Annotated in this window: 49 protein-coding genes and 1 tRNA gene (1 of these 50 only partly in view); 12 read left to right on the top strand and 38 right to left on the bottom strand. The window is 62.9% G+C overall.

Annotation, left to right across the window (positions count from 1 at the left end; all coding sequences use genetic code 11):
- The 3 genes from HMPREF2674_RS05180 to rsmI form a co-directional block, all read right to left on the bottom strand.
- Positions 1-534 (bottom strand): glycosyltransferase family 25 protein (locus HMPREF2674_RS05180; RefSeq protein ID WP_070825016.1); only part of this gene is annotated, 534 nt, incomplete at its 3' end.
- Between the two features lie 229 nt (positions 535-763).
- Complete coding sequence (locus HMPREF2674_RS05185) at positions 764-1,837, bottom strand: TatD family hydrolase (protein ID WP_070825017.1); 1,074 nt, start codon at positions 1,835-1,837, stop codon at positions 764-766.
- Positions 1,838-1,950: 113 nt separating this feature from the next.
- Positions 1,951-2,889, bottom strand: coding sequence for a 16S rRNA (cytidine(1402)-2'-O)-methyltransferase (gene rsmI / locus HMPREF2674_RS05190; RefSeq protein ID WP_070825018.1), 939 nt, complete (start codon positions 2,887-2,889; stop codon positions 1,951-1,953).
- Positions 2,890-3,061: 172 nt separating this feature from the next.
- Here rsmI and HMPREF2674_RS05195 point away from each other — a divergent pair, with 172 nt between their 5' ends.
- On the top strand, positions 3,062-4,693 hold the full coding sequence (locus HMPREF2674_RS05195) for a dolichyl-phosphate-mannose--protein mannosyltransferase (protein ID WP_070825019.1): 1,632 nt from the start codon (positions 3,062-3,064) through the stop codon (positions 4,691-4,693).
- Positions 4,694-4,813: 120 nt separating this feature from the next.
- On the opposite strand, the gene HMPREF2674_RS05200 is transcribed toward HMPREF2674_RS05195, so the two are convergent.
- The 3 genes from HMPREF2674_RS05200 to HMPREF2674_RS09400 all read right to left on the bottom strand — a co-directional run bounded on the left by HMPREF2674_RS05200 (position 4,814) and on the right by HMPREF2674_RS09400 (position 6,978).
- Positions 4,814-6,184, bottom strand: a complete 1,371-nt coding sequence (locus HMPREF2674_RS05200) for a TIGR01906 family membrane protein (protein WP_070825020.1) — start codon at positions 6,182-6,184, stop codon at positions 4,814-4,816.
- 135 nt (positions 6,185-6,319) lie between these two features.
- A complete protein-coding gene (locus tag HMPREF2674_RS05205; RefSeq protein WP_049333002.1) occupies positions 6,320-6,544 on the bottom strand; it encodes a DUF3499 family protein in 225 nt (74 codons plus the stop codon).
- Between the two features lie 20 nt (positions 6,545-6,564).
- Positions 6,565-6,978, bottom strand: a complete 414-nt coding sequence (locus tag HMPREF2674_RS09400) for a WhiB family transcriptional regulator (protein ID WP_083313072.1) — start codon at positions 6,976-6,978, stop codon at positions 6,565-6,567.
- 684 nt (positions 6,979-7,662) lie between these two features.
- On the opposite strand from HMPREF2674_RS09400, the gene HMPREF2674_RS05215 reads away from it, so the two are divergent.
- Positions 7,663-8,457: a TIGR03089 family protein gene (locus HMPREF2674_RS05215; RefSeq protein WP_070825021.1), complete on the top strand. Its 795-nt coding sequence runs from the start codon at positions 7,663-7,665 to the stop codon at positions 8,455-8,457.
- 111 nt (positions 8,458-8,568) lie between these two features.
- On the opposite strand, the gene HMPREF2674_RS05220 is transcribed toward HMPREF2674_RS05215, so the two are convergent.
- Positions 8,569-9,174: a GtrA family protein gene (locus tag HMPREF2674_RS05220; protein WP_070825022.1), complete on the bottom strand. Its 606-nt coding sequence runs from the start codon at positions 9,172-9,174 to the stop codon at positions 8,569-8,571.
- 327 nt (positions 9,175-9,501) lie between these two features.
- On the opposite strand from HMPREF2674_RS05220, the gene HMPREF2674_RS05225 reads away from it, so the two are divergent.
- The 3 genes from HMPREF2674_RS05225 (at position 9,502) to HMPREF2674_RS05235 (ending at position 12,404) form a co-directional block, all read left to right on the top strand.
- Complete coding sequence (locus tag HMPREF2674_RS05225) at positions 9,502-10,632, top strand: 5-(carboxyamino)imidazole ribonucleotide synthase (protein ID WP_239663108.1); 1,131 nt, start codon at positions 9,502-9,504, stop codon at positions 10,630-10,632.
- A 112-nt stretch (positions 10,633-10,744) separates the two neighbouring features.
- Positions 10,745-11,383: a 5-(carboxyamino)imidazole ribonucleotide mutase gene (gene purE, locus HMPREF2674_RS05230; RefSeq protein WP_070825023.1), complete on the top strand. Its 639-nt coding sequence runs from the start codon at positions 10,745-10,747 to the stop codon at positions 11,381-11,383.
- A 19-nt stretch (positions 11,384-11,402) separates the two neighbouring features.
- Positions 11,403-12,404: a lipid II:glycine glycyltransferase FemX gene (locus HMPREF2674_RS05235; RefSeq protein ID WP_070825024.1), complete on the top strand. Its 1,002-nt coding sequence runs from the start codon at positions 11,403-11,405 to the stop codon at positions 12,402-12,404.
- Between the two features lie 95 nt (positions 12,405-12,499).
- Here HMPREF2674_RS05235 and glpX read toward each other — a convergent pair whose 3' ends face one another.
- A complete protein-coding gene (gene glpX, locus HMPREF2674_RS05240; RefSeq protein WP_070825025.1) occupies positions 12,500-13,507 on the bottom strand; it encodes a class II fructose-bisphosphatase in 1,008 nt (335 codons plus the stop codon).
- 322 nt (positions 13,508-13,829) lie between these two features.
- Between glpX and HMPREF2674_RS05245 the strand changes: the two genes are divergently transcribed.
- Both HMPREF2674_RS05245 and HMPREF2674_RS05250 read left to right on the top strand, forming a co-directional pair.
- Complete coding sequence (locus HMPREF2674_RS05245; protein WP_070825026.1) at positions 13,830-14,561, top strand: carbonic anhydrase; 732 nt, start codon at positions 13,830-13,832, stop codon at positions 14,559-14,561.
- Between the two features lie 233 nt (positions 14,562-14,794).
- Positions 14,795-16,201: a class II fumarate hydratase gene (locus HMPREF2674_RS05250; RefSeq protein WP_070825027.1), complete on the top strand. Its 1,407-nt coding sequence runs from the start codon at positions 14,795-14,797 to the stop codon at positions 16,199-16,201.
- A gap of 178 nt (positions 16,202-16,379) precedes the next feature.
- On the opposite strand, the gene HMPREF2674_RS05255 is transcribed toward HMPREF2674_RS05250, so the two are convergent.
- The 5 genes from HMPREF2674_RS05255 to mca form a co-directional block, all read right to left on the bottom strand.
- Positions 16,380-18,131, bottom strand: a complete 1,752-nt coding sequence (locus HMPREF2674_RS05255; RefSeq protein ID WP_049333017.1) for a pyruvate dehydrogenase — start codon at positions 18,129-18,131, stop codon at positions 16,380-16,382.
- Between the two features lie 182 nt (positions 18,132-18,313).
- Entirely contained in the window at positions 18,314-18,820 is a 507-nt protein-coding gene (locus HMPREF2674_RS05260; protein WP_049342934.1) for an NUDIX hydrolase, read from the bottom strand.
- A gap of 127 nt (positions 18,821-18,947) precedes the next feature.
- The gene (locus HMPREF2674_RS05265; RefSeq protein WP_070825028.1) at positions 18,948-19,475 is read right to left on the bottom strand and encodes a prepilin peptidase; all 528 of its coding nucleotides are present in this window, start codon (positions 19,473-19,475) and stop codon (positions 18,948-18,950) included.
- Between the two features lie 112 nt (positions 19,476-19,587).
- On the bottom strand, positions 19,588-20,397 hold the full coding sequence (gene uppS / locus HMPREF2674_RS05270) for a polyprenyl diphosphate synthase (RefSeq protein WP_070825029.1): 810 nt from the start codon (positions 20,395-20,397) through the stop codon (positions 19,588-19,590).
- 265 nt (positions 20,398-20,662) lie between these two features.
- On the bottom strand, positions 20,663-21,634 hold the full coding sequence (gene mca, locus HMPREF2674_RS05275) for a mycothiol conjugate amidase Mca (protein ID WP_070681238.1): 972 nt from the start codon (positions 21,632-21,634) through the stop codon (positions 20,663-20,665).
- Between the two features lie 486 nt (positions 21,635-22,120).
- Here mca and greA point away from each other — a divergent pair, with 486 nt between their 5' ends.
- On the top strand, positions 22,121-22,618 hold the full coding sequence (gene greA, locus HMPREF2674_RS05280) for a transcription elongation factor GreA (RefSeq protein ID WP_070825030.1): 498 nt from the start codon (positions 22,121-22,123) through the stop codon (positions 22,616-22,618).
- 168 nt (positions 22,619-22,786) lie between these two features.
- Here the strand turns inward: greA and ilvA are convergent, their stop codons facing one another.
- The 4 genes from ilvA to HMPREF2674_RS05300 form a co-directional block, all read right to left on the bottom strand.
- Positions 22,787-24,040 (bottom strand): threonine ammonia-lyase, encoded by a 1,254-nt coding sequence (gene ilvA, locus HMPREF2674_RS05285; protein WP_070825031.1) that lies wholly within the window; start codon positions 24,038-24,040, stop codon positions 22,787-22,789.
- A 233-nt stretch (positions 24,041-24,273) separates the two neighbouring features.
- A complete protein-coding gene (locus HMPREF2674_RS05290; RefSeq protein ID WP_371441253.1) occupies positions 24,274-25,536 on the bottom strand; it encodes an AI-2E family transporter in 1,263 nt (420 codons plus the stop codon).
- 130 nt (positions 25,537-25,666) lie between these two features.
- Positions 25,667-26,575, bottom strand: a complete 909-nt coding sequence (locus HMPREF2674_RS05295) for a Bax inhibitor-1/YccA family protein (RefSeq protein WP_371441252.1) — start codon at positions 26,573-26,575, stop codon at positions 25,667-25,669.
- Positions 26,576-26,757: 182 nt separating this feature from the next.
- Entirely contained in the window at positions 26,758-27,648 is an 891-nt protein-coding gene (locus HMPREF2674_RS05300; RefSeq protein ID WP_070825034.1) for a Cof-type HAD-IIB family hydrolase, read from the bottom strand.
- A gap of 263 nt (positions 27,649-27,911) precedes the next feature.
- Between HMPREF2674_RS05300 and HMPREF2674_RS05305 the strand changes: the two genes are divergently transcribed.
- The gene (locus HMPREF2674_RS05305; protein WP_049342929.1) at positions 27,912-28,322 is read left to right on the top strand and encodes a DoxX family protein; all 411 of its coding nucleotides are present in this window, start codon (positions 27,912-27,914) and stop codon (positions 28,320-28,322) included.
- 321 nt (positions 28,323-28,643) lie between these two features.
- On the opposite strand, the gene HMPREF2674_RS05310 is transcribed toward HMPREF2674_RS05305, so the two are convergent.
- The 14 genes from HMPREF2674_RS05310 to sdhC all read right to left on the bottom strand — a co-directional run bounded on the left by HMPREF2674_RS05310 (position 28,644) and on the right by sdhC (position 46,140).
- Positions 28,644-28,717 (bottom strand) — tRNA-Leu (locus tag HMPREF2674_RS05310).
- 247 nt (positions 28,718-28,964) lie between these two features.
- Complete coding sequence (locus HMPREF2674_RS05315) at positions 28,965-30,350, bottom strand: NAD(P)/FAD-dependent oxidoreductase (RefSeq protein ID WP_049346549.1); 1,386 nt, start codon at positions 30,348-30,350, stop codon at positions 28,965-28,967.
- Between the two features lie 502 nt (positions 30,351-30,852).
- The gene (locus tag HMPREF2674_RS05320; protein WP_084824430.1) at positions 30,853-32,448 is read right to left on the bottom strand and encodes a S8 family peptidase; all 1,596 of its coding nucleotides are present in this window, start codon (positions 32,446-32,448) and stop codon (positions 30,853-30,855) included.
- A gap of 143 nt (positions 32,449-32,591) precedes the next feature.
- Entirely contained in the window at positions 32,592-33,545 is a 954-nt protein-coding gene (locus tag HMPREF2674_RS05325) for a Ppx/GppA phosphatase family protein (protein WP_070648848.1), read from the bottom strand.
- Positions 33,546-33,699: 154 nt separating this feature from the next.
- Positions 33,700-34,299, bottom strand: a complete 600-nt coding sequence (locus HMPREF2674_RS05330) for a DUF501 domain-containing protein (RefSeq protein ID WP_070648847.1) — start codon at positions 34,297-34,299, stop codon at positions 33,700-33,702.
- 113 nt (positions 34,300-34,412) lie between these two features.
- Positions 34,413-35,066, bottom strand: coding sequence for a septum formation initiator family protein (locus tag HMPREF2674_RS05335; RefSeq protein WP_049333042.1), 654 nt, complete (start codon positions 35,064-35,066; stop codon positions 34,413-34,415).
- Positions 35,067-35,311: 245 nt separating this feature from the next.
- A complete protein-coding gene (gene eno / locus HMPREF2674_RS05340; RefSeq protein ID WP_049333044.1) occupies positions 35,312-36,592 on the bottom strand; it encodes a phosphopyruvate hydratase in 1,281 nt (426 codons plus the stop codon).
- 268 nt (positions 36,593-36,860) lie between these two features.
- Entirely contained in the window at positions 36,861-37,607 is a 747-nt protein-coding gene (locus HMPREF2674_RS05345; protein ID WP_070825035.1) for a nucleoside triphosphate pyrophosphohydrolase, read from the bottom strand.
- An 80-nt stretch (positions 37,608-37,687) separates the two neighbouring features.
- Positions 37,688-40,810: a hypothetical protein gene (locus HMPREF2674_RS05350; RefSeq protein WP_070825036.1), complete on the bottom strand. Its 3,123-nt coding sequence runs from the start codon at positions 40,808-40,810 to the stop codon at positions 37,688-37,690.
- A 239-nt stretch (positions 40,811-41,049) separates the two neighbouring features.
- Positions 41,050-42,300: an amidohydrolase gene (locus HMPREF2674_RS05355; RefSeq protein ID WP_049333049.1), complete on the bottom strand. Its 1,251-nt coding sequence runs from the start codon at positions 42,298-42,300 to the stop codon at positions 41,050-41,052.
- Between the two features lie 285 nt (positions 42,301-42,585).
- Complete coding sequence (locus tag HMPREF2674_RS05360; protein WP_049342924.1) at positions 42,586-43,374, bottom strand: succinate dehydrogenase iron-sulfur subunit; 789 nt, start codon at positions 43,372-43,374, stop codon at positions 42,586-42,588.
- A 1-nt stretch (position 43,375) separates the two neighbouring features.
- The gene (sdhA, locus tag HMPREF2674_RS05365; RefSeq protein WP_070825037.1) at positions 43,376-45,139 is read right to left on the bottom strand and encodes a succinate dehydrogenase flavoprotein subunit; all 1,764 of its coding nucleotides are present in this window, start codon (positions 45,137-45,139) and stop codon (positions 43,376-43,378) included.
- 53 nt (positions 45,140-45,192) lie between these two features.
- On the bottom strand, positions 45,193-45,678 hold the full coding sequence (locus tag HMPREF2674_RS05370) for a succinate dehydrogenase hydrophobic membrane anchor subunit (RefSeq protein WP_049333054.1): 486 nt from the start codon (positions 45,676-45,678) through the stop codon (positions 45,193-45,195).
- Positions 45,679-45,681: 3 nt separating this feature from the next.
- Positions 45,682-46,140, bottom strand: coding sequence for a succinate dehydrogenase, cytochrome b556 subunit (sdhC, locus tag HMPREF2674_RS05375; RefSeq protein ID WP_080974944.1), 459 nt, complete (start codon positions 46,138-46,140; stop codon positions 45,682-45,684).
- 346 nt (positions 46,141-46,486) lie between these two features.
- Here sdhC and HMPREF2674_RS05380 point away from each other — a divergent pair, with 346 nt between their 5' ends.
- Both HMPREF2674_RS05380 and HMPREF2674_RS05385 read left to right on the top strand, forming a co-directional pair.
- Positions 46,487-47,596, top strand: a complete 1,110-nt coding sequence (locus HMPREF2674_RS05380; RefSeq protein ID WP_084824433.1) for a mannose-1-phosphate guanylyltransferase — start codon at positions 46,487-46,489, stop codon at positions 47,594-47,596.
- A 288-nt stretch (positions 47,597-47,884) separates the two neighbouring features.
- Positions 47,885-49,255: a hypothetical protein gene (locus HMPREF2674_RS05385; RefSeq protein WP_239663105.1), complete on the top strand. Its 1,371-nt coding sequence runs from the start codon at positions 47,885-47,887 to the stop codon at positions 49,253-49,255.
- A 136-nt stretch (positions 49,256-49,391) separates the two neighbouring features.
- Here the strand turns inward: HMPREF2674_RS05385 and HMPREF2674_RS05390 are convergent, their stop codons facing one another.
- The 3 genes from HMPREF2674_RS05390 to HMPREF2674_RS05400 all read right to left on the bottom strand — a co-directional run bounded on the left by HMPREF2674_RS05390 (position 49,392) and on the right by HMPREF2674_RS05400 (position 52,059).
- Positions 49,392-49,970, bottom strand: a complete 579-nt coding sequence (locus tag HMPREF2674_RS05390; RefSeq protein ID WP_049342920.1) for a 2'-5' RNA ligase family protein — start codon at positions 49,968-49,970, stop codon at positions 49,392-49,394.
- Between the two features lie 55 nt (positions 49,971-50,025).
- Entirely contained in the window at positions 50,026-51,090 is a 1,065-nt protein-coding gene (gene trpS, locus HMPREF2674_RS05395) for a tryptophan--tRNA ligase (protein ID WP_049342919.1), read from the bottom strand.
- A 93-nt stretch (positions 51,091-51,183) separates the two neighbouring features.
- Positions 51,184-52,059 carry an exodeoxyribonuclease III gene (locus tag HMPREF2674_RS05400; RefSeq protein ID WP_070681288.1) on the bottom strand — a complete coding sequence of 292 codons (876 nt, stop codon included), beginning with the start codon at positions 52,057-52,059 and terminating at the stop codon, positions 51,184-51,186.
- Positions 52,060-52,141: 82 nt separating this feature from the next.
- Between HMPREF2674_RS05400 and HMPREF2674_RS05405 the strand changes: the two genes are divergently transcribed.
- Positions 52,142-52,984 (top strand): GntR family transcriptional regulator, encoded by an 843-nt coding sequence (locus tag HMPREF2674_RS05405; RefSeq protein WP_239662789.1) that lies wholly within the window; start codon positions 52,142-52,144, stop codon positions 52,982-52,984.
- A 131-nt stretch (positions 52,985-53,115) separates the two neighbouring features.
- Here the strand turns inward: HMPREF2674_RS05405 and HMPREF2674_RS05410 are convergent, their stop codons facing one another.
- The 4 genes from HMPREF2674_RS05410 to purH form a co-directional block, all read right to left on the bottom strand.
- Positions 53,116-53,994, bottom strand: coding sequence for a bifunctional methylenetetrahydrofolate dehydrogenase/methenyltetrahydrofolate cyclohydrolase (locus tag HMPREF2674_RS05410; RefSeq protein WP_049333066.1), 879 nt, complete (start codon positions 53,992-53,994; stop codon positions 53,116-53,118).
- A 178-nt stretch (positions 53,995-54,172) separates the two neighbouring features.
- Positions 54,173-55,447, bottom strand: coding sequence for a serine hydroxymethyltransferase (gene glyA, locus HMPREF2674_RS05415; protein ID WP_070825039.1), 1,275 nt, complete (start codon positions 55,445-55,447; stop codon positions 54,173-54,175).
- 255 nt (positions 55,448-55,702) lie between these two features.
- Positions 55,703-56,284, bottom strand: a complete 582-nt coding sequence (locus HMPREF2674_RS05420) for a TetR/AcrR family transcriptional regulator (RefSeq protein ID WP_049333070.1) — start codon at positions 56,282-56,284, stop codon at positions 55,703-55,705.
- A gap of 203 nt (positions 56,285-56,487) precedes the next feature.
- A protein-coding gene (gene purH, locus HMPREF2674_RS05425; protein ID WP_070679463.1) for a bifunctional phosphoribosylaminoimidazolecarboxamide formyltransferase/IMP cyclohydrolase crosses the window boundary here: on the bottom strand, positions 56,488-57,671 show its 3' portion. Its footprint extends 427 nt past the window's final position; the window shows 1,184 of its 1,611 coding nt (coding positions 428-1,611); its start codon lies beyond the right edge, outside the window — the gene reads right to left on this strand; it ends in the stop codon at positions 56,488-56,490.

Here is a 57,671-nt window from a genome sequence, read left to right on the forward strand (position 1 = left end):
GAGCAGCAGCTCAGCACCCGAACGGGAAATTAGGTACAGACCCGTGCAGCCCAGGCGGGTCGAACCGTACAGCTTACCCATACGGTACTTACCGTACACAAAAGGAGAGAGTAGAGACAGGCGGATGTACTCCACGCGGGGGTTCATAGTGCCCGCCTTGAACGAGTACGCATCGCACAGGTTCACCAGCTGAACCTGCAGATACTTGGTGATGATCGCGTTCACCACTGCCTCGGCGTCAGGCGAAATCAGGATGTCATCCTCAGCGATCAGAGCCCAGTCGGTATCGGTAGCCAGAAAATCACGCCACATCTTCACATGGCTGAGCATACAACCACGCTCAGCCGGGGTGGGATCGCGGTGCCAACGCCTCCGGAAAAGCTCGACGTCAAACTCTTTATCCGTGACGTGGTTGTCGCGGTTATCGACTGCAGAGTAGGGCACAAAATCCTTCGCGGGTGCGCCCACCGAATAGAACGATTCAAAACGGTTCGCGCCATCCAGGCCCAGAACATACTTCAGAATCTTTGCCATAGTGCCCCCCTAAAGCACCAACTACCGGGTGCTAAACATAAATCTCGTCGGGACGCTTGTAGCACCAATTTTTGAACACGTTATTGAGGCACTATACGTACCTAAATACTACCGACCAAATCATGGAATAGCTGTTTGAGAGTGAATTGAAGATAGTCACTACGGTCTAGCACGCAGGCACGCGCCGCGAGGCTGCCCAGAGTAGCTATCCGCTACAGGCTGTACACGCCTACCACTGGCCATACACGCGCTCCGAATTTTCGCGGATGAGGCGACATAGTGCTTCCAGCTCCTCACCGCGGTGAGCAGCCATGAAACGCACCGTGTAATTTGTCATGTACGACGCGTTCGGGCGGCCACGGAACGGATGCGGGGTCAAGAACGGTGCATCCGTCTCAGCCAGAATCAGCTCCGGGCGAGCTATCGCCAGCGATTCCTGAATACCCTTCGAGTTCTTGAACGTCACCGTGCCAGCAAAGCTCATGTACCAGCCGCGCTCGTTACAGATTTCGGCCAGCTCGGGCCCACCCGAGTAGCAGTGAAACACGGTCCGCTCCGGCGCGCCCTCCTCGTCCAGGATGCGCACGACATCCTCGTGAGCATCACGGTCGTGAATCTGCAGTGCCAGGTTATGCTTCTTCGCCAGGCGGATATGCTCGCGGAAGCTGTAGTGCTGCGCCTCCTTACCCTCATCTCCGGTGCGGAAGTAGTCCAAGCCGGTCTCACCGATGGCGCGCACGCGGTCGGTAGCGGCAAGCTCGTCAAGGGTGGCGAGCGCCGCCTCCAGCTGACCGGCTGCAGCCAATTCGGGGGCGGTGTTCGGGTGAATCGCGACGGCTGCGAGCACACGCTCATCGGCCTGGGCGGCGGCTACGGCGTAGAGGGAGGAGGGAATATCGCATCCGACCTGCACGATGGCGCCGATGCCGAGCTTCTCACCGGTGTCGAGCGCATCGCGGGCGCTGATTTCTACCTCGCCGTCGAGCAGGTCCATGTGAGTGTGGTTGTCCACGATGGGGTAGGGCAGCGGCTCGGGGGCAGGCGGAAAAAGCAGGTTGCGGCTGCGCCCGTTCTCGCCGGTCGTGGAGCGGCGGCGGGTGCCCTCCCCGCCCTTGGCGTCGCTAATGCCCGCGTAGAGCTCCGCCTCGTAGGGGGCTGGGATTTCGCCGGGCACGACACTCCAGCCCTGCGGCAGCACGGTTCCCTCCAGCTGCGCGGGGGTGGGCAGGGTGTACCCCGCCAGGGAGGCGAGGGCGTTCAGGTCCTCCTGGGTGATGGTGTTACCGGTGTGGTTCTGGCACATGGGGAATCCTTCTGTGTGTTTGCGATACCGCGGGATAGTCCGCGCAGGACAACCCGGGGGGGCACGCCCCGCGGGGTCACGGCGTCACAGTAATAACTATTCCGGGCGGTTCATTATTCCGAGCGGGCGGCCAGGGCTGCCTCGTACAGCTCGCGCTTGGAGGTGCCGGTCTCGGCGGCCACGGCGGCACAGGCGGCCTTGAGTCGCTCGCCGGCGGCCACACGGTCGAGGACCAGCCGCACGACGTCCTGCGCTTCGGGGGTTTCGGGGGCCTGCGCGCCCTCGACGATAATGACGATCTCGCCGCGAATACGTTCTGACTCAGCCCACTCGGCGAGCTCGGCCAGGGTGCCGCGGCGAACCTCCTCGTGGAGCTTGGTCAGCTCACGGCTGACGGTGCCTCGACGGTCCGCGCCGAAGGTCTGCACAAAGTCAGCGAGGGTCGCGGCGGTGCGGTGCGGGGACTCGTAGAAGATCATGGTGCGTTCCTCCCCCGCCAGCGAGGCGAGGCGACGCGAACGCTCGGAGCCCTTTCGGGCCAGGAACCCTTCGAAGGTGAAGCGGCCGGTGGGCAGGCCGGAGAGCGCGAGCGCGGTCAGCGCGGCGGAGGGGCCGGGCACCACGGTGACGGGCAGGTCGGCTTCCGCGACGGCTGCGGCGGCAACGTAGCCGGGGTCGGAGATGGTTGGCATGCCCGCGTCCGAGAGAAGCAACACGCGCTGGCCGTCCTGTACCGCCTGCACGATGGTTGCGCTGCGTTCTTCTTCGTTGTGGTCATGGTTGACGATGACGCGACCGCGGGTGCGCACGCCAAGCCCGGAGGCGAGGGTTCGTAGCTTGCGGGTGTCTTCAACGGCGATGAGGTCTGCGGTGGCGAGGGCCGAGCGCAGGCGGTCGGAGGCGTCGGCCAGGTTACCGATGGGGCTGCCGCCGAGGATGAGCACGCCGCCTTCCTCGGAGGTGACGGGCACGTCGGAGTTGGGCGCATCGGCCGTTGAGGGTTCGGAGAGCTCGGCGGATTCTTCGGGGTATTCGGCGGCGGGTGCGGTCATGGCAGGCCTCGTGTCTGTGTCTGGTCTTCGCTTACCACCTAAGTGTAACGCTCGTTTTTTGGGCGGCGGGTGAGGGTAGCGCTTTCCCCGCGGCGGACCCTCATGGCGTCATATACCCTCGTCACCGGGCGGAAATGGTGCATCGTACTGTCTAACCATTTAGGATGGATGGGTGAAGATACCTAAGCTCTCCTCCCCCGAGGCCTCGACCGAGTCGAGCCAGGCCGCCATCCGCGCAGGACGCTACGGCCTGGATTCCCTGCTCGATGCCCTCGCTGTCGCCTACATCCGGGCCCCGCGCTGGGGCTGGGTGGCTCCCACGCTGATTGTGTTGCTGGCCGGCGTGCTGCGCTTCTACAACTTGGCCCACCCGAACGCCATCGTCTTCGACGAAACCTACTACGCGAAGGATGCCTACTCCTACGTTCACTACGGCTACGAACTGAGCTGGACGAAGGACGCGAACGCCTCCTTCGTGGCGGGGCACCCCTCGGGTATCCTGCCGGACTCGCCGGAGTACGTGGTGCATCCGCCGCTGGGCAAATGGATGATTGCCGCCGGCATGGCGATTTTTGGCGATAATAATCCCTTCGGTTGGCGCGTCTCGGCGGCCGTCATCGGTACGCTTTCGGTGGCGCTGATTGCCTACGCAGCGTGGTTGCTCTTCCGTTCCGTAACGGTTTCGACCATCGCGGCGCTGCTGGCCGCTGTGGACGGCCTCATGCTGGTTGAGTCGCGCCTGGCGCTGCTCGATATCTTCCAGATGTTCTGGATTCTGGCGACCTTCGTGTGCCTGCTCTTGGACCGCATCCACGCCCGGCGCGTATTGGCCCGCAATATTGCGGAGGCTGCCCGGCAGTACCGGGGGGAGCTCCCTCCGATGTCTTGGGGTCCGGGTATGGGCCTGCGGCTGTGGCGTGTGGCGGCCGGTGTGTGCGCCGGTGCCGCCGTGGGCGTGAAGTGGAACTCTCTCTTCTTTATCGCCGCGATGGGTCTGCTGACGGTTTTCTGGGATATGAATGCCCGCCGCATCGTTGGCCTGCCGAAGTGGGGGCTGATCGCTCTGGTGCGCGATGGCATCCCGGCCTTCGTGCAGATGATTGGCGTGGGTCTGCTGGTGTACCTGAGCACCTGGGCCGGCTGGTTCCAGTCTTCGAATGCGTACTTCCGTCACTGGGCTCAGGAGAACCCGGGCAAGGGCCTTTTGTGGCTCCCGGAGGATTTGCGTTCCCTGTGGGAGTACCACGCCTCCGCTTTCAAGTTCCACTCGGGTCTGAGCACCCCGCACACCTATTCCGCGCAGGCATGGCAGTGGCTGATTCTGGGCCGCCCGACCTCGTACTTCTACGAGTCGCCGAAGCTGGGTTCTGCCGGATGCACGGTAAAGTCATGCTCCGAGGCCATCTTGAACATTGGTAACCCGGCAATCTGGTGGGCGTTTATTCCCGCGATCTTGGTGGGCCTATTCGTGTTCCTGCTCAAGCGGGACTGGCGTTTCGGCGCGCTGCTGCTGGTGTTCGGTGCCGGCTATTTCCCGTGGTTTATGTACCCGACCCGCACGATGTTCTACTTCTACGCGCTGTCCTTCGAGCCGTTCCTAATTCTGCTGCTGGCCGGTGCCCTGGGCCTGTGCCTCTCGGGGGCTCGCGGTTCGGTGGTGAGGGCGCGCGTCGGCGTGACAGTGGTTGTGCTGTACCTGGTGGGTGTGCTCGTGCTGAGCGCGTACTTCATGCCGCTGTGGACAGCTCAGGTCATCCCCTACGAGCAGTGGTACTCGCACATGTGGTTTAAGACTTGGATTTAGAATCTCGGGCTTAGTCCACGAGGCTTAGTCTGCGGGGCTTAGTCTGCGGACGCCCCAAATACGCGAGGGGGCCGGAACTTATAGTTCCGGCCCCCTCGTTATGCGTTCTGGTCCGCGATACTAGTTCTCGCCCACGCGGGCCGAGGCCAGCTTGACGCGCAGTTCCTGGCGTTCCTGGCGGCGACGCTCGGCCTTGAGCTTGCGATAGGTCGTGGGCCAGGTGCCCACCAGCAGAATTACGATCTGCACGGCCACGATAACCGCCACGGCGATGGCCGCGTCAATCCAGAACTGCGGCGGGTAGAGGCGAATCAGGGTGCTTCGCACCGAGAATTCCCAGTTGCCCTGCGGGAAGAACACCTGGTGGAAGGTCGTGAAGAGCCATTCCCAGCCGAAGGCTCCCACGACGCCCAACACCACGATGAGGCCGAGGGTAATCCAGGTGCCGGTGAAGAGGCTACGGCGAATCACCCCGGGGGCGCGCTCGCGCAGCGAGAGGCTGCTGAAGAGCGTGATCAGCACAAATACGGCGACGGCCATCGTGGCGATTAGCAGAACCCACTTCACGTCGTGCATGTGGTTGACCTCTGCGTCGGTGAAGGCGAGGGTATTGTCGGCACCGGTAGTGATGCGCGCGAGGTACTCTCGCGGGGCAAAGTTGTTGATGTAGTCCAGGCCGTAGGAACCCAGGCGCATACGTTCGATGAGGTAGTAGCCGTAGCTGTCCTCGGGGAACCCGGGTCGGTGGTACTCGAACCAGAGGAAGGGCGCGGAGGCGACGGCGCGAATCGCAATCATCAGCACGCTCAGCGGCACGGCGAGGGCGATGAGCGTGGCACGCAGCCTCAGCAGGCGCGGCTGATCCTGCATGGCGTCCTGGCGTGCCGCGGCGCGTTCCGCAGCCTCGGGTGAGGAGGCGAGCGAAGAGAGCGGCGCGTTGGGGTCGGCGACGGTCCGGTTCTGGCCCGTGCGGGTAGTTTCGGTACGGTACTTGCGGCTGCTACCCGTGGTGGTTGCGGCCTCGGCGGTGGCGACGCTCGCCGCCTGGGCGGGTGCATCCGCGGCGGGTGCGCTGGAGGCGCTCGCGGGGGTTGTAGCTGTCGCTTCAGCTTCGGCGGCACGCTGCATGGTCTCACGGTTGAGATCGCTGAGCGTGGGGTTCTTGGGGGTGCTCTGAGAGTCACGGACCAGGGGCACGAAACCGGTGGAAACGTTGGTTCGGGTGCGCACGCGCGAACCAACACCCTGCTCGCGCAACTTGCTGCGGGCCGGAACGACGGGAACGGAACCGGTGGGCAGGTCGGGTTCTTCGGCAACGTTCGGAACGTCGGCGGCGATGCGTCCGAAGGCTCCGGTGTTCGGTGCCGGTTCAACGGCCTGACGGTTGGTTTGTCGTTCGGCTTGGCGGGCCTGCAGGAGCTCCTCTGCGTTAGTTCGACGGATGGCCGGGCGCAGGGCTCCCCACATGCCTCGAGGTGTTTCTTTGGTCATGGTCTCGCGTTCTATCGTGAGTGAGTGTCCGTTGAGTGTGTTCGGGCGGGTGAATACTACCTGCCAGTTTCTCACACGCAAAGAACCTTCCGCGGCAATTCGCGGAAGGTTCTTTACATTCTAGTGCTTTAAAGCTTAGCTTTCGGTGTCCACAGCCTGGACAGGTACCTTGTAGACTACGTGCCAGCCCTGCGGTGCGGTGAGTCGGGCGGCGTGCTCGTCGCAGAGGTCGTAGGCGTGAGGGTCACGAAACTCCGAGAGCTCATCGATGGTTGCGGTGGAGTCCGCGTAAGAGTAGTGGAGGGTGACGGTCGCCTCTCGTCGGCAGGTTTGGCGGGAGCACAGTCGCGCAGTCTGCATGTGGGTTGTACCTTCCTGGCTTAGCTCGCCTGCTTGCGTAGTCGGCGGCGTTCTCGTTCTGACAGACCGCCCCAGATGCCGAAGCGCTCGTCATTGTCCATTGCATATTGTAGACACTCTTCGCGTACGGGGCATACACCGCACACCCTTTTGGCGTCCCGGGTGGAGCCGCCCTTTTCGGGGAAGAAGGCTTCGGGGTCGGTCTGGGCGCAGAGCGCTTCGGCTTGCCAGGCGAGCTCTCCGTCGTCTCCTTCGGTTCCGTAGAGTCCAGCGGCGGCAGCCCAAATATCGACGGGGGCGGACTGTCGCCGCTCGGCGTCGGTTAGAAAGGCATCGGCGGCCTGTTCAAGTGATGGTGCAGGGTTCATGCTACGGTGCTGAGCGCCTGAGGTGCGTGCCGCGGTTATGCGGTCAGCGGCTAGGTAGGAGCCCATGGGTTTTCCTTCCGTGTTCTCATTGTGAGGATAATGAGTCTGCGGATCCGTCGTGGACGGAATCTTAGTGTGTATGGTGTGGCATGGTTCGCTTCAGCCTCTACGGTCCCCCAAAGCAAACACGCTTATATATCTATTAGACGTGCGACACGCCGTTTCGTCAAACTAGACTTAATGATTATTTAGATGTATATAACGTGACGATTATTTATTGTAATTGCGACTTTTATTTGGTTTGGGAACAAAAATATCGTCTCGCGAACGGCACGAAACCCCTCGTCGGGTTCGTCATCACGCACCTGGTTTCCGGGGCGGTTCCGGGCAGTCGGCTACATTTCGGGGCTCCGGCCCTAATTTTAGAAATCCGCCAATAAATTAAGAGTAGCCATACCTCAGCTATTTTTCGTCCGCACGTTTCCCAATTTATGCAGTTGTGCATATAGGCCCTTACGGACAAAAATTTCACACCCGTAACAAGAAAACTTTACATTAAGCGGTTTTATGACAAGCACTATTTGAAAATATCGCTCCGCGCCGCGTGTTTTTTCTTCTCGTTCCCTGAAAATTTTCTCCTTACCGTTCTATGACAATCTCTCCCCTCGGCCGCGTGGCCGAGATAACCCCCGGCTCTCTCCTCCCCCCCCCGTGCCCGGCGCAATGCCTGCGGTGCGGTAGAGTGAAACCATGGTTACCCTATCCCCCATCGACCCCGCGGTTCCCGCCTCCCTCAACCGATTCTTTGAGGCCCTCAGCTCCGTGCAGACCCCCGCACTCATCTGGTACTCCGACAACGGCGAGCGCATCGAGCTCTCCGGGCGCGTCCTCATGAACTGGGTCAACAAGACCGCCAACCTGCTCATCGAGGAATGTGACCTCGCCACTGAAGAGGCCTTCGATCTGCAGGCGCCCCTGCACTGGCGTCCTCTGGTGGTCGGCCTAGCCGCCCTGCGCGTGGGCGCAACTCTCGACCGGGACGAGCCCCTGGCCGCCGCGGTATGCACCGAGCAGGACGCGCGCTTCGTCAACGGCCCAGCCTATCTTCTGACGGTAGACCGCGCTCCCCTGGCCCTCGCCTACTCTGGGGATTTGACTGCTCTGCAAACCTACGCCGATGAAGTGCTCGATTTCTGTGCCCTGGTGCCCAGCATGGGTGACCACTACGAGGGTCTGCTGCCCGACGAGTCTGCCGAAGTGGTCGAGGGCTTCACCTACTCCAAGGCCTACGCGCAGATTCGCCAGCTAGCGGACTCGTACCGTGGCGAGACGCTTTCCGGCGGTCAGCGGGCGTTGGCCCTCATGCTGAGCCCCAGCTACGGTTTTGATTCCTCGGAGGCAACGCTAAGCACCCTGATGCAGGCCTTGGCCATCATGGCTTCGGGGCGCGCCGTGTTCCTGGCCGATCCGGCCGTTGAGTGGAGCGAAGAGCGGCTTGCATCCCTCCTGGAGGCCGAACGCGCCAAGGAACTGCCCTGCAGTTAGGCCCCCGATACGATAAGAGCGTGAAGATAAAGCACCGGCCCCGATACACGAAGTATCGGGGCCGCTGCTTTGTCTTTGATAGGGCTGGTGGTGGGCTCTGAGCGGTGCCGTTTAGCGGCTGCGCTCGGTACCGGACGCGTTCGCCCCGCCATCCTGAGCCTTGGAGCCTGCCGAGGCTTCGCCGTCCAGGATGGCGGCCGCGTCATCAAACATGCGGCCGAGTTCCTCATGGTCGGTGCCCTCACCCTTGGAGACCTGGTTACGGTGCGAGCCGTACACCCAGAATCGGTAGAGGAAGTAACGCAGGATGGTGCCCAGGATGGTACCGATGATCGTACCGGAGATGAACGAGGCCTCCGCGGTGCGCAGGTTCAGCACGTAGGTGCTAAAGGCCACGCAGCCGGCCTCAACCATGATGCCCAGCAGGTTGACGATGCCGAATTCGACGGCCTCGCGCTTCCAGTTTTCGGAGCGGGATTCGCGGAAGGTCCACAGGCGGTTCATAAGCCACGAGAAGATGGTGGCCACGATACTTGCGACGACCTTTGCCTTCGTGTGGGACTGCGACATGACGGTCATCATGAGAACCCACACGGTAATGGAATTCACCACAAACGCAGCGCCACCGACGGTTCCGAACTTAAGCACCTCGATGCCGTAGCTGTCCCACAGGGATTTCAGTCGTTCGGTCATGGTGGGTTTAGTCTGTGCGCTCATGCGGGGCCTATCTAACAGGTGGTGTCGGTGGATAGCTTCCGGGTCCGCCAGAGCGGGGCCGCGAGGCAGAGACCGGGCGCCGGGGACTTTTCAAGCTCTTCATATGGTAGTACAGACCGGCCGGGTTATCCCTAGCCGCGCCAGATTTTTCAGTCAATACCCAGCCGGTAGCGGCAGCTTTTCCCCCGCCACAGGCAATCGCCCGCCCACAGTTCACGATACGGTTCATCTAACGTGTACGCCCCGAAGCGAGTACACTTAGGTGATGTGACTTACCCTGTGACTGGACCCGTAATTGGCGTCATCGGCGGAGGCCAGCTGGCCCGCATGATGGCCCCCGCAGCAACTAACCTTGGCATCAACCTGCAGATTCTCGCGGAGGCGCCCACCGTCGGCGCCGTGGCGGCGGTACGCACCGCCCCCGTTGGCGATTACAAGGATCTCGATACCCTCCGCGAGTTTGCCCGCGGCAAGGATGTCATCACCTTCGATCACGAGCACGTGCCCACCGAATTTTTGCGCACCCTCATGGCCGAGGGTGTGAACGTGCAACCTCAGCCCGACGCCCTGCAGTACGCGCAGGATAAGCTCCTGATGCGCCAGGCCGTCGAGCGCCTGGGTCTGCCGAACCCTCGCTGGGCTAAGGTTTCTACCCTGGACGAGCTTCTTGCCTTCGGCGATGAGATTGGCTGGCCCGTGGTGTTGAAGACCCCGCGCGGCGGCTACGACGGCAAGGGCGTGCTTGTGTTGGATTCCCCCGCCGAGGCCCGCGAGCGTAGCTCCGAATGGTTCGAGCAGTTGCCCTCGCGCACCGATTTCTCCGCCCTGCTGGCCGAGGAGAAGGTTCCCTTCACCCGCGAGCTTTCCGCACTGGTGGCTCGTCGTGAGAGCGGCGAGGTGCGCCCCTGGCCGGTCGTTGAGACCATCCAGGTGAACTCCATCTGTGACGAGGTGATTGCCCCCGCGCAGAACCTGGCCCCCGAGATTGCCGAGGCCGCCGCGGCCGCAGCCGTGACCATCGCCTCCGAGCTGGGCGTGACCGGCGTGATGGCCGCCGAGCTCTTCGAGGTGCCCGGCTCCCCCGCAGGCTTCTACATCAACGAGCTAGCCATGCGCCCGCACAACACCGGCCACTGGACCCAGAACGGTTCGGTGACCAGCCAGTTCGAGCAGCACCTGCGGGCCGTGCTGGATCTGCCGCTGGGCGATACCTCCGTGCTGGACGAGGTCGCCGTCATGAAGAACTACCTGGGCGGCGAGAACGAGGACATCTTCGGCGTCTACCCGCTGGCCCTCTCAGCCGAGCCTCGCGCCAAGATTCACTTCTACGGTAAGGAAACCCGACCCGGCCGCAAGATTGGCCACGTGAACATTTCGGGCCGGGTCGATGAGCTTGAGAACCTGCGCCACAGCGCCGCCAACGCCGCATCCATTTTGCGCGATGGCCGCCCCCTGTAGGCGACGGGCCACTCAAATATAGGTCGAGCGCGGGTTCTCTCCGCTGAGAACCCGCGCTCGACGCCCCTAGTGATGGTGGTATTCCACCGCATTGTGAAAGGATATGAGGATTATGTCTCAGTCTCCCTATGATTCCTCCCAACCCATCGTCGGCATTGTGATGGGTTCCGATTCGGACTGGTCGGTCATGGAGGCCGCCGCCGAGGTTCTGGACGAGTTCGGCATCCCGTACGAGGCTGATGTTGTTTCTGCACACCGCATGCCCGAGGACATGATTGAGTACGGCAAGAAGGCTCACAGCCGCGGTATTCGCGTGATTATTGCCGGTGCCGGCGGCGCCGCTCACCTACCGGGTATGCTCGCCTCGGTCACCGCTCTGCCGGTGATTGGTGTTCCGGTGCGCCTGAAGAACCTCGAAGGCATGGATTCGCTGCTGTCGATCGTCCAGATGCCCGCCGGCGTTCCGGTGGCTACCGTATCCATCAACGGTGCACGCAACGCGGGCCTGCTGGCCCTGCGCATCCTGGGTTCGGGCACCGATGCTTTCGCCCGCCAGGTGCACGACGACCTGCACGAGTTCTCGGCTAACCTGCGCCAGTCGGCTATCGACAAGGGAGCCGCTCTGCGCACCCGAGTTGCCGAGGCGAAGGCAAAGGCAGCGGCCGAGCGCGAGGCGGAGGAGAGCCCCTCCGCACCCCGCCCCACTTCTGCTCCCGAGGCTTCGTCGGAGCCCCAGGCTTACGTTCCCTAAGCTCGGATACACTAGAAGTATGAGCAATATTCTTCAGTCCGATATTTGGGCACGTTTTCAGGAATCTAATGGTCACACCGTAATTCGTAAGAGCGGTAACGGCTGGTCGTACCTTGCAACCGTTGAGGGCGGCGCTACCGGCCGCTACCTGTACAGCCCGTACGGACCGGTCGCCTCCAGCGCTGTGGCTTTTGATGAGGCTCTCGCGTCGTTGAAGGAAGAAGCTGCGAAGCTTCGTTGCCTGTTTGTGCGCATTGAGCCCACTGAATCCGCTATTTGGGGCGATCAGGATGCGGCTGCTTTCTTGGCTCGTCGCGGTGCGGTTCTGGCTCCTCGCCAGGTGCAGCCCTCGCATACGCAGATTATTGATCTTTCGGGCACCGAGGACGAAATCCTCAAGGGAATGATCCCCAGTTACCGTAATCGTCATCGTAATCTCCACAAAAAGGGCGTGACCGTTGAGGTGTCGACCAATCCCTCGGATATGACGATTCTCTTCGGCTTCCTCGAGGAAACCGCGGACCGTAACGGTTTTAACCGCCAGCAGGACGACTACCTGATGCAGGTTGCTCGTGTGCTGATGCCCGCCGGTGCGGCATCGCTCTACATTGCGAAGCTGACCGATGAGAACGGTGAGAGCACCCCGATTGCGGCGGCGTTTGTGTACGATTCGGATGACACCCGCACCTACGCGCACGCTGCGGCTTCCTTCGAGCACCGCAACCTTAGTGCAGGTGTTGTGGTGGTGACGAACTTTATCCTGGACGCTAAGCGTAAGGGTCTGAAGTACGTTGACCTCTTCGGTATTGCGCCGGAGGATCAGCCGGATCACGAGTGGGCTGGTTTCACGAAGTTCAAGAAGTCCTTCGGCGGCGAGTCCGTAGAGTACCCCGGCACCTGGGATGTGCCGGTCACCTCGCTGGGTTACCGCGCCTATACCCTGGCGTACAAGGCACGCCCGGCGGTTCGCGATGCGGTATCTAAGGCCAAGGATAAGCTGCGTTCCCTGCGTTCGCGCTAACGTGTGCCGGTAACGGCGATAAGCATAAGGAGCCGCCCCCGACCGAATGATTCGGTCGGGGGCGGCTCCTTATGCTTGGGGGCTACCTCAAAGGCTTATGCTTCGCCGGGGCTCTTGGTGTGCGAGAGAATCTCGCGCAGGCGGGAGAGGCGGTGCTCAGCCTCAACGGTGCGCACGGTACCGGAGGAGGAACGCATGACCAGCGACTGGGTGGTCACAACGTTCTTGTTGTAGCGCACGCCGCGTAGCAGCTTGCCGTCGGTAATACCGGTTGCGGCGAAGAAGCAGTTGTCGCTGGTGACCAGGTCGTTGGTGGTCAGCACGCGGTCCAGGTCGTGGCCCGCGGCCAGTGCCTTCTCGCGCTCTGCCTCGTCGGTCGGTGCCAGGCGGCCCTGAATCACGCCGCCGGTTGCCTTAATGGCGCATGCCGCGACGACGCCCTCGGGGGTGCCACCGGTGCCGAGCATCAGGTCCACGCCGGTGTTCTCGCGGCAGGCCGCGATAGCGCCGGCGACGTCACCGTCGAGGATGATGCGGGTACGGGCACCTGCATCACGAATCTCCTGGATCAGCTTGGCGTGGCGGGGGCGGTCCAGCACGCAGACGGTCAGCTCGCTGACCTTCTTGCCCTTAGCCTTAGCGACCAGGTGCAGGTTCTGCTTGACGGGCAGGCGCAGGTCCACGAATTCGGCGGCCTCGGGGCCGGTGACCAGCTTCTCCATGTAGAACACTGCGGAGGGGTCGAACATGGTGCCGCCGTCTGCCACGGCAATCACGGAGAGGGCGTTGTCCATGCCGAGCGCGGTCAGGCGGGTGCCGTCGATGGGATCAACCGCGACGTCTAGGGAGGGGCCGGAGCCGTCGCCGACGTTCTCGCCGTTGTACAGCATGGGGGCCTTGTCCTTCTCGCCCTCGCCGATGACCACGGTACCGTTGAAGTGGATGGTGGAGAGGCGGTAGCGCATAGCGTCGACAGCTGCGCCGTCCGCAAGATTCTTTTCGCCCGCGCCAACCCAGGGACCCGCTGCGATGGCTGCGGCTTCGGTAGCGCGCACCAGTTCCATTGCCAGGTTACGGTCGCCGTGGTTATTGTTCGTAGTCATAGACTCACCTTCGAGAATTCTTGACAGCGCCGGTTGGCTGGACCTTTCCAGCACGAAATCACCGGCGATCAGTGCTCCTTTCAGGATAGCGCGCTTACGCACCGCTTTTCTCGTTATGAACGGGTTTTCGGGCGTGTTGGTCATTCAGTGAAAGGATGCGCTCCTCTCACTCCGCGAGGGCGCGTCGCATTAGCTATTTTTTGCATCGTTAGGGCATATTTGAGTTAAGTTCTTTTGGGCGTTGGTGAGGGACCTCTCCATTGAGGCCGCTCGGGTCGCCGAAACCGCATCCCCTGCGCCCAGGTATCAAGGAGAAGACACCATGGCTAAGAAGCCCAACCAGGTTCAGCCGACCCCCGCAGAGGCATGGAAGCGTCTGAAGGACGGCAACCGACGTTTCGTTGAGGGTAGCAACGAGCACCCCAACCAGGACACCATCCGCCGCACCGACCTGGCTGCGGGCCAGTTCCCCTTCGCCTCCATCTTTGGTTGCGGCGACTCTCGCCTCGCGGCAGAGATTATTTTTGACCTGGGCCTGGGCGACGCGTTCGTGGTGCGTACCGCCGGCCACGTCCTGGAGAACGCGGCGCTCGGTTCGCTGGAGTACGCGGTTGATGAGTTTGAGACCCCCATTGTGATGGTTCTCGGTCACGACTCCTGCGGCGCCGTGACTGCGGCCAGCAAGTCCTTGGAGTCCGGCGAGATGCCGCACGGCTTCATCCGTAACCTGGTGCAGCACATCCTGCCTTCGGTAATGTCCCCGAAGCTACCCGAAAACCCGGTCGTCAACGATATGGTTCGTGAGCACACCCGCCAGACCGCTATCCGCATTATCGAGCAGTCCCACATCATTTCGGATGCGGTGCTTGCGGGTAAGGTCGCCGTGATCGGCGTCTTCTACCATCTGAAGGAGGGTAAGGCCGAGCTCGTGTTCAGCTCGCAGGACCTCGCTCTGCAGGAGGAGAAGAACGATGAACAGAACCCGCCGACCCAGACGCTCCCCGTGGTCGTGAAGACTCCCCCGCGCGTCGTGATTGCCGAGAACCTGGACTAGAGCCCGGATTTATTTCTCCGGAGGGACGATAAAACGGCCCACCGCGAGAACCCACTCGTTCACACGCAAGACCATGTTTTTTCATGGGTAAGCCCCTCCCCTACGGTGTGTTCCCACATTCGCGGGGGTGGGGCTTTTTCCGTGCTCTGAATCCTGCAAAATTTATGAGCGTTTTTCCTTTTCTGGCACCGGATTTTGGCGACGGGGCCACTTTGAACGCCTATGCTAGAGATATGGCTGAAAACATTGAATACCGCATTGAACATGACACCATGGGCGAAGTTCGCGTTCCGGCTGATGCACTCTACCGTGCACAGACCCAGCGCGCAGTCGAGAACTTCCCGATTTCGGGTCAGACTCTCGAATCCGCCCATATTCGTGCGCTTGCCCTCGTGAAGAAGGCAGCCGCGACCGCCAATGAGGAACTCAAGGTGCTCGACGCTGAGCGCGCCCAGGCTATCCGCGACGCAGCGGATCTGGTAGCAACCGGTAAGTACGACGCCCACTTCCCCATTGACGTCTTCCAGACCGGCTCCGGTACCTCCTCGAACATGAACGCAAACGAGGTCCTGGCAACCCTGGCAACCCGTTCCCTGGAGTCCAAGGGCATTGAGGTTCACCCCAACGACCACGTGAACGCTTCCCAGTCCTCCAACGACGTCTTCCCCACCTCCGTGCACGTTGCTGTGACCGAGGCTCTGGTGAAGGACCTGATTCCCGCTCTGGAGGTGCTCGCTGAGTCCCTGGAGCGCAAGTCTGCAGAGTTCAAGGACGTTGTGAAGTCGGGCCGTACCCACCTGATGGACGCAACCCCCATCACCCTGGGTCAGGAGTTCTCCGGCTACGCCGCAACCGTGCGTTACGGCATTGAGCGTGTGAACGCTTCCCTGCCCCGCGTGGCTGAGGTTCCCCTGGGCGGTACCGCTGTGGGTACCGGCATTAACACCCCGGCTGGTTTCTCCGCTCGCGTGATTGAGCTGCTCGCTGAGGAGACCGGCCTGCCCCTGACCGAGGCTCGCAACCACTTCGAGGCTCAGGCTAACCGTGACGGCCTGATTGAGGTTTCCGGCCAGTTGCGCACCCTGGCGTACGGCCTGATGAAGATCAGCAACGACATCCGCTGGATGGGTTCGGGCCCGAACACCGGCCTGGGCGAGCTGCACATCCCCGACCTGCAGCCCGGCTCCTCGATTATGCCCGGTAAGGTCAACCCCGTGATTTGTGAGGCTACCATTCAGGTTGCCGCTCAGGTCATCGGTAACGACGCAACCATTGCTCTGTCGTCCACTAACGGCGCGTTTGAGCTGAACGTGGGTATCCCGGTGATGGCTGCTAACCTGCTGCAGTCGATTCGTCTGCTCGCTAATGTTTCTCGCGTTTCGGCTGAGAAGATGATTGACGGTCTGACCGCTAACGTTGACCGTTGCCGTTTCCTGGCTGAGGCTTCGCCGTCGACCGTGACCCCGCTGAACAAGCTGATTGGTTACGAGGCTGCTGCGAAGATCGCTAAGTACTCGGTGGCTCACAAGGTGACTGTCCGTGAGGCAGTTGTGGCTCTGGGTTACGTGGAGCGCGGCGAAGTGACCGAGGAGCAGCTGGATGCGGCTCTGGACGTCACCAAGATGCTGGGCAACTTCTAATCCAAATCGTCTGATCACACCGCATACAGAATCGGGTGTGGCGCTACTGTTCCTACGGTATCGTCACACCCGATTTCTTATGTTCGTCTTGCCTCCCACGTGCGCAAAGGTAGTAGATACGACGGAGGGGCCCGCCTTTCGACGGGCCCCTCCGGGAGCGTTAAGCATCCCTTACGGACTAGCTGAACTGCCTCCACGCGGACATGTTACGCAGGTTCGAGCGAGCCATTGCCACGGCCTCCGCTGCGCCGCGGTTCAGCGCAATCTTGGAGAGCGAGGTGGCGAAGCCAACGATTTGCTTGGCCTCGACCTCGGGCGGCATCGACAGAGCGTTGGGGTCGGTAATGATCTCGACCAGGGAGGGGCCGCGGTGAGCCAGGGCGGTGCGCAGCGCACCTTCCAGGTCCTCGGCCTTCTCAACACGCTGAGCTTGGAAACCAGCGGCGGTTGCGATGTCGGCGTAGTTGACGAGCGGCACATCCACGCCGAAGTCCTCGAAGCCCTGAACCAGCTGCTCAAGCTTCACCATGCCCAGGGTGGAGTTGTTGAACACCACGATGGTCAGCGGCAGATCGTACATGACCGCGGTCAGAATATCACCCAGCATCATGGACAGGCCACCGTCACCCGAGACCGAGATGACCTGGCGGTTAGGCTCGGCAATCTGGGCGCCCAGGGCCATAGGCATGGCGTTCGCCATGGAGCCGTGGAGGAAGGAACCCAGCAGACGGCGCTTGCCGTTGGGGGTGATGTAGCGGGCGGTCCACACGTTGCACATGCCGGTGTCCGCGGTGAAGATGGCGTCATCGGAGGCCAGCTCATCCAGCACGGATGCGGCGTACTCGGGGTGAATCTTGCCCTTGGTGGGGTTGTGGGTGTAGGCACCGACGACCTTGGTCATGATCTTCTCGTTCTTCTTCAGGAGCTTCTCCAGGAACGAGCGGTCGCTCTTGCGCTGCACGAGGGGCAGAACGGCCTTCAGGGTTGCGGCAACGTCAGCCTCAATCAGCAGGTCGACGTTGGTACGGCGGCCCAACACCTCGCCGGCACGGTCAATCTGAACGGTCTGCACGTTGGGCAGGAACTGGTCGTAGGGGAAGTCGGTACCCAGCAGGAGCATCAGGTCGGAGTCCTTCATACCCTCTGCGGCCTCACCGTAGCCCAGCAAACCGGTCATTCCCACATCGAAGGGGTTGTCGTACTGGATGTACTCCTTACCGCGCATCGTGTGGCCCACGGGAGCCGCGACACGGTCGGCCAGCTGAACGACTTCATCATGTGCACCGGCCACACCGGCACCAGCGAAAATCGAAATCTTCTTGGCCGCGTTGATGCGATCGGCCAGGTCGCGCACGGTGGTCTCATCGGGAACGATGGTGCCGGGGCGGTAGTCGCCCCATGCGGGCACGTGGTCAACGGCATCCTGGATGGCAATATCGCCGGGAATCGATACGACGGCCACACCGCGGCGGGCGATAGCGTGACGCATACCGGAGTTGATGATGCGCAGGGTCTGGTGGCCAGAGACTGCCATCTCGTTGTAGACCGAGCAATCCTCGAAGATGCGCTCGGGGTGGGTTTCCTGGAAGTATCCGCTACCAATCTGGCCGGAGGGGATGTGGGAAGCAATCGCCAGCACCGGAGCGTGGGAGCGGTTGGCATCGTAGAGACCGTTGATGAGGTGGGTGTTGCCCGGACCGCATGAGCCGGCGCACACGGCCAGCTTACCGGTCACCTGGGCCTCGGCGCTTGCGGCAAAGGCCGCGGCTTCCTCGTGGCGCACGTGAATCCAGTCGATACCGCCGTTCTTCGAGCCGCCGGAGGCGCGCACTGCGTCCACGATGGGGTTCAGGGAGTCGCCCACCACGCCGTAGATACGCGTGACACCGGCCTCGACGAGCTGTGCGACAATCTGTTCTGCCAAGTTCATAATTACCCTCTTTCGTTGGCGTTCCACGGGGTGCAACGGCCCGGTGGGGAACGCTGTGTATCCCCTCAGACTAGCACTCTTTCCTCGTCAAAGAAGGTCTTGCTTTTAAAACACTTAGGGTGTATCAACTTGGCATAAAGTCGGGTCTCGTTCGCGCAGGGCGGAGGGCAACCCTCGCTTGGCTAGTCCTCTTCCGGCGGCACCGACTCCAAACCAAAACGGCAGTGGCCGTCATAGTTCAGCGCTGCATCAATACGGTCCAGCATCCGCTCCGAAAGCAACGCACGCTCCGCCGGGTCAGACACATCCACCCAACGCACCTGCGAAGACTCCTCATCGTTCACCTTCGCCTCACCAGAAACCCAGCGGCACAAGAACGTATGATCCAAGAACTGGCAGCGGTCACCATTACCGAACTGCATCGGCGGGTCAGCCTTCACCTGCGCCAGCTCCAGCACCTCAATCTGCACGTTCGCCTCCTCCTGCGCCTCACGCAGGCAGGTCAGTGCGGGGCTCTCCCCCGGGTCCACAATGCCCGTGATCGGGGTCCACGCCCCGTTATCGCTACGGCGCACCAGCAGCACCTTAGAATCCTGCTCACGGTACACTACAGCCGTCGCACCGGACAGCCACAGGTAATCCGAACCGATCCGCTCACGCAGCTTACGGATATAGGGAGGAGTAGGCATAACATCAACCTTTCAAAAGCCCCGGCAGTTCTGCCGAGAAATAGGTGCTAGGGAGCAGAGCAAACAGCCGCGAACCGCACGAAGAACGAACCCGCCACTTAGCCGGACGGTCGCCCTACTTCGGAATCTACCACAGAGAATACACCGGAGCAGCCAACGCCACCAGCGCACCCAGAAGCATAAACGGGCCGAACGCAATGCGGGTGCTACCGCGCGCCTTCGTGAACAGTACTAGAGCCAAAGACACCAGACCACCGGCAAGGAACGTCACCAGCGACGCCCAGCCCAGGTTCGCCCAGGACAGGTACCCGAGCACGCCGCCCAGAATGCCGGCAAGCTTCACATCCCCGCGGCCCAGCGCGCCAAAAGACAGGATACGCAGAAGCAGGTAGCAGAACCACAGCACCAGACCGGCACCAATCACACGCCAAATATCGGCGGGGCGGCCCGCAAAAAGCAAAGACACCGGCAACGCCGTATAGGTGGCAATAGCCAAAGGAATCAGGATGCGGTGCGGCAGACGATGCTCCCGCACGTCAATACGCCACAGCCGCAGGAAGCACCACAGGAAATACAGCAGGTAGCTGCCGAGCACCAGAGCGGCAATAACGGAGGCGCCGCCTGCGTGGTAGAGGCGGGAAAGCTCAGCGAGCATAGAACGTCCATTCTGTAATGCTGGAGGCTGTACTACCGGAGGCTACTAGTCAGGAACAGCCAGCCAAGAAACACGAGCCAACGGCGCTAGACCCTTAGCCTCTAGGAAGCTTCTAGGAACCGAAGCGGCGGGAACGGTTCGCGTAGTCCCGCAGGGCACGCAGAAAATCAACGCGCGTGAAATCCGGCCACAGGGCACGGCAGAAGTAAAACTCAGAATACGCGCTCTGCCAGGTCATGAAACCGGACAGGCGCTGCTCACCCGAAGTGCGAATCAGCAGGTCCGGGTCGGGCATATCGGCGGTGTACAGGTGCGAAGAAATATTCTCCACGCTCAGCTGTTCGGCAAGCGATTCCAAGGATGTGCCCTCAGCGGCGGCCTCGCGCAGAACCGATCGGACCGCATCCACAATCTCCTGGCGGCCGCCGTAACCGACCGCAATGTTCACCCGCACGCCGGATAGGTGTGCAGTCTGCTCAATCGCCCAGTCCAGGCGCTCGTGCAGCTGACGAGGAATCAGGTCAATATTGCCGATGGCGCGCACCGGACCGCAGGCGGACTCCACCAGCCGTACCAGGAAGTTATCGATGACCGCCACCAGGCCGGTCAGTTCCTGCTCGGGGCGCTTGAGGTTCTCAACCGAGAGCATGTACAGGCTCACCTGCGGAATCGACAGCTCGGTGCACCAGGCCAGAAAATCAATAATTCGCTCCGCACCGGCGGCGTGGCCCTCACGGGTGCTCAGGCCGCGCTGAGCCGCCCAGCGGCGGTTACCGTCCACCAGCACTCCAATGTGGGCGGGCAGGATTTCAGGGCTCAGCGAGCGCTCCAGGGCCCGCTCGTAGACGGTCAGCTCCGTGACAGTACCGGGGTTGCTGGCATGACCGTGCACGGTAATCACGGGCAGGGCGTTAGCGCTCATGGCTCGTACCTCATTCGGCTGTCGAAGCGGATGCATCACGGGCTCTACGGTGTGAGAGCCCAAGCTCTAATTCTACGCCCCGGGCGCGCGCCGCGGGGCTCCCCGCGGGTGCGGAAGGGCTGAGAATCGGCTCAAAGTTTGAGCTTCCGGGGGCTCAGACGGGGCCCGGACCCGGAGTGGGTACTCATGCGAAGGCCCCGGCCCCGCTCTCCGTATGCATCACTGGGCGGAACCGGGGGCGCTGAAGAAGCATCGTGGCTGAGCTCTAGATGACGTAGTAGTCGCTCAGGCCCTCGTCCAGGCTAGATTCGGGCAGCTGAACCTCAGCGTGCGAGGCGGCCAGCGTGTAGTCCTCCCAAGGCCAAATATCCTTCAGCTGTTCGCTGGGAACGGCGAAGAACACGCCGTTCGGGTCCACCTGCGATGCGTGCGCGCGCAAAGCCTGATCGCGCTGCTCAAAGTGGTCGGTCACCAGGATGCGGGTCGTAGTCTCGTGGCGAGGCGCCTCCCCCGAGGAGGCGCGGTGCGCGAGGTTCTCAATCCAGCCGCTCAGCAGGCTCTCACCGTGCGTATCGAGCAGATGCTCGTGCAGGGCGAGGGTGCGTTCGGGGTTGAATGCGCGGTCGTAATAGAGCTTCAGCGGGGTCCAGGGCTCTCCCTCACCCACGTAGGCTTCCGGGTCGCCTGCCTTCTCGAATGCTTCCACGGCAACCTTGTGGGTCATGATGTGGTCGGGGTGCGGGTAGCCGCCGATCTCGTCGTAGGTGATGATGATGTGCGGGCGGTACTCACGCACCAGACGCACGAGCGGCGCGGCGGCACGGTCCAGGGGCATGGTGCCAAAGCTACCGAAGGGAAGCGACGGCATGGGGTCGCCTTCGGGCAGGCCCGAGTCGAAGAAGCCAATCCAGCGGTGCTCAATACCCATAATCTCGCGGGCAGCCGCCATCTCAGCGCGGCGCAGACCCGGCAGGTCACGGTGCGCACGCGGGCTCTTATCGACCTCCTCATTCAGAATGTCGCCGCGCTCGCCGCCGGTCATCGTCGCCACCATGAAGCGCGCGCCACGGGCGATATACGCGGATGCGGTACCTGCGCCCTTGGAGGACTCGTCGTCCGGGTGTGCGTGCACGGCCAGGATGCGCAGACCGGTGTAGTCCTCCTCCAGCGGCTTAATAGCCTCGACGGGAGGGTGAGTCGGCAGGTTCGCCTTCAGCTGTTCGATGGCTTCGCTCACGGTGGTGTCCTTTGGGTTAGTGCCTGGCGGTGCGGTGGGTGGCGTATTAGGTGCGGGATGCGTCGGCGCCTTCCGGTGATTATCCGAAGGCCACGACGAAAGCATTACGAAACAACGCCGGTGTAACTCCTCGTATGATACCCGGGGTCGGGAAGGTTCACTAGCGCAGATGACGCCGTGTGACATCGTGAAACTTAAGGTCACATCCGGGGGTGTATCCGGAGAAGCGCTGGGGAATCTCAAGTATGCGGCAGCCACCGTCCGCCCGGCTTTTCTGCCGTCGGCCCGCGCATCGGCGAGGATACGCTCAAAGGTGTGCTCAGAGGGGAAGAAGCGACCGAGCTACCAGCCGAAAACCCTCCGGTGCTCTAAAATAGGTCTGTTGATTCATTCCGTTACCGGCGCCGCCGCGCATTGAACGCGGCACACGGTAGCGGGTTTATTCGTTTCGCACCGGCAACGCCGGCGCACAAGCAAAGGATACGCATGGCTGACAACACCGGTGCATGGCTCACTCAGGACGCCTTCGACCGTCTCACCCAGGAGCTGGAGTACCTCTCCGGCCCGTACCGTCAGGAAATCGTCGACCGCATCGCGCAGGCACGCGACGAGGGCGACCTCCGTGAGAACGGCGGCTACCACGCCGCCCGCGACGAGCAGGCCAAGAACGAGGCACGCATCAAGCAGCTCAAGCACCTGCTGGAGACCGCACACATTGGCGACGCCCCCGTCGACGACGGCGTTGTGGCCCTGGGCATGGTCATTGAGGCCGAGGTTGCGGGCCGCCACCTGAAGTTCCTGCTTGGTTCCCGCGAGATTGAGGCCCCCCTCCCCGCCGGTACCGATCTGAAGGTCTTCTCGGAGAAGTCCCCGCTGGGTGCCGCAATCATGGGTGCTAAGCAGGGCGACGAGGTTTCCTACACCGCTCCGAACGGTAAGGAACTGAGCGCCAAGATTGTCTCTGTGACCCCCTACCACGCCTAAGTCGAGGCTCATAGATTTGCGGCTGTCGAGGCCCACGGCCCCAGCGCCAACACGCTAAAAGTGCGGGGTGCCGATTCTTCGGAATCGGCACCCCGCACTTTTTATGTCTTCCGCTTCACCACGTGAAGATTCACGAGCGAGCGGCAACCCACAAAATGTAAGGTCGGCTTAGTAGACGATAATCGGCTTGAAGCCCTCGTCCTCCAAGGCAGAAATGACCTGGCGGCAGTGCTCCACACCTTTGGTTTCCATGTCGATGGTGATGGACACATCGCCCATGGAGAGCGAGCCACCCACGCGGGTGTGATCCACACCGGTAACGTTCGCGTCGTTCTCGGAGATGATGCGTGAGATGGTTGCCAGCTCACCCGGGCGGTCAGAGAGCATCATCTTAATGGTCATGTAGCGGCCGGCAGCGGAAAGACCGCGCTGAATCACCTTCAGCATGAGCATCGGGTCGATATTGCCGCCCGAGAGCACGCACACGACGGTGCCCAGGTCGCCGTACTCTTCCTTCAGCTTGCCGTTCATCAGCGCCGCCACGGGCACCGAACCGGCGGGCTCCACCACAAGCTTGTTGCGTTCCATGAGGAAAATGAGGGCGCGGGCGATATCGTCTTCGCTCACGGTCGCCACGTCATCCACCAGCTCCTTGATGATGGAGAAGGGCATCTGGCCGGGGCGACCCACGGCGATACCGTCGGCGATGGTGGAGACCTTCTTCAGGGGCACCAGAGCATCCGCAGCGAGGGACAGCGGGTAGGCCGCGGCGTGCTCCGCCTGAACACCGATAATCTTGATCTTCTTGCCGAGCTCCTGCTCCTTCGCGCGAATCGCCGCGGACAGGCCGGCCAGCAGGCCGCCGCCGCCAACACCCACGATGACGGTGTCAACGTCCGGAACCTGCTCCAGAATCTCCAGACCGATCGTGCCCTGACCGGCAATAATGTCTTCATTGTCGAAGGGGTGCACGAACACCGCGCCGGTCTCATCGGCGTAGCGCTTTGCCTCCGCCAGAGCCTCATCCACGGTCACGCCGTGCAACTCAACCTCAGCACCGTGGTCACGGGTCGCGGTAATCTTCGGCAGCGCCGCACCCAGCGGCATGTAGATGCGGGCCTTAATGCCCAGACGGTCAGCCGCCAGAGCCACACCCTGCGCATGGTTACCCGCGCTCGCCGCCACAACGCCGCGCTTCTTCTCCTCCTCGGAAAGCTTCGCCATGCGCACGTACGCACCGCGCACCTTGAACGAACCGGCACGCTGCAAGTTCTCGCACTTAAAGAAAACCTCTGAACCGAGGCGCTGGCTCAGGGCACGCGAATGGGCGACCGGGGTGCGTTCAATAACGCCTTCGAGCAGCTCTGCGGCACGTTCAATATCGGTAATGGTCACGGGCAGGGAGTCGAGATCTACGCTCACGGGTTTTCCATTCTGACGGTGCGTTGTCCCGCGGGCGCGGGACGGTGATGTATTGCTCATCCCATTTTAGAGGATGGGTACAGCGAAGGGGGCTACCCGGTCGCAAGTAGCCCCCTGGCGAGACACCGCCGTAGACGGCATCGCGGCCGGCGGTATCGCCGGGACGAGTTAGCGGTGCGTTATCGAGGATGGCGGGGTGCCCTACGCCAAAACCTACCGCTCGATGCAGGCCCCTAGTCTTCGGAGGAGTCCGAAGCCTCGGAAGCCTGGTTCTCAGGCTCCTCAGCCTTCTGATGGCGCGGCACTCGGGAGGCCAGCTTCTTGACGCTCTCCTGCCGTTCTTGGGCCTTCTCCTCAGCCTGCTCGCGGCGAGCCACCTCGTGCGGGAAGAGGAACTCCTCATCGCGTAGGCTGGGATCGTGTTCCCAACCGCGATTCGCCAGGTAGCGCACCACCGAGTTCACCACGGCCAGCGTCGGCACCGCGAACAGCGCGCCCACGGCACCGAAAATCATGGAGCCGCCGGCCACCGAGAAAATCACGGCCAGCGGGTGCAGTGATACAGCCTTACCCATGATGAGCGGCTGCAGAATATGCGACTCCACCTGCTGCACCAGTAGCACGATGCCCAGCATAATCAGCGCCTGCACCGGCCCCAGGGCCACGAGCGCCAGAAGCACCGCCACCGCACCGGAGAACAGCGCACCAATCACCGGGATAAAGGAACCCAGGAACACCAGCACGCCCAGCGGAATCGCCAGGGGCACACCCAGGATGGCGGCGCCCAGGCCGATACCGATGGCATCAATCGCGGCCACCAGAATCTGCACGCGGACGTAGGCGCCCAGGGACTTCCAGCCCGCGCGGCCCGCACCATTCACGGCCTCGCGCGCGTCCTTGGGGAAGAGACCGACGACGAACAGCCAGATGCGTTCGCCCTCCATCAGGAAGAAAAGCAGCGTGAACAGGGTTAGGAGCACACCGGTTGCGACATCGGCAGCGGTCGAACCGACCCGAGACACGCCGTTCAGCACGGTGTTCGGATTGTCCTTAAAAGTGTTCTCAATCTGGTGCAGGAGCTGGTTCAGCTGGTCAGCACCCAAATCGTACCCGAGGCTCTTCAGCCAGTCCACGAGCTGCTGATAGCCCTGCACCGCCTTATTAGCCATCGTGGCGAAACCGCGCACCAGCTGCTGACCGGTCAGCGAAATAATCACGGCGAGAAGCAGCAGCAGACCCAGCTCGGCGATAGCAGCCGCGCCGCCGGCCCGCACGCCCTTCTTCCGCAGGAGCATGACGGTCGGGCTCAGCAGAGCCGCCAGGAGCATGGCCACCATCATCGCGATGACCAGCAGGGAGACGTGCCCCAAGCCCTTCCACACGACCCAGCCCGCGCCGGCAATCACGATGAGGCGCCAGGACCACGCGCCGGCCACGTCCACGGCGAAGGGGACCCGGTAGCCCTCCCCCGCCCGACGTTCTTCGGCACTCGATATATGCTTCACGCTGTCTCTCTTTCTCAAGCCCGCCAGGTTGCTGGGCGAGCCGGTATTCGTGGGGCGCTAAACCCCGCCAAAGCCGCGAAAGCGGCGGCACCGCTACGGTACCGCCGCTTCGTACGAATTTTTAGTCGTTGCTGAAGATGCTTGCCAGGTACATGAGTACGCGCAGAATCTCAACGTACAGCCACACCAGCGATGCGGTCAGGCCGAAAGCCAGGCGCCAGGACTCGCTCTGCGGCAGACCCGCATCCACAGCCTCGGCGGTCGTGGTGTAGTCAATCAGCAGCGAGTAGGTTGCCATTGCGACCGCAATCAGGGCAATCGGCAGACCCAGCGGGATACCACCGATGCTCATGCTGTTCAGCGAGAAGCCGAAGAGGCCCGCGGTCAGCATAGACACCAGGCCGTAACCCAGGTAGCTGAGCGCACCAATCATGAAAATCTTATTCAGCTTGGGGGTGGTGCGAATCTTGCCGTTGGCGAAGAGAGCCAGGGTCACACCCGCAACCACGATGGTTGCCAGAACCGCCTGGATGGCGGTGCCCGGGTAGCGCAGGTTGACGATGGCGGACAGACCGCCCAGCATCATGCCCTCCATGAGCGCGTAGGCCATGACCAAAACCGGGGAAACCTTCTGCTTGAAGGAGTTCACGAGGCCCAGCACCAGGCCGCCCAGCAGACCCAGGATCATCAGCACGGGCACGTACCATGCGACCACGGCGCCCGCCACGACCAGGCCCAGGTTAATGGCGGTCTTGACCAGCACGTCGTTCATGGTCAGACGCTCACCGGCCGGAATCGGCTCGGAGTAGGTCGGCTCGGAGTAGGTCGGAGCACTGTAATCGGTGTACTGCGGCTGACCGTAAGCCTGCTGGCCATACTGAGCCTGGCCGTACTGGGGCTGGCTCTGCTGACCGTAAGCCTGCTGGCCGTACTGCGGCTGACCGTAAGCCTGCTGCTGGCTCTGCTGAGCCTGGCCACCGGCACCGAAACGGCCGAAGCGAGGATCGCCCTGCCCCTGCTTCTTCGTCATTGAATTAATAAGCGGGTTTCCCGCCATCTTTCTCTCCTTGAATAGATAAGTACTACTAATGCTTTTAATTCTAACCGACGGTTGCCCAGCTCACGCTTTTGTTCGTTCTGAGCACGGCATAGTCTCACATAGCGCGACTCCGCGCAGACACCAGACTTTCGGTAAGAGGCCGGCGTGAGACGCTAGGAGGCGTCACGCGCATCCAGCGAATCCAGCAAGTCTTCCAGATAGGTCAGGACGGCCTGCTCCTCGTTCGTGCCGATCACTTCATCGGCCAGCTCCTTCACGCTCGGCGCGGCATTCCCCGTGGCCACACCGTGTCCGGCGAAGCTAAGCATCCGGCTATCATTCTCGCCGTCGCCAAAGGCGAGGATTCCTTCGGGGCTGTAGCCGAATCGCTCACAGAGATCCTGCAGACCCGTCGCCTTATTCACGCCCGTGCGAACCAGGTCGATTGCCCCGAAGCCGCTAACCAGCGGGGTCACACCCTCGGGCAGCACCTCGCGCAGGTGCGCGTTAATGCTTTGGGTCTGCGCCGGAGGGGTCAGCAGCGGGAACTTAATGGGTGCCCCGCGAACCTCCTCAATGGAGTCAACCAGAATCGCACCGGGAAAGAAGAACCCCGCGAAGTCCTCCAGAGTCAGGGTATCGGGAATACTCTGGCCCGTGTCCTCAAAGTAATTACGGATGACGTGCACAATCTGTTCGCGGCGATCCTTCGGTAGGAAGATTCCTTCGGTGGTGCACACGAGTAAGCCAATCTGCTTTAGCCCATCCAGCACTTCGTAGATGGCGGGAACGTCTTCCTCTCGGAAGGGGTGCACCGCCAGTTGGCCGCTATCGTCTGCCAGGTAAGCGCCGTTCTCGGCAATGTAGATGAGGCCTCGGTTCTCAAAGCCGCGCATGTAATCCTGCAGCTTGGCGTAGGTGTTGCCGCTGGCCACCACGAATCGAATACCGCGCGCATCCAGGCGATTGAGAATCGCGGAGAAGCGTTCGGTATCGAAGGTCTTCGCGTCGGTGAGGAAGGTGCCATCCATATCGACGGCGATGAGAGAGGGCTGAGTCTGCATGTTATGCCTTTCTGGCTCTGCTATCCCGTTCAGGGCGGGTGCGCCTACGGCTGTGCTCCTTTAAGGGTCTCATGTTTTTGGGGTTCCGGAAGCCGCCGAGAGGAGGTCTTATGTATTGAGCGCCGTCACAAAACGTCATCTAAAACTCCAATTTTTGGGATGTGAGTCACTTTTTAGCCCTATTTTTCACCACTTTTTGCACTCTTTTCCGCTATAGACTGAATTTACTTGAAGTGTAAACTTTACTTGTCAAACTTAAAGGCATGAACAACGACACCATGAAATCCGCCGGCCTACTTATCCTCCGCCTCGTCTTCGGCTTCGTCATGATTATGCACGGCATCCAGAAGGCATTCGAATGGACCCCCGCGGGTACCGTCGCATCCTTCGAGCAGATGGGCATCCCCATGGCAGCCGCAGCGGCATACTTCGCCATGGCAACCGAACTACTCGGCGGCACCATGATTATCCTGGGTGCGGGCACCCGCATCGCGGCAGCAGCATCTGTAGTATCCATGAGCGGCGCCCTCATTTTCGTCCACCTCGCGGCAGGTTTCTCCGCTTCCAAGGGCGGCTACGAATACGTTCTCACCCTTGCCGCAATCGCAGCAGCCTTCTTCTTCACCGGCGCCGGCAAGTTCTCCATCGACGCGCTCTTTGCACGCCGCAAGTAGCGTCCACAGATAGACTTTCGACCTCCGACTCGGTGCCCCGCACGGGCAACCAATCACCGGTAGTCGAGCCAGGCTTCACCGCCGGGCCGCGCTGATTCCGGCAGCGCGCGGCCCTTATCTACCCGCGGTGAAGAGAGCACCGCCGCGTGCTCGACGATGCCCCCGATAGTATGGGTCGGGGGCATCGTCTCTTTATCCGGAACGTTGTTCTGCCTCCGCATCGAGGCTATAGCGGCAGTGCTACGGCGAAGGGCGGCGGTCCATTTCCCCTCGGGGAATGGACCGCCGCCCTGTATGCGTCACCGTTTGACGGCCGACGAGTGCCCCCACTGGGACTCGAACCCAGAACACAAGGATTTTAAGTCCTCTGTCTCTGCCAATTGGACTATGGGGGCTCGTTTGGTGCACACCAAACATAGAACACCATTATTCCACGAATCCCGGGTAACGCATATCCGCTCCTCGGTACCCAATAGCCCGCACCGGCTCTCGCCCGAGGCGGGGGCAGGTTGGATGACGAAATGCCACCCCTGGGAAACACCGTGAATACAGCGAAGGGCGGCGCCGAAGACCGAAGTCCTCGGCGCCGCCCGTTTCACGTCCAAGGCCTAAGCGGCCTCACCGGCTATCGGCCAGCTCGGTTTAGAGCTTTGCCTTGTGCGGTGCGGGAGCGGTACCGGTTGCTTCCTGGAATGCCAGGCGCGGGGAGCGCTGGTGGCGAATCGAGGAGGTGTCGCGACCGAAGATCTGGTTCAGAGCCCAGGTGGTCATAACGCGAACGGTACGCTCGGTGGTGGGGATTGCAGAGCCGTGGTAGCCGCGGTGCATGATCCATGCCAGCGGGCCGCCAATGGTCTTGCCCTTGAAGTTTGCAACGCCCTTCCACAGGCCCAGACCTGCCACAACACCGATGGTCTCGTGGTAGTAGTCGGTCAGGGGCTCGCCGCGGCGAGCAGCCAGCAGGTTCTTAGCCAGAACAACAGCCTGGCGGGAAGCGTGCTGAGCGTTGGGAACGCAGAAGCCGCCCACGCCGCCACCGGAGAGATCCGGAACAGCTGCGTTGTCGCCTGCAGCCCAAGCACCCTCGACCACGCCGTCGTCGCCGGTGACGCGCAGGTCGGCGCTCACGCGCACGCGGCCGCGCTCGTCAATCGGGAAGTCGGTTTTCTTCAGCATCGGGGATGCTGCCACACCTGCGGTCCAGACCAGGGTGTCGGTGGAGATCTCGCCGGCGGGGGACTTGTCAGCCATGTTGATCAGCTGCAGGTTGCCGTCGGTTGCGTCAGCCAGGGAGGTGTTGAGCAGAACCTCGATGCCGCGGGCGCGCAGCTCTGCGACAACCTTCTCGGCGCGGTCTGCGGGGACCTCGGGCATGATGCGCGGTGCGGCCTCAATCAGCACGAAGTGCAGATCGGAGACAGACAGGCGCTCGTTACGCTCGACAGCCACGCGTGCCATGTCCTCGAGCTCGGAGATGGTCTCGATACCGGCGAAGCCACCGCCCACGATCACGAAGGTCAGGGCGCGACGACGAGCCTCAGCGTCGGTCAGCAGGGATGCGACCTCGATGCGGTCCAGAACCCAGTTACGAACCGAGACGGCCTCTTCGATGGTCTTCATGCCGATGGCCACGTCTGCCAGACCCGGAATCGGGAAGGCACGGGTCACGGCACCGGCGCCCAGCACGATCTCGTCGTACTTCAGCTCGAAGGGCTCGCCATTATCGGTGGGCTCAACGACGGCAGTGCGGTTTGCGTGGTCGATGGAGACAACACGGCCGGGAATCAGCTCGGTGTCGCGCAGGTGCTGACGCAGCGGCACGGTTGCGTTACGGCCTTCCATGGAACCTGCCGCAACCTCGGGGAGGAAGGGCTGGTAGGTCATGTAGGGGTTCGGCTCGACGATGGTGACGACGCCACCGGTCTCCTTGATAGCCTTCTGAATCTTCTTAGCAACGGTGAAGCCGACGTAGCCACCACCGACAATCAGGACGCGGGGACGGTCCTGTGCCACCTTAGTGAATGCCATGTTAGTTACTTCCTAGTCTCAGGTACCGGGAGTTCTCATCCCGGTAGGGTGGTATGCGTAGCCTCCGGCTCGTTCCGAAAGCTTTCCTAACAAACGAAGCGGCTCGCCCTGGAAGTCCTTACGCAACGCGAAGTGGCTAGCGGCACGAGCCTGTCTGTTACATACCTGGTTCACCATATATTTTACGCCTTTTGTTTAGGTGAAATCGCATTTATGCCCCCTTGAAGGCGCACCTAAGCCAAAAGTTTCGAGGCTTGAACGAAGTTCACATAAGATAAGGCACTTACGGTTAGGCGAACCCTTTCCATTTTTTCGTTCAACGTTCGAATTTTTCGTTACGATTGGGTGCGTTTGAACCCATCAGGTACCGCCATGAGAGAGAATCACCGCGGCCCGCAAAAACTCAGCCGTTCGCGAACGGGCTAAGGCAAGAAATATAACGGACCGGCATTAGCCGCTCCCCCACCCCGCAAAAAGTGCAATCCCGCGGGGCCGTCCCTCGCTACGACGACAAACCGCCGCGCCGGTGAGGCTGGTGATGCGGATGCGGCACGTGCTCCGCCGCGTGATGCGCCTGCTCGCGCACCGCGGTCCCCACCTGACGGGCCGCGTCGCCTGCCCGCACGTGCATCCGGTGCAGACGATGCACCGCACCGGCGGTAATAATCGTGACCCACACCAGGAGCGCGCCCACAATGACCGGCGGCAACCAGCCGCGGTCCTCCGGCGGGCGGCTCGCGTCCGGGGCGGCCTGCTTCACGATGTTCTCGCCCTCTTCGTGCACGGGCGCGGAATCGCTGGGCGACGGTGCACTCACCTGGTGCTTGCGGTGCACCGCAATCCACTCCGACATCGAACCCAGCGGATTCGCCGTCACCGTGGGCGCGGGCAGAGCCATAGCATCCTGCGGGTTGAACACGCCGTACCCGTACAGCGGGTCACGACCCGTAGCACCCTCGTCATCGGCTGAGGCAATCAAACGCTGGGCCAGCTGAGCCGCAGACTCCTGCGGGTACTTCTGCTTCAACAGCGCCGCCACGCCCGTCACCAGGGGGGCCGCCGCAGAAGAGCCCGACCACAGCATGTACCCGTTGCCCGGGGCCGCCGCAATCATGTCGGTGCTCGGAGCAACCACGGCAATCGAAATACCCTGCGTCGACGAGCCTTCAGAAACCTGCTTCTTTCGGTCCACGCCGCCGACCGTCAGCACGCCCGGAATCGTCGCGGGAGCACCCACCTGAGTCAGGCCGCTACCGCGGTTACCCGCCGCCGCCACAATCAGCACGCCCTTCTGCTCGGCGTAGGCGAAAGCGTCATCCCAGCTCTGCGGCCAGCTCGTCTTATTCGAGCCAATCGACATGTTGATAATCTGTGCGCCGTGGTCGACCGCGTAGCGCACCGCGGCAGGAATCTGCTCGTCGATGCTCTTACCGCCGGTCGTACCCATGTTCAGCGAAATCGGCAGGATCTTCGCATCCGGGGCCACGCCAATCATGCCGGTCGGCTTACCCGGCTGACCCACAATCGCGGAGTACCCCTGAGTATTGTGGCCGTGGCCGGCAATCAGCGAAGCGACCTCCGTGCCGTGCATCGGCTCCGCGCCCAGGCCCTGCCAGCCGTCCTCGCTGCCCACGCCCGAGACGTCGGTACCGCGCAGCACGTTGCCCGCCAAATCCGGGTGGTTCCCGTCCACACCCGTGTCAATCACGGCAACCGTCACGCCCTTACCCGTGGCCTGCGACCACAGCGAGGTAATGCCGTACTCGTTCAGCCAGTACTCGCGGTGGCGCACATCGTCACCGTTGGCGGTATCCGCACCCTGGCTCGGGGCGGCCGTGCTCTTCGGCACCGCCGTGCCCGACGGCGAGGGAGTGGCCGTCACCTCCCTCTTCGGGCTCGGAGAGGCCGTGGCCGAGGAGCTGGGATCGGTCGCATTGGCCGCAGTCAGCCACGAGGCCGGACCCAGCGGCAACAGGGCCAGCAGGGCGGCAGAGGCCAGCGACCCGGCCGCACGCGAGCGCACCGGGTTCGAGCCCGCCGAACGCAGAACACCCAGGGGGCGGCGGATGCACCGCGCGGCACGCGCAAACCGATCCATTCGTTTCTCCTCAACTGAACGACGCAAACTCACATGGTGAGGCAAGCTCAACTAGACAATACAGGCCGGCCGACCCGCACCGCGCGGGTCGGCCGTTAGGATTTCCGGCCCGGAATCGGGGCGGATTTTGCCAAGGTAACGGGCTACAGCTGGGACAGCGCGATGCCGTCCAGGATGTCGTGCTCGCTCACCGTCACCGAATCCACGGCGCCGTCAGTCAGCTCGTTCAGACGAGTCAGGATTCGGGCGTAAATCGTTGCGCCGGCACCGATTACGTCCACCCGGCCCGGATGCATGTAGCCCAGGGCCTCGCGCTCGGCACGGTCCAGGGAAGCCAACCAGCGAGAAGTCTTCTGAACGGTCTCGATGGAGAAGGTCTGCGCGTTAATGGCCTCGGAATCGTAGCGGTCCAGGCCCAGGGCGGCCGCCGCAATCGTCGTCGCGGTACCGGCCACGGCCACCACGCGGCGGGCGTTCTGCAGGGGGACGGTCTTGCGGGCCACGTCAAGAGCTTCGTCGGTGTCTGCCTCAACGCGGGCAATCTGCGATTCGGTCGCCGGCGCGTTCACCATGTGACGCTCGGTCAGGCGCACGCAACCGATGTTGACGCTGCGGGAAGCCTTCACGCCCGACTCATCCCCCAGCACGAATTCGGTGGAGCCACCGCCCAGGTCGAACACCAGGGTGTCGCCGTCGCCCGCACCCACGGCGCGCACGGCACCCGCGAAGGAGAGCGCGGCTTCCTCGTCGCCGCTAATCACCTCGGGCTCAATGCCCAGGATGTCGCGGATGCCGTTCACGAAGACGTTGCGGTTACCCGCATCGCGGGTTGCGCTGGTCGCCACGAAACGCACCGAGTCCACGTCGTGGTCACGCAGCAGTACGGCGTACTCACGGGCTGCCGCGAAGGTGCGGTCCAGGGCCTCCTGCGCCAGCCAGCCGGTCGCATCCACACCCTGACCCAGACGCACGATGCGCATCTCGCGCACAACGTCCTTCAGGACGGTCTTCTCGACCCCGTCCACCACCTCAGTGGTGGAATCGGCAATCAGCAGACGGATAGAGTTCGTACCGCAGTCAATCGCTCCAACGCGCACGGTGGGTTCCTTTCAGGACTATCGTCATCATCGTTCGCTGCCCAAGGCAACGCGAGCGCCGCAGGCGAAGCTGTTTTCGCTTCTCGGCGCTCTTTCTATCTATTATGCGCCCGCGCCGTCACGGGCGACGGTGCGGGCGCATCGAAATCAGTATTTAGGCTTCCTCGCGCCAGGCGGGGTCGCAGGAGCATGCCTCGGGGGTCCACCATTCTGCGATAGCGTCCAGGCCGCGGTCACCCATCGGGTTCACGCCGCGTCCCACCGAGAGGGTGTGGCCGATGACGGCGTGCAGGCACTTCACGCGGGTCGGCATGCCGCCGGCAGAGATGCCGTCAATCTCGGGAACCTCGTCGGTACCGCTGATCAGGCGGATGCGCTCACGCTCGGCCAGGTAATTCTCGTGGGCTGCGGCGTAGGCAGCGGCCAGTTCTGCATCCTCAGCCAGCGAGTCGGTCATCTCGTACATGAGGCCGCCAGCCTCCAGGCGGGATGCGGCGGCGGTGATGACCGGGTGCGCCAGGTAGAACACGGTCGGGAAGGGGGTGCCGTTGCTCAGGCGGGGTGCGGTGGCGGCGACCAGCGGGTTGCCGCACACGCAGCGGGCGGGAATCTCGACCACGTCGCGCACCTTGCGGCCCAGCTGTGCGGAGAGAACACGGATGTCCTGCTCGGTGGGCTTCAGGGTTTCAACGGTCACGCCGAAACCGCCGGGGGTACGGTTCTTCAGGTCCTCAATGGTGTTTTCGGTGCTCATAGTCCTTATTCCTGTCCTGTCCGCTCGTGCGGTCCGGGAACGTAGGGTCGTGGGTTCGTGGCGGGTCGCCGGTCTGCGCGGCGAGCCTCTCGGTCAGCCGCTCGGCGCGGTTTTTAGTTCTTTTCGAGGGAGTCCCAGATCTTGGTGGTCCAGGCTTCCTCGGGGGCGTTCTTCGCGTTCGCAGAAGTACCGTCCGCCTTCGTGGAGTCCTCGGTAATGCCGGTGACCACGTAGGGAGTATCCCCGGGGTTGACGTAGTAGAGGCGGCTGCGGGCCTGCTGGCGCACGTAGTTATCGTCGTTCCACCAGGTCTGTTCGGCCTTCAGCTGGGCATTCTCCTGCTGCAGCTGCGAGATGTGGGTGTGGATTCGGTTCATTTCCCGGTCCTGATCCATGTAGGTCAGCACCGGGTATGCGGTGCCAAGGGCAATCACGCCAACCATAACGGTCATCAGGAAGCTTCGCCCGGAAAACATGTGGGCGGCCACGGGCGTGGCGTAGCCTTCATCTTCACCGTTCTGCCGACGGGCACGGCGCCGCGCGCGTTCCTGCCGGCGGGCCTGCTCCGCGCGTTCGCGTTCGGGGTGACGGCGGTTGAGGCCCACGCCGAAGAAGAGCGCGCTGGCCTTCTTCAACAGGGAGGTGCCGGCCTGGCGGGCCGCCGAGGGCTTCTGGGAATCGGTGGAGGTTTGAGCGGTGCCGCGGTCCTCAGCCGAGGTGCGACCCGTTGCGTTACGCCGGGTCTGCTCGTCTGCTCGCTGGCTCATTAGTTCTCTCCCCCATCGTTGTTCCTACAGCGGTGCGCTTCTACCTATTCTACCCGGGTTTGTGTACCCGCCTGAGCGTTCCTTCCGGGACTGTTTCCTGGCCTATTTCGAGGGGCTCCAGGGCTTTCTGCGCTACCCGGGTAACGGGTGCTCTCCCGGGTACAGCCGGAGGCGGCGCCACCCCGATTGGGGTAGCACCGCCTCCTTGAGGTCTAACCGCTCACGCGGTCGGATGCTTCAGCAATTTATGCCTTGAAGCGGGGGAATGCGGACTTGCCAGCGTAGACAGCTGCCTCGCCCAGCTCTTCCTCGATGCGCAGCAGCTGGTTGTACTTAGCAACGCGCTCGGAACGTGCGGGAGCACCGGTCTTGATCTGGCCTGCGTTGGTTGCAACAGCCAGGTCGGCGATGGTGACGTCCTCGGTCTCACCGGAACGGTGAGAAACCATGCAACGGTACTCGTGGCGCTGAGCCAGCTCCATTGCGTCCAGGGTCTCGGTCAGCGAACCGATCTGGTTCACCTTCACCAGCAGAGCGTTAGCTGCGCCCTCCTTGATGCCGCGAGCCAGGCGCTCGGGGTTGGTCACGAACAGGTCGTCACCGACGATCTGGACCTTGTCACCGATCTGCTCGGTCAGGGTCTTGTAGCCCTCCCAGTCGTTCTCGTCCAGCGGGTCCTCGATGGAAACCAGCGGGTACTTAGCAACCAGGTCAGCGTAGTATGCGCTCATCTCGGCTGCGGACTTCTTCTGACCCTCGAAGTCGTATGCGCCGTCGTTGTAGAACTCGGAGGAAGCAACGTCCAGAGCCAGTGCAACCTGCTCGCCCGGCTTGTAGCCGGCCTTCTCGATTGCTTCAACGATCAGGTCCAGTGCAGCTGCGTTGGACTCCAGGTTGGGTGCGAAGCCGCCCTCGTCGCCCAGGCCGGTTGCCAGACCGCGGTCGTGCAGCACGGACTTCAGGGAGTGGTAAACCTCAACACCTGCGCGCAGAGCCTCGGAGTAGGTCTCGAAGCCGATGGGAGCAATCATGAACTCCTGGATGTCAACGTTGGAGTCTGCGTGAGAACCACCGTTGAGGATGTTCATCATGGGGACGGGCAGAACGTGGGCGTTCGGGCCGCCGAGGTACTTGTACAGGGGCAGGTCTGCAGACTCAGCAGCAGCCTTGGCCACGGCCAGGGAGACGCCCAGGATAGCGTTGGCGCCCAGCTTGCCCTTGTTGTTGGTACCGTCCAGAGCAATCATGGCTGCGTCAACAGCGCGCTGGTCGGAAGCCTCGATACCGATGACCTCTTCAGCGATTTCTTCGATAACAGACTTCACTGCGCCCAGAACACCCTTGCCCAGGTATACGGACTTGTCGCCGTCGCGGCGCTCAACAGCCTCCCACTCACCGGTGGATGCGCCCGAGGGCACAGCTGCGCGGGCGAATGCACCGTCTTCGAGCAGAACCTCGACCTCAACGGTCGGGTTGCCGCGGGAATCCAGGATCTGGCGTGCGTGAACTGCGGTAATAACAGCCATGGATTGTTCTCCTTATGAGACGTCAAGGATGTGAACGACGCACCCGATCGTGGCGCGTCGCGTCCCCTAAATTCTAGCAAAATTCCCACACAAACACACTAGTAGCCACCGCTTTTTTAGACCCCTTAGTGAAGGTGTATGGAACCCTTAGTAGCCCTACAGGACGCGGCAATCGACGCGCAGAGAGCCCCCACTCCCCCGCCGACCGCGCGTGTGGGATGTATCCCAAAGCACAACATGAGCCCAACCGGCGGGGCGTCACCCACGGTTAATAGCGCGGCTCGTCATTCGTATGCTGCGCAACATAGCGGCGGATGTACGAACGCAGGGCGCGTTCGGCGTCCAGGCCATTGCGCTGAGCACGGCAGACCAGCGCGAACAAAAGCTCGCCGAAATCCTCCTCGTTGTGCATATAACGCAGGTCGTCGTCCATGCTCGTGGGCTCCGGCGGCAGAATGATGCCGGCCTTACGTGCCTTCACAGCAGTCTTCTCAGCCATGGCGAGCGCCGGCAGATGCGGCGGAATACCGTCCAGAGCGCCACGGTCGCTCTTCTCCTTCTTCTTCAACGCATCCCACGCCGCCTGCTGTTCGGCGGCGGTGCGGGGTGCCTCCGAAGAGCCCTCAGACTCAGCCGCGAACACATCGGGGTGGCGGGAACGAAGCTTCTGCACCAGGCCCTCAACCACCTGCACAATGTCGAAGCCCTGCGGGTTTGCCGCAGCAATATCAGAGTGGAACACGACCTGCAGCAGCACGTCGCCGAGCTCCTCACGCAGCAGCGGCATATTCGGCTCGCCGCCGGTTTCTACCGCTTCGACAACCTCGTAGGCTTCCTCCACGAGGTAGCGGATCAGGGAGGCGTGGGTCTGCTCGGCGTCCCAGGGGCAGCCTCCGGGAGCGCGCAGGCGGGCCATCGTCTCAACGAGCGTTTCGAAGGCCCCTCCGGCTCGACGGGCGGTGTCTTCGCTGCTCCGGGTGGCGGGCAAATCGGGAGTGATGGGGGTATCAGTCATAGCGGTCTTCCTCATCGAAAGTGTGAATACAGCGCGCCGCGCCGACCCCCACACGGGGAGTCGGCGCGACTCAAATGTTTTTAGAGGTTCCAGTGCGACAGGGCGCTCGTCATGTGCGCCGGGATCTTCGAACCCAGACGCGGGAACATGCGCAGCTCCTCCACGTAGCGTTCAGCATCCAGCGGGCGCGGGTAGCTGACGAAGGCCTGCTCGTTCGCATAGTCAAACGCAGCCTGTACCGGCACGCCGGGGGTGAAGGTGAGGCTCATGGCCAGCGGCGAGCCCTCACCCTCGCTGTACGAGTCGGTCTTCAGGGCGGGAATATCGAGCAGGGTTTCGGGAATCAGCTCGAAGGTGCGTGCCTGTTCCCAGAAGCCGTTGCGGCGCACGTGGGTCAGGGCGTCGTAGTACGAGCCGAGCGCACGCACGCGAATCAGCACGGTCGTGGCGTCCTTCGCGGTGCCATTCTCGCCGAAGAGGTGCTCGACGACCGGGGCCAGACGCTGGGCGACCTGGGCCTCGGTCAGCACGAGGTTACCCTCGGCCAGCTGAGTTTCGGAAGGAACCAGCGGGCTCACCGGCTGGGATGCGGGGGTATCCGGCTCATCGGCGACGGTGGGCAGCTCGTTGAACTCGCTCAGGACCGGGGTCGAGGGTGCCGAGGGCACCGCCGAGGATGCTGCCGAAGAAGCAACGGGAGCAGCGGATGCTGCGGCGCCACCGGCGGCCACGGCTGCTGCCGCGGCGAGCGCACCGGTGACGGCCGGCGCCGGTGCCTCCGCCTTTGCAGGTTCCTCGGAACGGGCCTGGGCGGGTTCGGGTTCCTCTGCCTTCGCGGTCTTCGAGGGTTCCTCTGCTTCGTCGGCGGGCACCAACTCGCGGTCGTTCAGGAAGGTGGGCAGTTCGGGCTCAGCCTCGGTGGATGCTACCTCCTCAGCGGTCTTTTCACCCTTTTCGGCGGGAGCCTCGTGAGCGGAGGATTCCGCGGCGGAAGACTCAGCGTTGGAAGCCTCAGCGCCGGAGGCCTCGGCGGCAGGAGCCTCGACCGGTGCCGCGGGCTCCTCGACGGAGACGAACGCGGCAGCCTCGGTGGAGGTTTCCTCGGGTTCCTGCGGCTCGTCCAGCTTCTCCTGGGCGTTGGCGACGATAGCGGCCAGGGCGGCTTCCATCTCTTCGCCGTGGTCGACGGCCTCGGCCTCAGCATCCTCAGCCTCAGCGGCATCGGGCTGGGCGTGCACGGGCTCGGTGTCCTCGTCAGCCTCAGAAACCTCGGGCTGCTCCGGCTGTGCGGAAGTAGCCTCGGCGTCCTGCGAGTTGGCGGTACCGAAAATCGGGTCGTTATCGTAGTCGTGCTCGTACTCGGGCTCAGCGACCGAGGCTTCGCCCGATTCGGAGGCCGAGGCGGCGAGCGCGGCGGCACCGGTCACGGCAGCGCCGGCAACGGCGAGGCCCGCAGGAGCGCCCTGGCGCTCGACCTGCTCGGGAGCCTGTTCCTCGCGGACTTCCTCGGAGGGCTGAGCCTCAGCTGCGGGGGTCTCGGGCTCAACCTTCGGGGAATCGCCGGACTCGGATGCCTCAGCCTCGGGTGCTTCAGCCTGGTGAGCTTCGGCTGCCTCAGCCGCCTCAGCGGTAGCCACAACCGAAGTCTCCTCGCGGGCGGGGGTTTCGAGCAGGAAGCTCTCGTGGGTGGTCTGCCCATCTACGGCACCCAGGTAGGAGGCGTGCACCTCCAGGCCCTCACCCAGGCGCGGGTTCAGGGTCACAGCCGCGCGGTTCCAGGTCACGCCGGCTTCCTGGGCCTCGGTGTACAGGGCTGCGACGGGCGCAAACCAGTCAACGCCGGGCAGCACGATACCGTTCTCGACCTCGCGACCGCGGTGCAGCAGACGGTAGTGCATGTCCTCATCCACCTGGCGCAGCTCCAGGCTCAGGGTTCCCGAACCGCGGGTGCGCATGAGCTCAGTCAGCGAGTGGAGGGCGCGCTGCTCGCCGAGGACGGGGAGGTCCGCGGCACCCTCTGCGGGGGCAGTGAGCACAATGGATTCGGCCACAAGCTCGGCGTCATCGGCGCTCAGCTTCTGCTCGGCGGAGGCGGCTTCGTCGGATCCCGGCTCGGATGCGGGGTCCTCGGTGTCCTTCTTTGCCTCGTCCTTAGCGACCTCGAGCTTCTCCTCGGACTCGTTAGAAGGCTCGGCAGGCTCGGAGGCAGGCTCGGAAAGCTCCTCCACCGTGGCCGTTTCGCTCACAAGTACCTCCGCCGCAGGTTCGGTCTTTTCGCCTGAGCGGGTAGGCTCGGCGCTGAGGGATTCGGGCTCGGCAGAACGCTCGGAAGCGGAGTGCTCGGCGGCGGGCTGCTTAGCGGCAACGGCCTCGGATTCCTCGGCCTGCTCGACCTCCTCGAAGCTACCCTCTTCGCTCTCCGGATTCAGGCCCAGGCGAGCCGCGTAGACGGCGGCCAGGTCGTCCAGGCCGGCGTTCTTTGCTTCGATGATGGCGGCGCGGGTACGCGCCTCGCGAATCTGCTCAGCCGAGAGGTATTCCTCGGCGGCAGCGTTACGGTCGGTGTCGTCGACGTCGGAGGTAGCCGGGCTTTCCTCCGCGGAACTCTCCGCACGGACGGCGCGCAGGTGCTCTTCAAACTGGGAGCGAGCATCCTCGGCGGTGTCGGTTGAGGGTTCGGCCTTCGCGGAGGAGTCGCCCTCGGTCTTCTCGGAGGTTTCGTCCTCATCGTCGCGCAGGAAAGCGGGGGTCTCCGGAGCAGCCGGGGCGTCCTCGACGGCCTCGGAGTCGTTGCTCTCCTCGCGGGCTTCGGGAGCCGCGGCGGCCTCGGAGTCCTCGTGCGGGTAGGAGTTCAGAGCCTCCAGGATGCTACGACGCTCTTCCTCGTCGGTGGTCTTGCCGGTATTCGAGAGGGAGCCCTCGGTGAACGAGGGGGTCTCCTCGTCATCGTGCAGGAGGGCGCGCTTCAGATCTTCCACGGCGCGATGCTCTTCGGAACGTTCCTCGTCGCGGTTCTGGCGGGTGCCCTCCGACTTCACGAAACGGCGCAGGGAATCCTCCCACTGCTGCTGCTCTATAATTTTGTCGCTCAGCCCCGAGCCGCGGGACGGCTTGCTTTCCTCGTGCCCGTCCTGTGCCGCAGTGCTCTCCGCCTCGCGCGCCTGTTCATCCCACTTCTTCTTACCGATCCCAAAGAAGCTCATTTGGGCGTCCTCCTTCGGCGTGCGCCGTGAATACGCGCGGTGCCCGCCGAACCTCCCTCGCGACCACGCGCGGGTTCACGGGCACAACGCTGATGTCCTCATAATCTCTTTAATTCTATCGTGTGCATAGAGTTTCGCCTCGCTATCCGACCGATAGCGAGGCGAAACTCTATGAAACGACACAACTTGCCACCCGCACGCCGGCAGAACGCGGGATGCGCGGCTCGGTACCCCGGGGCCTAGCGGGCCTCGTCGCGCACCGGGTTGGCGGCCTTCGCGGCCTTCGCCAGCTCGAAGCGCACCGCGCGCAGGGCGGTTGCGGCCATGACGCGCACACCGATACCGATGGCCTGCTCGCTCGGGGCGTAGTCGCCCTGGTGCAGGTCGTAGGTGGGGTCGCCGGGGGCGCGGGTACCCAGTCGGAACATGGAGCCGGGCACCTCCTGCAGCATCCACGCGAAGTCCTCGCCACCCATGGACTGCTCGACGAGCACGATGGAATCCTCGCCCAGTTCGGCGCGGGCGGCGTTCTCGAGCATGGTGGTTTCCAGGTCGGTGTTCACGACCGGGGGCACGCCGCGGATGTGCTCCACGCGGGCGTCCACGCCGAAGGGAACGGCGACCTGTTCGATGACCTCGTCCAGCAGGTTGCCCGCCTGGCGCCACACCTCAACGTCCAGGCAGCGCATAGTGCCGGCCAGGTAGCCCTCGGCGGGAATCGCGTTGGGGGCGACGCCGGCGCTGACCTGGCCCCAAGCAACCAGCACGCCCGAACGAACGTCGGTGCGGCGGGTCAGCACGGCGGGAACCTGCACCGCAATCTGGCTCATCGCGTAGATGAGGTCCTCGGTCAGGTGGGGTCGGGAGGTATGGCCGCCGTGGCCGCTCAGGTGAATCTTCACGGTGTCGGAGGCGCTGGTAATCGCACCGATGCGCGTACCGATTTGACCGAGGTCCACCTTCGGGTCACAGTGCAGGGCGAAAGCACGCGGAACGTCCTTGAGCAGGCCCTGGGAAATCATCTGTACGGCACCACCGGGTAGCTGCTCCTCGGCCGGCTGGAAAAGAATACGGATACTGCGGCCCAACGGGGTCTTCTCGTTGAGCTCGTGTAGCGCCAGCGCCACGCCCAACATGACGGTCTGATGAATATCGTGGCCGCAGGCGTGCATCACGCCGGGAACCGTGGAGGAGTAGGGCAGCTCGGTCTGCTCGACGATGGGCAGTGCGTCGATATCGGCGCGCAGAGCCGCGGCGAAGGGGCCGTCTCCGATGTCGACATAGCAACCGGTGCCTTCGCAGGCGATGGGGTTCATGCCGGCTTCTCGCAGTCGGTTCATGAGGCGCTCGGTCGTGACGACCTCGCGGAAGGAAAGCTCGGGGTTGGCGTGCACTTCGCGGCGGAATTGCACGAGGGTGCCCATCATGCGCTCCACCCAATCGTCGAAGACGGGGGTGGACAAATCGTAGCGAGAATTAGCAAAAACCATACACAGTAGAATAACCCTCCCGGTGACGGTTTACCTATCCGTCCCGGCCGTTACCGGCCCTTTAAGAATGTCTGTGACTTTGTGACGGATTTTTGAAGACCGCTCGGAGGTTCGTCGGAGGTGCAGGCGGCGAGGGCTGCGGGGTTCCGGGGCGTGCCTCTCCCGCACTCCGGCTTCCCCCGGTTTCTCTCCCCTACCCCGGACACGCGACAAGCCGCCGCCCGGTGAGGGGCGACGGCTTGTCGCAGAAGGCGTTTGGCCTTCAAGAATCCGAGAAGGAACGTTCTAGAGCGAACGGCTCAGGATGGCCTGCTTCACCTCGGCAATAGCCTTGGTGATCTGGATGCCACGGGGGCATGCCTCGGTGCAGTTGAAGGTGGTGCGGCAGCGCCACACGCCTTCCTTGTCGTTCAGGATTTCCAGACGCAGGTCGCCTGCATCATCGCGCGAGTCGAAGATGAAGCGGTGAGCGTTCACGATAGCGGAGGGGCCGAAGTACTGACCGTCGGTCCAGAAGACCGGGCAGGACGAGGTACATGCTGCACAGAGGATGCACTTGGTGGTGTCATCGAAACGTGCACGGTCCTCAATGGTCTGCAGACGCTCACGCTCAGGCTCGTTCGAATCGTTAATGAAGAACGGCATGATTTCGCGGTATGCCTGGAAGAAGGGCTCCATGTCAACGATGAGGTCCTTCTCGCAGGGCAGACCCTTGATGGGCTCAACGGTAATCGGCTTGGTCAGGTCAAGATCCTTCAGCAGGGTCTTGCAGGCCAGGCGGTTACGGCCGTTGATGCGCATCGCGTCCGAGCCGCAGATGCCGTGTGCACAAGAACGGCGGAAGGAGACGGAACCGTCCAGCTCCCACTTAATCTTGTGCAGGGCGTCGAGCACGCGGTCGGTGCGGTACATGGTCAGCGGGAACTCGTCCCAGTACGCCTCGGAGGAAACCTCCGGGTTGTAGCGGCGCACCTTGATAATCACGTCGTACGTGGGGATGGAGTCGGAATCGCCGCCGGTCATGCCCTCAAATAGCTTGACGGATTCCGGTTCGGGGAGTTCGTTTTCAGCCATTTTAGTACTTACGCTCCTTCGGCTCGTAACGGGTGTAGACAACGGGCTTGGTGTCGAAACGCAGGCCCTTCACACCCTCAAACTCGGATTCGGGGTCGAGGTAGACCATAGAGTGCTTCATGAAGTTCACGTCGTCGCGCTTGGGGTAGTCCTCGCGGTAGTGACCGCCGCGGGACTCCTTGCGGTGCAGCGCGCCAACGGACATGACCTTTGCCAGTTCAATCAGGAAGCCCAGCTCGACGGCCTCGAGCAGGTCGAGGTTGAAGCGCTTGCCCTTGTCCTGAATCGAGATGTTCTTGTAACGCTCTTCGAGCTTCTCGATGGTGGCCAGTGCGGCGCGGATGGTCTCCTCGGTGCGGAACACCTGCATGTCGGCCTCCATGGCCTTCTGCAGGTCTGCGCGGATAGCGCCGACCTTCTCGGTGCCCTTGCCTTCGAGGATGCCGTTGAGCATGTTCAGCACACGATCTGCTGCGTCGTCCGGAACGGGAACGAACTCGGCGGATGCGGCGTACTCGGCGGCCTTACGGCCGGCACGCTTACCGAAGACGTTGATGTCGAGCAGGGAGTTGGTGCCCAGGCGGTTTGCACCGTGCACGGACACGCAGGCAACCTCACCGGCTGCGTAGAGGCCGGGGATGGTCTCTTCGCTGTTGCGGTACACCTCGGTCTCGTTGTTGGTGGGGATACCGCCCATTGCGTAGTGCGCGGTGGGGAACACCGGGATGGGCTGGTGGTGCGGTTCCACGGCCAGGTAGGTACGAGCGAACTCGGTGATATCCGGCAGCTTCTCGTCGATGTGCGAGGGCTCCAGGTGGGTCAGGTCCAGCAGCACGTAGTCCTTGTGGGGGCCACAGCCGCGGCCCTCGCGCACCTCGTTTGCCATGGCTCGTGCCACGATATCGCGGGGCGCGAGGTCCTTAATGGTCGGTGCGTAGCGCTCCATGAAGCGCTCACCGTCAGCGTTACGGAGAATACCGCCCTCACCGCGAGCACCCTCGGTCACGAGGATGCCCAGGCCTGCCAGGCCGGTCGGGTGGAACTGAACGAACTCCATGTCCTCCAGGGGCAGGCCGGCGCGCAGTGCGATGGCCATGCCGTCACCGGTGAGGGTGTGGGCGTTGGAAGTGGTCTTGAAGATCTTGCCGCAACCGCCGGATGCGAAGATTACGGACTTGGCCTGGAAGACGTGCACCTCGCCGGTTGCCAGGTCATAGGAGACAACGCCGGCGGGACGGGGCTTACCCTCTTCGTCCTTGACCAGAATCAGGTCGAGCACGTAGAACTCGTTGTAGAACTCAACGTTGTGACGCACGCAGTTCTGGTACAGGGTCTGCAGAATCATGTGGCCGGTACGGTCAGCTGCGTAGCATGCGCGGCGCACGGCAGCCTTACCGTGGTCGCGGGTGTGACCACCGAAGCGGCGCTGGTCGATGCGGCCCTCGGGGGTTCGGTTGAAGGGAAGACCCATCTTCTCCAGGTCGAGCACGGCGTCGATGGCTTCCTTAGCCATAATTTCTGCCGCGTCCTGATCGACCAGGTAATCGCCACCCTTGACGGTGTCAAAGGTGTGCCACTCCCAGTTGTCCTCCTCGACGTTGGCCAGAGCGGCACACATACCGCCCTGCGCCGCACCGGTGTGGGAACGGGTCGGGTAAAGCTTGGTCAAAACCGCGGTGCGGACTCGCTGGCCTGCCTCAATAGCGGCACGCATACCGGCACCGCCGGCGCCGACGATCACTACATCGTACTTATGTACCTGCATGATGTTCTTTCTGTGTTTTCGATGTTTGAATTTGTCTGCCGGTTACGTCGTCGTTAGTGTGCCGCGCAGAAGCTGGGGAGCAGGTTGGCCGCTGCGCCCGAGGGGCAGGGGTCAAACGCGAAGATGGTGAGGGTACCAACCAGCAGGACAAATGCGGAGGCAGCGAAGAGGATAACCTTCAGCCACACGCGCAGGCGGTCCTTCTCGGCGTAATCGTCGATGATGACGCGGATGCCGTTGGTGCCGTGCAGCATGGCCAGCCACAGCAGCAGCAGGTCCCAGACCTGCCAGAAGGGGTTGGCCCACTTGCCACCCACGAAGCCGAAGTCGATGGCGTGGATGCCGTCGCCGACCATCAGGTTCGAGAAGAGGTGACCAAAGATAAGAATCACAAGCACGACGCCGGACAGGCGCATGCCCAGCCAGGCGAACATCTCAAAGTTGTTGCGCTTGGAGGAGGAGCGGTTGTACTTCACACCGTCGATGCGGTTATCACGCAGGCGGGGTACGTAGGTGCGGGGCTTAAGCGGAGTAGCCATGGTTTAGTGACCTCCAATGTGCGAGAAAACGATGGGCAGGTGGCGGGCGGCGAAGCCGGCAACGGTGAGTGCCCAGAGAATCAGCACAACCCACAGAATCTTGATGTGAACGTAGGTTGCCTTCTGGCTGATTTCGACGTTGCCGTCCTTGTTCTTCGCTTGGATGTGCTCCACGTGTGCGTTGGTTGCCTTACCCCAGAAGTCGATGAGGATAATGCGGATACCGTTGAAGGCGTGGTAGACGATGGCTGCTACCAGGGCGGTCTCGCCCAGGCCCATGATGGGGTTCTTGTACAGGCCCAGCACACCGTTGTAGGCCTCCGGAGAGATGCGCACGACGGCGGTATCGAGGATGTGGACAAGAAGGAAGAAGAAAATCGCGATACCGGTAATGCGGTGAGCAACCCAGGACCACATGCCCCAACGGCCGCGGTAGAGGGTTCCCTTAGAACCATTCAACACTGAATAACCTCCTGCTGAGACGGCGGGCTCGGGGCGCAAAGGGGCACCGGGCGCCTCCCTGCGAGCCGGTCACGACTATGTACTCGCCGACTGCTTTGTTCGTCTGTTACTTCCAAGATATCAGGTAAATTCACAGCTTATTGACACACTGTTTATAGATTTTTCCCAGCCTATAAACGTGGATTAGGTTATATTTTTTTTGCGATATTACGATTTACCCCGAGTTGATGCGGAAGTAACCTTAACCTAACAATGCACCCCTCCCCCAATGAGAGCCGCCTGACATTTTCTGCCAAATCCTAAAAGAATTCGATATATGACAAATTCACCCGTTATTCTTGAAGCGATGAATACTGCACTCACTCGATTCCGCCCGCTGATTCCCGCCGGCGGTGTTGGCTCGCGTTTGTGGCCCCTGTCCCGCGCGCACGCCCCGAAGTTCCTGCTCGACCTCACCTCGTCGGGCAATTCCCTATTGCGTGACACCTACGACCGTCTCATCGACCTCAGCAACGGTTCCGTCATGGTCGTCACCGGCACCTCGCACGCCAATGCGGTCACCCAGCAGATTCCTGAGCTGCGCGCCGCTGACCTGGTGCTGGAGCCCTCCCCCAAGGACTCGGCTGCAGCTATCGGCCTGGCTTGCGCCATCATCCACCGCCGCGAACCGGACGCCATCATCGGCTCCTTCGCAGCCGACCACGTCATCAGCCCCGTGGACGAGTTCCACCGCGTGGTGACCGAAGCTGTCATCACCGCGGCTACCGGCAAGATTGTCACCATCGGCATTACCCCCACCGAACCCTCCAGCGCCTTCGGCTACATTCACGCCGGCGCTTCCCTGGGCATCGAGGATGCTCCCAACGCGCACGCCGTGGACACCTTCGTTGAGAAGCCGGACACCGCCACCGCACAGAAGTACCTGGACTCCGGTGAATACACCTGGAACGCCGGCATGTTCGTGGCACCGGCCGCCCTGATGCTCAAGCACCTCGAGGCCAACGAGCCCGAGCTGTACGCGGGCATCATGGAGATCGCTAACGCCTGGGACACCCCCGAGCGCGAGGCCGTCATGGAGCGGGTGTGGGAAACCCTCCCCAAGACCGCAATCGACTACGCGGTGGCAGAGCCCGCCGCCGCCGCGGGCGACGTCGCCATGGTTCCCGGCTCCTTCAGCTGGGATGACGTTGGAGACTTCGACGCGGTGGCACGCCTCAACTCCGAGAAGAGCGGCGAGCAGCTGACCATCCTTGGCGAGAAGGATAACGTCATTAACCACGGTTGCTCCGGCATTGTTGTGGCTAATACCGATCGCAAGATTTCGATTATTGGCCTGAACGACATCGTCGTGGTTGACACCCCCGATGCTCTGCTGGTCGCACCGCGTTCCAAGGCACAGGCTGTCAAGGATGCCGTGGGTGAGGTCAAGGCACGAGGCTTGAACAACCTCCTCTAAAATTTTGGCCCTGAGTAGGCGCATGAACCCTACTCGAGCAAAAGATACCTCTAAGAAAACCGGTTCCCTTCTGGTCAGAAGGGAACCGGTTTTCTTTTACCCTAATGGGTCATTTTGCGGGTGGATTCAAGGCTTTTGCCTAGTGGAGCATGGAAGGATGCTCCCTGCGGCTGGGCAGGGGTCTGAATGTCTTATGCACCCCGTGCAGGTTGCACTTCCAGAGTCTGATACGAGCCAAGGATCAACCACTATAGAGAATCATTCTCATGTTAGTCTTGGTGCATGCACATGACCCGTAAGTTTTTCCTCACCCGCGTCGGCGCACTCGGCGCCGTGGCTGCCCTCGCCCTGACCGCATGTGGCTCCCAGGCCACCCAGAACGCACAGACCAACCCCAGCGCTTCCACTTCCGCGAGCGCAACCCCCGCCCCCATCACCGAAGGCAAGGGCGCTGCCAGCCGCGTGGCCATCACCTACGACGGCGGCGTGCTCGTCTACGACGCCAAGGACATGAAACTGCTGGCCGATATTCCCAAGGAAGGATTCCTGCGCCTCTCCGATGCCGGCGATAACCGCCATCTCGTCGTGGCCGACGGCAACAGCTACACCTTCCTGGACACCGGCGTGTGGTCCGTAGCGCACGGCGATCACTCGCACTACTACACCACCGCCCCGTCTCTGTCTTCGCTGTCTCTTGCCGCTGACCATACCGGCCACGTCATCAAGGACAACGGCAGGGTTGCGGCCTTCGCTGACGGCACCGGCTCCTTCGCCGTGTACGACCCGGCGAAGCTGACCCACGATAAGCGCACCGCCTCCTCCCTGGAGACCACCACCGTCACCCTGCCCAAGCCGCACCACGGCTTCGCCATCCCCCTGCCCGATAACCAGTACCTGGTGGCGGTCGGTGACTCGAAGACCCGCACCGGTGCCGCCGTTGTGGACGCTCAGGGCAAGACCGTAACCGAGAGCCCCGCATGCCCCGGCGTGCACGGTGAAGCTATCGCCAAGGACGGCGCGTTCACCATCGGTTGCACCGACGGCGCGCTGATCTACAAGGACGGCAAGTTCACCAAGGTCACCAACCCCGAGGACCCGTACTCGCGTTCCGGTAACCAGGCGGGCAAGGCTGACTCCCAGTACGTTCTGGCGGACTACAAGACCGACAAGGATGCCAAGCTGGAGCGCCCCGAGAAGTTCTCCATCATCGACACCGTCGCGGCAACCCGCACCGTCTACTCCCTGCCTTCTGGCGTGAGCTACACCTTCCGATCGCTGGCTCGCGGCCCCCAGGGTGAGGCACTGCTGCTGACCACCGACGGCAAGCTGCGCGTCTTCGACCCGGCAACCGGCGCCGAGCTGGGCTCCGTACAGCTCATGGAGGCGTGGACCGAGTCTGAGACCTGGCAGGACGAGCGTCCGGCCCTGTGGGTGGACGGTAAGACCGCCTACGTGACCGACCCGGCCACCAAAAAGCTCATCGCAGTGTCCCTATCGAACCCGGTGGCTCCGAAGGAGCTCATGAGCGTGGAACTGCCCAAGACCCCGAACGAGATCCTGGGCGTCTCCTCCTCGAACGCCGCGCCGGTTGAGGCTGAGGCTCACGGTTCTGAAGCTCACGGCTCTGCCTCTTCCTCGGCTTCCGCTGATGCACACTAATCCGGCGAGTCTGGCGAGCCTCACGAGGGCCACTCCCGCTAGGGTTCTCACGCTGAAGCAAGCCTAGCGAAAACATAAAGAGAGATGCGACCGATAGTCTATCGGTCGCATCTCTCTTAGCGTTTTAGGCTGGCTACTACCGCAGCGGCAGAACCCCGATTTCCTCCCAGTTCTGCCCGTCGTAGGAGTAGCAGTGCAGGTGATCCACCGTGAAGGTGCGCCGCTCCGCGGGCAGGGAGTCAAACGCCTCGCGGGCGCTGGCCACCTGTTCCTCGCTCAAACCGTGGCCCAGGGTCACGTGCGGCACGTACGGGAAGGGGGCCGCACCCGTACCGAGCATCCGAACAAGATCCCGGTGAATCCGCTCGAATTCGGCCTTGCCCGCCTCCAGGTTCAGGTACTCCACCTCGGTCACCGGGCGGAAGGAGTGCACCGACCCCCAGCGAGCCTCGAAACGCGACGCACCCAGGTCTTCGGAAAACTGCGGGGAACGCACGGCATCCAGCAGGGAGTCATCCAGCTCCGCCACGTACACGGTCACGTGGGTGCTCATTGACGCGGCCGGGACCCCCGTTGTCTCCCGCTTCCACTCCTCCAGGCGCTGAGCATTCTCACCGCTCACGTGAGCAATAATGCTCAGGTAGCGGCGACCGGGCTTGAGGGTGGGTGATACGGAGGCCTCAGAGGGACTCGATTGCTCGCGGGGTTCTGTCATGGGTGTCGTGCGCTTTGCGTTCGTTGAAGATGAGGAATTGATAAGCGCCCGGTAGCTAGATGCTCACCGAGGGCAGGAAGCCGACCTTCTTGTAGACGTTTTCGATCGTGGCGGTGGCGATCTCGCGGGCGGCGGAGGCGCCCACGGCCAGCAGGCGGTCCAGCTCGGCGGGGTCGTCCATTAGCTCGAGGGTGCGCTCGCGCACCGGAGCCAGGCGGTCCACCACAATATCGGCCAGGTCGACCTTCAGGTGGCCGTACATCTTACCCTCGTAGCGTGCCACAATCTCGTCGATGCTCTCGCCGGTCATGGCGGAGTAGATGGAGAGCAGGTTGGACACGCCGGGCTTGACCTCGCGGTCGTAGGCGATGACGGAGCCGTCGTCGGTCACGGCGGACTTAATCTTCTTCTGGGTAACCTTGGGGGTGTCCAGCAGCTTGATGAGGCCCTTGTCGGATGCCGCCGACTTGGACATCTTCGAGGTAGGTTCCTGCAGGTCGTAAATCTTCGCGGTTTCCTTCAGGATGACCGGCTCGGGCACCACGAAGGTTTCGCCGAAGCGGGAGTTGAAGCGCTGGGCCAGGTTGCGGGTCAGTTCGAGGTGCTGACGCTGGTCCTCGCCCACGGGTACGCCGTCCGCCTGGTAGAGCAGAATGTCGGCGGCCATGAGAATCGGGTAGGTGAACAGACCAACCGAGGCCTTATCGGCGCCCTGCTTCTGCGACTTGTCCTTGAACTGGGTCATGCGGGAGGCCTCGCCGAAGCCGGTGAAGCAGTTCAGAACCCAGGCCAGCTGGGCGTGCTCGGGCACGTGCGACTGCACGAACAGGGGCGCACGGGACGGGTCAATGCCGGAGGCGATGTACTGCGCCGCGGTCAGGCGAGTGCGTTCGCGCAGCTCCTCGGGATCCTGCGGAACGGTGATGGCGTGCATATCCGGAATAAAGAACAGACATTCGTTATTCGGGTCGTTCTGCAGGGCCACCCAGTTGTTCACGGCGCCAATGTAGTTACCCAGGTGCATCGAATCGGCCGAGGGCTGGGCACCAGAGAAGATACGCGTCTTCTGCTGGGAGGCGTTCGGGATGAGGGACTTATCCTGCTTCTTTTCGTCTGCCATAGTTATTTCCTGTGCAGTTACTTCCTGTGCGGTGCTGCGAACGGTGCAGCGTGTATCTCAAAACTTATGTTCGGGGCGCGGTGGCGCTAGGCTCTAGCCATCGATGCGGTAGTCCACCACCAGCGGCGCGTGGTCGCTAAAGCGTTCCTCGTAGGTGGCGGCGCGATCAACCTGCGCCTGCACGGCGCGCTCGGCCCAGGCCGGGGTCGCCATCTGGTAGTCGATGCGCCAGCCGGCGTCGTTATCGAAGGCCTTGCCGCGGTAGGACCACCAGGTGTAGGGCCCGGGCACCTGACCGGCCAGATCGCGCGCCACGTCGCGGTAACCGATATCGCCAAAGAAGCGGTCGAAATAGGCGCGTTCCTCGGGCAGGAAACCCGCACGCTTCTGGTTGGCCTTCCAATTCTTGATATCCAGTTCGGTGTGGCCCACGTTCAGGTCACCCACGATGAGCACGTGATCGGAGTGCTCGGCCAGCTCGGGCATACGCACCAGCATACGCTCCAGGAAGCGGTACTTGTCCTCCTGCTTCTGAGTGCCGACCTCGCCGGAGTGCACGTACGCGCTCACCACGGTCAGGGTCTGCCCGTTCGGCAGAACGTAGTCGGCCTCAACCCAGCGCCCCGAGTCATCAAAGTACTCCTCGCCGATGGTGGAGCGGGTTGCCACGGGCTGATCCTTCAGCACCTCACCAGCCGAGTTCGGGGTGCGGCGGGTAGCCACCAGCACGCCCGCGCGGCCCTTAGCGGCGGCCTCAGCGTGCAGAATATTCCACTGCGACTCGTCGAGGAGCTCACGCACGATGGCGTCGGGCGCGCGAACCTCCTGCAGGCAGAGGATGTCGATGTCTCGCTCGGCCAGCCAGTCGGCCATGTTCTTGCGGTAGGCGGCGCGGATGCCGTTGACGTTGACGCTCGCCACGCGGAGCAGACCGGGCTCACGCGGAACGGGAGGAATCGAAGAATGCATAGTCTTAATTATGCCAGCATGCGCGGAAGTAAAAATTCACCGTGATTCATTTTTCTTTCACAGATGGTTAAAATGTTGGGTGATGAATTCACACTCCTCACATACCCCCGAACCCACCGCCCACTCGCTCTCCACCGATGCTCAGGCCGCAGATCAGGCCTCCCCGAGTACTTCCCCCAACGGTAGCCAGACCTATGAGCTGCCGCCGATTCCGGGACCCAAGTACGAGCAGGTGATTCACTACCTCGAGCAGCGCTACATCATTCCGGGTAAGCCCGGCGATAAGCTCCCGACCGAGCGCACGATTCAGCAGAACTTCGGCGTGAGCCGCCAGACGGTGCGTAGCGCCCTGAAGGTCCTCATCGAGCGCGGCCTGCTCTATAACGTGCAGGGGTCCGGCACCTACGTGGCCGAACGCAGCGAAGCCACGTACATCCCGCGCGTGGACACCTTCGCCGACGATATGCGCCGCCGCGGGTTCGAAGGCTCGACCCGCATGATTGCGACCCGCTGGGTGGATGCCACCGAGGAGATTTCGACCCGACTATCCGTTCCCGTGGGCGAGTCGGTCCTCTTCGTACGCCGTCTGCGCCTGGCCAACCACGAGGTCATCGGCTTTGAGCGCTCGTACTTTGTCAAGGAAGCCGCCAGCAGCATCCTGGACTCCATGATGGCCGGCCTCTCGGGTTCCTCCAGCTCCCTGGATCAGCTGGCCGACACCCCCAACGCCATTAAGCACGCCCGCGTACGCACGAGCGCGGCCCTCTTCACCGACGCCGATACCGAGGCCTTCAACCAGCAGGTTCCCGTGGGCGAGGCCGCCTTCAAGGTGTGCGTCACCGGCTACACCAAGGAGGGAACGCCGGTCGAATACGCTGAGACCCTATACCTCTCGGACCACTACTTTTACGAGCTGCTTCTCTAGCGTCTCTCCCCTGAGACAGGAGGCCGCACGAGACGCGCGAAAGGGCGGTGCCCCGGTAGATTTGCTCTACCGGGGCACCGCCCTTTCGCTACGGGTCTTTCGTTACGGGTCTATGCGAACGTCGCGGGGACCTACGCGGCCTGACGCTCCGCGGTCTCCACCACGTTCACCAGCAGCTCGGCGCGGGTCATCGGGCCCACGCCACCGGGGTTCGGGGACACCCACGAGGCCTTCTCGGCGGCCTCGGGCGAGACGTCACCGAAGAGCTTCTTCTTGCCGGTCTCGGGATCCTCGGCGCGGGAAACACCCACGTCCAGCAGGATTGCGCCCTCCTTGACCTGGTGAGCCTTCAGCACGTGGGGCACGCCCACAGCGGCGACGATGACGTCGGCCTCGCGCAGCACCTCATCGAGGTTCTGGGTGCCGGTGTGAGCCAGGGTTGCGGTGGCGTTCACCTCGCGGCGGGTCAGCAGCAGACCCAGCGGGCGGCCCACGGTAATGCCGCGGCCGAGCACCACCACGTTCTTGCCGTTCCAGTCGATGCCGTGGCGCTTAACGAGCTCAATCACGCCGTTCGGGGTGCAGGGCAGCGGGGAATCCAGCGGCTCCGAAACGTTCAGCACGAGCTTGCCGAGGTTGGTCGGGTGCAGGCCGTCGGCGTCCTTCTCGGGGGCGATGCGCTCGAGCACGCGGTTGGTGTCCAGGTGCTTGGGCAGGGGCAGCTGCACAATGTAGCTGGTGCAGGCCGGATCGTTGTTCAGCTTGTCAATCTCAGCGTCGAGCTCCTCCTGGGTGATATCGCCGGGCAGGTCCACGCGGATGGAGTTAATACCGATCTCCGCGCAGTCGCGGTGCTTAGCGCCCACGTAGGAGCGGGATGCCGGGTCGTCACCGACCAGGACGGTGCCCAGGCCGGGGGTGATGCCCTTAGCCTTCAGCGCCTCGACGCGCTCCTTCAGCTCCGCCTTGATGGCGGCAGCGGTTGCGTTACCGTCTAGAATCTGGGGCATTGTTTTCCTTCCATAGATTACGGCGGGTTCGCCGAAACGGATGGTCTATGTGTTGGGTTCTTGGGGCCCCGCCGCGCCTCACCGATAGAGCGGGTCCGGGACGGCGGGCGGAGGGCGAAATAACCCCGTCCGCGCATCGGCCACACGGGCGGATGAGCGAACGGGGTCATTCACGGTTCTACCAGTTCTCGCTGCCCTGGTAGAGGGGGTACTTGGCGCAGAGTGCATCCACGCGAGCGCGCAGGGCCGCGATGTCCGGGTTCGGTAGTAGCACGGAGGCGATGATGTCAGCCACCTCGGTGAAGCCCTCGGCGTCGAAGCCGCGGGTTGCCAGCGCGGAGGTGCCGATGCGCAGACCGGAGGTCACCATCGGCGGGCGCGGGTCGTTCGGAACGGCGTTACGGTTGACGGTGATGCCGGCGTCGTGCAGCAGGTCCTCCGCCTCCTTGCCGTTGAGCGCGTGGTGGCGCAGGTCGACGAGCACCAGGTGAACGTCGGTGCCGCCGGAGGCAATCGAAACGCCGGCGTCCTTCACGTCCTGCTCCAGCAGGCGCTTCGCCAGGATCTGCGCGCCCTCAATGGTGCGCTTCTGACGCTCCTTGAAGCCCTCGGATGCGGCAATCTTGAACGCGGTAGCCTTCGCGGCGATCACGTGCATGAGCGGGCCGCCCTGCTGGCCGGGGAACACGGCCGAGTCAATCTTCTTCTTCAGCTCCTCGGTGCAGAGGATGAAGCCCGAGCGGGGGCCGCCCAGGGTCTTGTGTACGGTGGAGGACACCACGTGTGCGTGCGGGACGGGGTTCGGGTGCAGACCCGCAGCCACCAGGCCCGCGAAGTGTGCCATGTCCACCCACAGGTACGCGCCGATTTCGTCGGCAATCGCGCGGAATGCGGCGAAGTCCAGCTGGCGGGGGTACGCGGACCAGCCGGCGATAATCAGCTTGGGGCGCTCGGCCAGGGCCAGCTCGCGCACCTGCTCCATGTCAACGTAGCCGTTCTCGTCCACGCTGTAGGCGACAACGTTGTACAGCTTGCCGGAGACGTTCAGCTTCATACCGTGGGTCAGGTGGCCACCGTGCGCCAGGGACAGACCCATGATGGTGTCGCCGGGGTTCAGCAGCGCGTGCATGACGGCGTTGTTCGCCTGCGCGCCGGAGTGGGGCTGTACGTTCGCGTGCTCCGCGCCGAAGAGCTCCTTCACACGGGCAATGGCGAGGTCCTCAACGATATCGACGTACTCGCAGCCGCCGTAGTAGCGGCGGCCGGGGTATCCCTCAGCGTACTTGTTGGTCAGCACCGAGCCCTGGCTCTGCATCACAGCGCGGGGGACAAAGTTCTCGGATGCAATCATCTCGAGGGTGTTCTGCTGGCGCTTGCGCTCCAGCTCAATGGCTTCTGCTACCTCGGGGTCGAGGTCGGCGAGGGGCATCTCGAGGATCTTCTGCTCGGACATTACGCTCCTGGGAGTGTTTTTACGGTATCTTCAGTGGCTCGTCATCGGGGCTGCGGCAGTGTCTGCGGCTGAAAACCCTGAATGAAAAAATATGAGCTACACCTCATAATACCGTAAAGCCCGCTTTCCTTCGAGAAGGAAAACGGGCTTTGGGATGCATCATGATGAAGTTTTACGGCGCCGGTATGGTACCGGTGCGGGACGCTTGACACGCCCCGGCGGGCCTATCGGCAAGGCGGCGCAGGTCGGTGAGTCCTAAGCCTGGCGCAGGATGGCGGAGGCGTACTCCAGGTAGGCCTCGCGGGCGCTATCCTTCTTACCGCCGGCCACCAGCTGGGTCTGCACCACGTAACCGGTCAGCACAGAGAGCACGGCCGCGCCGATGACGGTCAGCCATTCCTCGAGCTCCTCATCGGTGAAGTCCAGTTCAGCGGCGCCCCAGGCGCGGTAGCGCTCCAGGGCCTGATCGCGCAGGTAGGTTAGCTGCTCGGAAACCACGGCACCCAGCTGCGGCATGGAGACCGCCTCGCCCCAGGTCACCAGCAGGTGACGGCGCACCTTGGGGGTGTCCAGCACCTTCAGGCACCCGAACACGTAGTCCCAGGGCTGCTCGGCGCGGATGCGGTCGAAGGGAGCCAGGTCCATGCGCGCGGCGGCGAGGATAATCTCATCCTTGGAGGAGAAGTGATTGTAGATGGCTCCAGCAGACAGGCCGGTGGCGGCGATGATCTCGCTCATTGAGGCCTTCTGGTAGCCGTGCTTGATGAAACACTCGCGGGCGGTCTCTACAATCTGAGAACGCCTGTTCTTTTTGTATTCTTCGCTGACTTTAGGCACAACCTAATCCTAGCGAATTTTTTGGCGCTCCGCGCGCCTTCCGGGCGCACCTTCCGAGCTGTGGAGCGCCAAAACGCAAAAAATAGAATAAAAATTCCATAAAAAGGCGGGGTGCCCCGAAAATCCGGGGCACCCCGCCTCACTCACGCGCTCACGCCCGCCCGGCCGTAACCGGCCGCGGCGGTACGCGTAGCCGCAAAATCTTAGTGGAAGAAGTGGCGGGTACCGGTCAGGTACATGGTCACGCCGGCAGCCTTAGCGGCCTCGATAACTTCCTCATCACGGATCGAACCGCCCGGGTGCACAACGGCACGCACGCCGGCGTCCAGCAGAACCTGCAGGCCGTCAGCGAAGGGGAAGAACGCATCGGATGCGGCAACCGCACCGCGGGCACGCTCGTTACCCTCGCCGCCGAGGGTGTTCGCACGCTCAACGGACAGCTTGCAGGAGTCCACGCGGTTCACCTGGCCCATGCCGATGCCCACTGCGGCGCCGTTATCGGCCAGCAGAATGGCGTTCGACTTGGGCGAGCGCAGTGCACGCCACGCGAATTCGAGGTCGCGCAGGGTGGCCTCATCGGCGGGCTCGCCGGCAACCAGGGTCCAGTTCTTCGGGTCGTCGCCCTCAGCCTGCAGGCGGTCGGCCTCCTGGAAGAGCGCGCCGCCGGAGATGGGGCGGTACTCGATGGCATCGCGGCTAAAGCCCTCGGGCAGAACCAGCAGGCGCAGGTTCTTCTTCTCGCGCAGAATCTCCAGGGCCTCGGGCTCGTAGCCGGGGGCCACGACAACCTCGGTGAAGATGCCCTTGACGGTGCGCGCCATTTCGGCGGTCACCGGGCGGTTAGCGGCAATCACGCCACCGTATGCGGACAGCGGGTCGCAGGCGTGAGCCTTCGCGTGAGCGTCCGCAATGGGGTCAGCCGCGCCGGGGGTTGCCACGGCGATACCGCAGGGGTTGTTGTGCTTGATAACGGCGACGGCCGGCTCATCGAAGTCGTAGGCGGCGCGCAGGGCGGCGTCGGCGTCAACGTAGTTGTTGTAGCTCATGGCCTTGCCGTGCAGCTGCTCGGCCTGTGCAATGCCGGGGGCGGCCGCCGGGTTGACGTACAGGGCGGCGCGCTGGTGCGGGTTCTCGCCGTAGCGCAGGGTCTCGCTACGCTCGAAGCCCAGGCCGGCGTACGGGGGCCAGAAGTTGGCGTCCTCGTCCTGCAGGAACTGGGATGCGGTCCAGGTAGCCACGGCGGTGTCGTAGGCGGCGGTGTGGGCGAATGCGCCAGCGGCCAGGCGGCGGCGCTCCTCCAGCGAGAAGCCACCGTTCTTAGCGGCCTCAACCGTGCGCTCGTAGTCGGCCGGGTCCACCACAATTGCGACGGCATCGTGGTTCTTTG

The organism is Rothia sp. HMSC062F03 (assembly GCF_001836905.1).
Taxonomy (GTDB): Bacteria; Actinomycetota; Actinomycetes; order Actinomycetales; family Micrococcaceae; genus Rothia; species Rothia mucilaginosa_A.

Coding starts and splice junctions, on each gene's coding strand:
- HMPREF2674_RS05370 (WP_049333054.1), bottom strand. CDS start 45,678: ATGGCTACTCCGCTTAAGCCCCGCACCTACGTACCCCGCCTGCGTGAT.
- HMPREF2674_RS05385 (WP_239663105.1), top strand. CDS start 47,885: ATGACCCGTAAGTTTTTCCTCACCCGCGTCGGCGCACTCGGCGCCGTG.
- HMPREF2674_RS05410 (WP_049333066.1), bottom strand. CDS start 53,994: ATGCCCCAGATTCTAGACGGTAACGCAACCGCTGCCGCCATCAAGGCG.
- rsmI (WP_070825018.1), bottom strand. CDS start 2,889: ATGACCGCACCCGCCGCCGAATACCCCGAAGAATCCGCCGAGCTCTCC.
- HMPREF2674_RS05400 (WP_070681288.1), bottom strand. CDS start 52,059: ATGCATTCTTCGATTCCTCCCGTTCCGCGTGAGCCCGGTCTGCTCCGC.
- HMPREF2674_RS05330 (WP_070648847.1), bottom strand. CDS start 34,299: ATGAGCACCGAAAACACCATTGAGGACCTGAAGAACCGTACCCCCGGC.
- HMPREF2674_RS05185 (WP_070825017.1), bottom strand. CDS start 1,837: ATGTGCCAGAACCACACCGGTAACACCATCACCCAGGAGGACCTGAAC.
- HMPREF2674_RS05250 (WP_070825027.1), top strand. CDS start 14,795: ATGGCTGAAAACATTGAATACCGCATTGAACATGACACCATGGGCGAA.
- HMPREF2674_RS05315 (WP_049346549.1), bottom strand. CDS start 30,350: ATGGCATTCACTAAGGTGGCACAGGACCGTCCCCGCGTCCTGATTGTC.
- glpX (WP_070825025.1), bottom strand. CDS start 13,507: ATGACTACGAACAATAACCACGGCGACCGTAACCTGGCAATGGAACTG.
- HMPREF2674_RS09400 (WP_083313072.1), bottom strand. CDS start 6,978: ATGGGCTCCTACCTAGCCGCTGACCGCATAACCGCGGCACGCACCTCA.
- HMPREF2674_RS05305 (WP_049342929.1), top strand. CDS start 27,912: ATGAACAACGACACCATGAAATCCGCCGGCCTACTTATCCTCCGCCTC.
- greA (WP_070825030.1), top strand. CDS start 22,121: ATGGCTGACAACACCGGTGCATGGCTCACTCAGGACGCCTTCGACCGT.
- HMPREF2674_RS05255 (WP_049333017.1), bottom strand. CDS start 18,131: ATGAACTTGGCAGAACAGATTGTCGCACAGCTCGTCGAGGCCGGTGTC.
- HMPREF2674_RS05215 (WP_070825021.1), top strand. CDS start 7,663: ATGGTTACCCTATCCCCCATCGACCCCGCGGTTCCCGCCTCCCTCAAC.
- HMPREF2674_RS05350 (WP_070825036.1), bottom strand. CDS start 40,810: ATGAGCTTCTTTGGGATCGGTAAGAAGAAGTGGGATGAACAGGCGCGC.
- HMPREF2674_RS05390 (WP_049342920.1), bottom strand. CDS start 49,970: ATGACAGAACCCCGCGAGCAATCGAGTCCCTCTGAGGCCTCCGTATCA.
- trpS (WP_049342919.1), bottom strand. CDS start 51,090: ATGGCAGACGAAAAGAAGCAGGATAAGTCCCTCATCCCGAACGCCTCC.
- HMPREF2674_RS05245 (WP_070825026.1), top strand. CDS start 13,830: ATGGCTAAGAAGCCCAACCAGGTTCAGCCGACCCCCGCAGAGGCATGG.
- HMPREF2674_RS05235 (WP_070825024.1), top strand. CDS start 11,403: ATGAGCAATATTCTTCAGTCCGATATTTGGGCACGTTTTCAGGAATCT.
- HMPREF2674_RS05320 (WP_084824430.1), bottom strand. CDS start 32,448: ATGGATCGGTTTGCGCGTGCCGCGCGGTGCATCCGCCGCCCCCTGGGT.
- HMPREF2674_RS05405 (WP_239662789.1), top strand. CDS start 52,142: ATGAATTCACACTCCTCACATACCCCCGAACCCACCGCCCACTCGCTC.
- HMPREF2674_RS05205 (WP_049333002.1), bottom strand. CDS start 6,544: ATGCAGACTGCGCGACTGTGCTCCCGCCAAACCTGCCGACGAGAGGCG.
- HMPREF2674_RS05300 (WP_070825034.1), bottom strand. CDS start 27,648: ATGCAGACTCAGCCCTCTCTCATCGCCGTCGATATGGATGGCACCTTC.
- glyA (WP_070825039.1), bottom strand. CDS start 55,447: ATGTCCGAGCAGAAGATCCTCGAGATGCCCCTCGCCGACCTCGACCCC.
- HMPREF2674_RS05200 (WP_070825020.1), bottom strand. CDS start 6,184: ATGACCAAAGAAACACCTCGAGGCATGTGGGGAGCCCTGCGCCCGGCC.
- eno (WP_049333044.1), bottom strand. CDS start 36,592: ATGGCTGTTATTACCGCAGTTCACGCACGCCAGATCCTGGATTCCCGC.
- HMPREF2674_RS05335 (WP_049333042.1), bottom strand. CDS start 35,066: ATGAGCCAGCGAGCAGACGAGCAGACCCGGCGTAACGCAACGGGTCGC.
- sdhA (WP_070825037.1), bottom strand. CDS start 45,139: ATGCAGGTACATAAGTACGATGTAGTGATCGTCGGCGCCGGCGGTGCC.
- HMPREF2674_RS05220 (WP_070825022.1), bottom strand. CDS start 9,174: ATGAGCGCACAGACTAAACCCACCATGACCGAACGACTGAAATCCCTG.
- HMPREF2674_RS05260 (WP_049342934.1), bottom strand. CDS start 18,820: ATGCCTACTCCTCCCTATATCCGTAAGCTGCGTGAGCGGATCGGTTCG.
- HMPREF2674_RS05345 (WP_070825035.1), bottom strand. CDS start 37,607: ATGACTGATACCCCCATCACTCCCGATTTGCCCGCCACCCGGAGCAGC.
- HMPREF2674_RS05355 (WP_049333049.1), bottom strand. CDS start 42,300: ATGGTTTTTGCTAATTCTCGCTACGATTTGTCCACCCCCGTCTTCGAC.
- HMPREF2674_RS05380 (WP_084824433.1), top strand. CDS start 46,487: ATGAATACTGCACTCACTCGATTCCGCCCGCTGATTCCCGCCGGCGGT.
- HMPREF2674_RS05360 (WP_049342924.1), bottom strand. CDS start 43,374: ATGGCTGAAAACGAACTCCCCGAACCGGAATCCGTCAAGCTATTTGAG.
- HMPREF2674_RS05225 (WP_239663108.1), top strand. CDS start 9,502: ATGATGGCCCCCGCAGCAACTAACCTTGGCATCAACCTGCAGATTCTC.
- HMPREF2674_RS05265 (WP_070825028.1), bottom strand. CDS start 19,475: ATGCTCGCTGAGCTTTCCCGCCTCTACCACGCAGGCGGCGCCTCCGTT.
- purE (WP_070825023.1), top strand. CDS start 10,745: ATGTCTCAGTCTCCCTATGATTCCTCCCAACCCATCGTCGGCATTGTG.
- uppS (WP_070825029.1), bottom strand. CDS start 20,397: ATGAGCGCTAACGCCCTGCCCGTGATTACCGTGCACGGTCATGCCAGC.
- HMPREF2674_RS05295 (WP_371441252.1), bottom strand. CDS start 26,575: ATGACGAAGAAGCAGGGGCAGGGCGATCCTCGCTTCGGCCGTTTCGGT.